The sequence below is a fragment of the Shinella sp. genome, assembly GCF_035998705.1.
Lineage (GTDB): Bacteria > Pseudomonadota > Alphaproteobacteria > Rhizobiales > Rhizobiaceae > Shinella.
Genome location: NZ_DASYHH010000022.1, coordinates 274,636 through 329,499, shown reverse-complemented (window position 1 = coordinate 329,499; position 54,864 = coordinate 274,636). Strand labels below are relative to the sequence as shown.

Annotated in this window: 60 protein-coding genes (2 of these 60 cut by a window edge); 35 read left to right on the top strand and 25 right to left on the bottom strand. The window is 64.1% G+C overall.

The window, feature by feature from the left end; all coding sequences use genetic code 11:
* The 16 genes from livM to ureG all read left to right on the top strand — a co-directional run.
* Positions 1-1,093 carry the 3' portion of a high-affinity branched-chain amino acid ABC transporter permease LivM gene (gene livM / locus VGN93_RS18305; RefSeq protein WP_327508576.1) on the top strand. Its footprint begins 299 nt before the window's first position, so only the last 1,093 of its 1,392 coding nucleotides appear in the window; its start codon lies beyond the left edge, outside the window; it ends in the stop codon at positions 1,091-1,093.
* Positions 1,094-1,101: 8 nt separating this feature from the next.
* Positions 1,102-2,016 carry an ABC transporter ATP-binding protein gene (locus VGN93_RS18300; protein WP_319321368.1) on the top strand — a complete coding sequence of 305 codons (915 nt, stop codon included), beginning with the start codon at positions 1,102-1,104 and terminating at the stop codon, positions 2,014-2,016.
* A complete protein-coding gene (locus VGN93_RS18295) occupies positions 2,013-2,741 on the top strand; it encodes an ABC transporter ATP-binding protein (protein ID WP_319321370.1) in 729 nt (242 codons plus the stop codon). Before VGN93_RS18300 ends, VGN93_RS18295 begins: the two co-directional genes overlap by 4 nt.
* A 21-nt stretch (positions 2,742-2,762) precedes the next feature.
* Entirely contained in the window at positions 2,763-3,107 is a 345-nt protein-coding gene (locus tag VGN93_RS18290; RefSeq protein ID WP_319321268.1) for a DUF6867 family protein, read from the top strand.
* Between the two features lie 113 nt (positions 3,108-3,220).
* On the top strand, positions 3,221-4,339 hold the full coding sequence (locus VGN93_RS18285; RefSeq protein WP_319321271.1) for a branched-chain amino acid ABC transporter substrate-binding protein: 1,119 nt from the start codon (positions 3,221-3,223) through the stop codon (positions 4,337-4,339).
* A 138-nt stretch (positions 4,340-4,477) separates the two neighbouring features.
* Positions 4,478-5,329, top strand: a complete 852-nt coding sequence (locus VGN93_RS18280; RefSeq protein ID WP_327508575.1) for an urease accessory protein UreD — start codon at positions 4,478-4,480, stop codon at positions 5,327-5,329.
* A gap of 95 nt (positions 5,330-5,424) precedes the next feature.
* The gene (locus tag VGN93_RS18275) at positions 5,425-5,727 is read left to right on the top strand and encodes an urease subunit gamma (RefSeq protein ID WP_256121068.1); all 303 of its coding nucleotides are present in this window, start codon (positions 5,425-5,427) and stop codon (positions 5,725-5,727) included.
* A gap of 4 nt (positions 5,728-5,731) precedes the next feature.
* Positions 5,732-5,986, top strand: a complete 255-nt coding sequence (locus tag VGN93_RS18270) for a DUF1272 domain-containing protein (protein ID WP_327508574.1) — start codon at positions 5,732-5,734, stop codon at positions 5,984-5,986.
* 10 nt (positions 5,987-5,996) lie between these two features.
* Complete coding sequence (locus VGN93_RS18265) at positions 5,997-6,302, top strand: urease subunit beta (RefSeq protein ID WP_327508573.1); 306 nt, start codon at positions 5,997-5,999, stop codon at positions 6,300-6,302.
* Between the two features lies 1 nt (position 6,303).
* Positions 6,304-6,735: a lysozyme inhibitor LprI family protein gene (locus VGN93_RS18260; RefSeq protein ID WP_327508572.1), complete on the top strand. Its 432-nt coding sequence runs from the start codon at positions 6,304-6,306 to the stop codon at positions 6,733-6,735.
* 57 nt (positions 6,736-6,792) lie between these two features.
* Complete coding sequence (locus VGN93_RS18255; RefSeq protein ID WP_327508907.1) at positions 6,793-7,389, top strand: Urease operon accessory protein; 597 nt, start codon at positions 6,793-6,795, stop codon at positions 7,387-7,389.
* Positions 7,390-7,392: 3 nt separating this feature from the next.
* The gene (ureC, locus tag VGN93_RS18250) at positions 7,393-9,099 is read left to right on the top strand and encodes an urease subunit alpha (RefSeq protein ID WP_327508571.1); all 1,707 of its coding nucleotides are present in this window, start codon (positions 7,393-7,395) and stop codon (positions 9,097-9,099) included.
* 93 nt (positions 9,100-9,192) lie between these two features.
* The gene (locus VGN93_RS18245; RefSeq protein ID WP_327508570.1) at positions 9,193-10,026 is read left to right on the top strand and encodes a GGDEF domain-containing protein; all 834 of its coding nucleotides are present in this window, start codon (positions 9,193-9,195) and stop codon (positions 10,024-10,026) included.
* A 157-nt stretch (positions 10,027-10,183) separates the two neighbouring features.
* Positions 10,184-10,654: an urease accessory protein UreE gene (gene ureE, locus VGN93_RS18240; RefSeq protein WP_327508569.1), complete on the top strand. Its 471-nt coding sequence runs from the start codon at positions 10,184-10,186 to the stop codon at positions 10,652-10,654.
* Positions 10,626-11,315, top strand: coding sequence for an urease accessory protein UreF (locus VGN93_RS18235; protein ID WP_327508568.1), 690 nt, complete (start codon positions 10,626-10,628; stop codon positions 11,313-11,315). Before ureE ends, VGN93_RS18235 begins: the two co-directional genes overlap by 29 nt.
* Before the next feature lie 32 nt (positions 11,316-11,347).
* Positions 11,348-11,959, top strand: a complete 612-nt coding sequence (ureG, locus tag VGN93_RS18230) for an urease accessory protein UreG (RefSeq protein WP_327508567.1) — start codon at positions 11,348-11,350, stop codon at positions 11,957-11,959.
* Here the strand turns inward: ureG and VGN93_RS18225 are convergent.
* The 8 genes from VGN93_RS18225 to VGN93_RS18190 form a co-directional block, all read right to left on the bottom strand.
* On the bottom strand, positions 11,956-12,639 hold the full coding sequence (locus VGN93_RS18225; protein ID WP_327508566.1) for a Crp/Fnr family transcriptional regulator: 684 nt from the start codon (positions 12,637-12,639) through the stop codon (positions 11,956-11,958). The genes ureG and VGN93_RS18225 overlap by 4 nt on opposite strands.
* Before the next feature lie 128 nt (positions 12,640-12,767).
* Positions 12,768-16,079, bottom strand: coding sequence for an efflux RND transporter permease subunit (locus tag VGN93_RS18220; RefSeq protein WP_327508565.1), 3,312 nt, complete (start codon positions 16,077-16,079; stop codon positions 12,768-12,770).
* A gap of 124 nt (positions 16,080-16,203) precedes the next feature.
* On the bottom strand, positions 16,204-17,364 hold the full coding sequence (locus tag VGN93_RS18215; RefSeq protein WP_414714124.1) for an efflux RND transporter periplasmic adaptor subunit: 1,161 nt from the start codon (positions 17,362-17,364) through the stop codon (positions 16,204-16,206).
* 360 nt (positions 17,365-17,724) lie between these two features.
* The gene (locus VGN93_RS18210; RefSeq protein WP_327508563.1) at positions 17,725-18,717 is read right to left on the bottom strand and encodes an ABC transporter substrate-binding protein; all 993 of its coding nucleotides are present in this window, start codon (positions 18,715-18,717) and stop codon (positions 17,725-17,727) included.
* 22 nt (positions 18,718-18,739) lie between these two features.
* Positions 18,740-19,609 carry an ABC transporter permease gene (locus VGN93_RS18205; RefSeq protein WP_327508562.1) on the bottom strand — a complete coding sequence of 290 codons (870 nt, stop codon included), beginning with the start codon at positions 19,607-19,609 and terminating at the stop codon, positions 18,740-18,742.
* Positions 19,606-20,490, bottom strand: a complete 885-nt coding sequence (locus VGN93_RS18200; RefSeq protein WP_327508561.1) for an ABC transporter permease — start codon at positions 20,488-20,490, stop codon at positions 19,606-19,608. The genes VGN93_RS18205 and VGN93_RS18200 overlap by 4 nt, the downstream gene beginning before the upstream one ends.
* Before the next feature lie 2 nt (positions 20,491-20,492).
* Positions 20,493-20,828 (bottom strand): hypothetical protein, encoded by a 336-nt coding sequence (locus tag VGN93_RS18195; RefSeq protein ID WP_256121084.1) that lies wholly within the window; start codon positions 20,826-20,828, stop codon positions 20,493-20,495.
* Positions 20,828-21,631: an ABC transporter ATP-binding protein gene (locus tag VGN93_RS18190; protein WP_414714104.1), complete on the bottom strand. Its 804-nt coding sequence runs from the start codon at positions 21,629-21,631 to the stop codon at positions 20,828-20,830. Before VGN93_RS18190 ends, VGN93_RS18195 begins: the two co-directional genes overlap by 1 nt.
* 125 nt (positions 21,632-21,756) lie before the next feature.
* On the opposite strand from VGN93_RS18190, the gene VGN93_RS18185 reads away from it, so the two are divergent.
* Positions 21,757-22,170 (top strand): cupin domain-containing protein, encoded by a 414-nt coding sequence (locus VGN93_RS18185; RefSeq protein ID WP_327508906.1) that lies wholly within the window; start codon positions 21,757-21,759, stop codon positions 22,168-22,170.
* A gap of 215 nt (positions 22,171-22,385) precedes the next feature.
* Here the strand turns inward: VGN93_RS18185 and VGN93_RS18180 are convergent, their stop codons facing one another.
* Genes VGN93_RS18180 through VGN93_RS18165 form a run of 4 tightly spaced genes read right to left on the bottom strand, consistent with a single transcriptional unit; the run spans position 22,386 to position 25,898 of the window.
* Positions 22,386-22,760, bottom strand: a complete 375-nt coding sequence (locus tag VGN93_RS18180) for a hypothetical protein (protein ID WP_327508559.1) — start codon at positions 22,758-22,760, stop codon at positions 22,386-22,388.
* The gene (gene hydA, locus VGN93_RS18175) at positions 22,760-24,214 is read right to left on the bottom strand and encodes a dihydropyrimidinase (RefSeq protein ID WP_327508558.1); all 1,455 of its coding nucleotides are present in this window, start codon (positions 24,212-24,214) and stop codon (positions 22,760-22,762) included. Before hydA ends, VGN93_RS18180 begins: the two co-directional genes overlap by 1 nt.
* Positions 24,211-24,651: a hypothetical protein gene (locus VGN93_RS18170; RefSeq protein ID WP_327508557.1), complete on the bottom strand. Its 441-nt coding sequence runs from the start codon at positions 24,649-24,651 to the stop codon at positions 24,211-24,213. Before VGN93_RS18170 ends, hydA begins: the two co-directional genes overlap by 4 nt.
* On the bottom strand, positions 24,648-25,898 hold the full coding sequence (locus VGN93_RS18165; RefSeq protein ID WP_327508556.1) for a Zn-dependent hydrolase: 1,251 nt from the start codon (positions 25,896-25,898) through the stop codon (positions 24,648-24,650). Before VGN93_RS18165 ends, VGN93_RS18170 begins: the two co-directional genes overlap by 4 nt.
* Before the next feature lie 271 nt (positions 25,899-26,169).
* On the opposite strand from VGN93_RS18165, the gene VGN93_RS18160 reads away from it, so the two are divergent.
* Positions 26,170-26,820: a TetR family transcriptional regulator C-terminal domain-containing protein gene (locus VGN93_RS18160; RefSeq protein ID WP_327508555.1), complete on the top strand. Its 651-nt coding sequence runs from the start codon at positions 26,170-26,172 to the stop codon at positions 26,818-26,820.
* Positions 26,821-26,919: 99 nt separating this feature from the next.
* Here the strand turns inward: VGN93_RS18160 and VGN93_RS18155 are convergent, their stop codons facing one another.
* Both VGN93_RS18155 and VGN93_RS18150 read right to left on the bottom strand, forming a co-directional pair.
* Positions 26,920-28,125, bottom strand: a complete 1,206-nt coding sequence (locus VGN93_RS18155) for an OpgC family protein (RefSeq protein WP_327508554.1) — start codon at positions 28,123-28,125, stop codon at positions 26,920-26,922.
* 79 nt (positions 28,126-28,204) lie between these two features.
* The gene (locus VGN93_RS18150; protein ID WP_327508552.1) at positions 28,205-29,134 is read right to left on the bottom strand and encodes a DMT family transporter; all 930 of its coding nucleotides are present in this window, start codon (positions 29,132-29,134) and stop codon (positions 28,205-28,207) included.
* Between the two features lie 128 nt (positions 29,135-29,262).
* On the opposite strand from VGN93_RS18150, the gene VGN93_RS18145 reads away from it, so the two are divergent.
* The gene (locus tag VGN93_RS18145; protein ID WP_319321339.1) at positions 29,263-29,895 is read left to right on the top strand and encodes an exopolysaccharide biosynthesis protein; all 633 of its coding nucleotides are present in this window, start codon (positions 29,263-29,265) and stop codon (positions 29,893-29,895) included.
* Positions 29,896-30,046: 151 nt separating this feature from the next.
* Positions 30,047-30,679, top strand: a complete 633-nt coding sequence (locus VGN93_RS18140; protein WP_327508551.1) for a CatB-related O-acetyltransferase — start codon at positions 30,047-30,049, stop codon at positions 30,677-30,679.
* Between the two features lie 175 nt (positions 30,680-30,854).
* Here the strand turns inward: VGN93_RS18140 and preA are convergent, their stop codons facing one another.
* Complete coding sequence (gene preA, locus VGN93_RS18135) at positions 30,855-32,168, bottom strand: NAD-dependent dihydropyrimidine dehydrogenase subunit PreA (protein ID WP_327508550.1); 1,314 nt, start codon at positions 32,166-32,168, stop codon at positions 30,855-30,857.
* A gap of 12 nt (positions 32,169-32,180) precedes the next feature.
* On the bottom strand, positions 32,181-33,542 hold the full coding sequence (locus VGN93_RS18130; RefSeq protein WP_327508549.1) for an NAD(P)-dependent oxidoreductase: 1,362 nt from the start codon (positions 33,540-33,542) through the stop codon (positions 32,181-32,183).
* A 256-nt stretch (positions 33,543-33,798) separates the two neighbouring features.
* On the opposite strand from VGN93_RS18130, the gene VGN93_RS18125 reads away from it, so the two are divergent.
* The 8 genes from VGN93_RS18125 (at position 33,799) to VGN93_RS18090 (ending at position 43,065) form a co-directional block, all read left to right on the top strand.
* Positions 33,799-34,752: a sugar-binding transcriptional regulator gene (locus VGN93_RS18125; RefSeq protein ID WP_327508548.1), complete on the top strand. Its 954-nt coding sequence runs from the start codon at positions 33,799-33,801 to the stop codon at positions 34,750-34,752.
* Positions 34,753-34,910: 158 nt separating this feature from the next.
* Positions 34,911-36,224 carry a sugar ABC transporter substrate-binding protein gene (locus VGN93_RS18120; protein WP_327508547.1) on the top strand — a complete coding sequence of 438 codons (1,314 nt, stop codon included), beginning with the start codon at positions 34,911-34,913 and terminating at the stop codon, positions 36,222-36,224.
* Positions 36,225-36,412: 188 nt separating this feature from the next.
* A complete protein-coding gene (locus VGN93_RS18115) occupies positions 36,413-37,285 on the top strand; it encodes a sugar ABC transporter permease (protein WP_327508546.1) in 873 nt (290 codons plus the stop codon).
* A gap of 11 nt (positions 37,286-37,296) precedes the next feature.
* Positions 37,297-38,121, top strand: coding sequence for a carbohydrate ABC transporter permease (locus VGN93_RS18110; protein ID WP_327508545.1), 825 nt, complete (start codon positions 37,297-37,299; stop codon positions 38,119-38,121).
* A 25-nt stretch (positions 38,122-38,146) separates the two neighbouring features.
* Positions 38,147-39,148, top strand: coding sequence for an ABC transporter ATP-binding protein (locus VGN93_RS18105; protein WP_319323979.1), 1,002 nt, complete (start codon positions 38,147-38,149; stop codon positions 39,146-39,148).
* Between the two features lie 84 nt (positions 39,149-39,232).
* Positions 39,233-40,717: a mannitol dehydrogenase family protein gene (locus tag VGN93_RS18100; protein ID WP_327508544.1), complete on the top strand. Its 1,485-nt coding sequence runs from the start codon at positions 39,233-39,235 to the stop codon at positions 40,715-40,717.
* Positions 40,718-40,795: 78 nt separating this feature from the next.
* Entirely contained in the window at positions 40,796-41,488 is a 693-nt protein-coding gene (locus VGN93_RS18095) for an HAD family hydrolase (RefSeq protein WP_319323981.1), read from the top strand.
* Entirely contained in the window at positions 41,488-43,065 is a 1,578-nt protein-coding gene (locus VGN93_RS18090; RefSeq protein WP_327508543.1) for an FGGY-family carbohydrate kinase, read from the top strand. Before VGN93_RS18095 ends, VGN93_RS18090 begins: the two co-directional genes overlap by 1 nt.
* A 286-nt stretch (positions 43,066-43,351) precedes the next feature.
* On the opposite strand, the gene VGN93_RS18085 is transcribed toward VGN93_RS18090, so the two are convergent.
* On the bottom strand, positions 43,352-44,146 hold the full coding sequence (locus VGN93_RS18085; protein ID WP_327508542.1) for a response regulator: 795 nt from the start codon (positions 44,144-44,146) through the stop codon (positions 43,352-43,354).
* A gap of 165 nt (positions 44,147-44,311) precedes the next feature.
* Here VGN93_RS18085 and VGN93_RS18080 point away from each other — a divergent pair, with 165 nt between their 5' ends.
* The 3 genes from VGN93_RS18080 (at position 44,312) to VGN93_RS18070 (ending at position 46,682) form a co-directional block, all read left to right on the top strand.
* Entirely contained in the window at positions 44,312-44,491 is a 180-nt protein-coding gene (locus VGN93_RS18080) for a NepR family anti-sigma factor (RefSeq protein WP_319323984.1), read from the top strand.
* A 7-nt stretch (positions 44,492-44,498) separates the two neighbouring features.
* Entirely contained in the window at positions 44,499-45,053 is a 555-nt protein-coding gene (locus VGN93_RS18075) for an RNA polymerase sigma factor (RefSeq protein ID WP_319323985.1), read from the top strand.
* Positions 45,054-45,176: 123 nt separating this feature from the next.
* Positions 45,177-46,682: a sensor histidine kinase gene (locus tag VGN93_RS18070; protein ID WP_327508541.1), complete on the top strand. Its 1,506-nt coding sequence runs from the start codon at positions 45,177-45,179 to the stop codon at positions 46,680-46,682.
* A gap of 59 nt (positions 46,683-46,741) precedes the next feature.
* Here VGN93_RS18070 and VGN93_RS18065 read toward each other — a convergent pair whose 3' ends face one another.
* The 6 genes from VGN93_RS18065 to VGN93_RS18040 all read right to left on the bottom strand — a co-directional run bounded on the left by VGN93_RS18065 (position 46,742) and on the right by VGN93_RS18040 (position 51,666).
* Positions 46,742-47,170, bottom strand: a complete 429-nt coding sequence (locus VGN93_RS18065; RefSeq protein WP_319323987.1) for a hypothetical protein — start codon at positions 47,168-47,170, stop codon at positions 46,742-46,744.
* 66 nt (positions 47,171-47,236) lie between these two features.
* Positions 47,237-47,635, bottom strand: a complete 399-nt coding sequence (locus tag VGN93_RS18060) for a glycine zipper domain-containing protein (RefSeq protein WP_319323988.1) — start codon at positions 47,633-47,635, stop codon at positions 47,237-47,239.
* Positions 47,636-47,763: 128 nt separating this feature from the next.
* Positions 47,764-48,552, bottom strand: coding sequence for a heme ABC transporter ATP-binding protein (locus tag VGN93_RS18055; protein WP_327508540.1), 789 nt, complete (start codon positions 48,550-48,552; stop codon positions 47,764-47,766).
* Positions 48,553-48,557: 5 nt separating this feature from the next.
* The gene (locus VGN93_RS18050; RefSeq protein ID WP_327508539.1) at positions 48,558-49,664 is read right to left on the bottom strand and encodes an iron ABC transporter permease; all 1,107 of its coding nucleotides are present in this window, start codon (positions 49,662-49,664) and stop codon (positions 48,558-48,560) included.
* Complete coding sequence (locus tag VGN93_RS18045; protein ID WP_327508538.1) at positions 49,651-50,592, bottom strand: heme/hemin ABC transporter substrate-binding protein; 942 nt, start codon at positions 50,590-50,592, stop codon at positions 49,651-49,653. Before VGN93_RS18045 ends, VGN93_RS18050 begins: the two co-directional genes overlap by 14 nt.
* Positions 50,593-50,619: 27 nt before the next feature.
* Positions 50,620-51,666 (bottom strand): hemin-degrading factor, encoded by a 1,047-nt coding sequence (locus tag VGN93_RS18040; RefSeq protein ID WP_327508537.1) that lies wholly within the window; start codon positions 51,664-51,666, stop codon positions 50,620-50,622.
* Positions 51,667-51,901: 235 nt separating this feature from the next.
* Between VGN93_RS18040 and VGN93_RS18035 the strand changes: the two genes are divergently transcribed.
* From VGN93_RS18035 to VGN93_RS18020, 4 genes are all read left to right on the top strand, one after another.
* Entirely contained in the window at positions 51,902-52,333 is a 432-nt protein-coding gene (locus VGN93_RS18035) for a hypothetical protein (protein ID WP_319323993.1), read from the top strand.
* 75 nt (positions 52,334-52,408) lie between these two features.
* Positions 52,409-53,305: a TonB family protein gene (locus VGN93_RS18030; protein ID WP_327508536.1), complete on the top strand. Its 897-nt coding sequence runs from the start codon at positions 52,409-52,411 to the stop codon at positions 53,303-53,305.
* Positions 53,306-53,707: 402 nt separating this feature from the next.
* Positions 53,708-54,106 carry a DUF2325 domain-containing protein gene (locus tag VGN93_RS18025; RefSeq protein WP_414714123.1) on the top strand — a complete coding sequence of 133 codons (399 nt, stop codon included), beginning with the start codon at positions 53,708-53,710 and terminating at the stop codon, positions 54,104-54,106.
* Entirely contained in the window at positions 54,103-54,360 is a 258-nt protein-coding gene (locus VGN93_RS18020; protein ID WP_327508535.1) for a hypothetical protein, read from the top strand. Before VGN93_RS18025 ends, VGN93_RS18020 begins: the two co-directional genes overlap by 4 nt.
* A gap of 70 nt (positions 54,361-54,430) precedes the next feature.
* Here the strand turns inward: VGN93_RS18020 and VGN93_RS18015 are convergent, their stop codons facing one another.
* Positions 54,431-54,796 carry a DUF423 domain-containing protein gene (locus VGN93_RS18015; RefSeq protein ID WP_327508534.1) on the bottom strand — a complete coding sequence of 122 codons (366 nt, stop codon included), beginning with the start codon at positions 54,794-54,796 and terminating at the stop codon, positions 54,431-54,433.
* A gap of 8 nt (positions 54,797-54,804) precedes the next feature.
* Positions 54,805-54,864, bottom strand: the 3' portion of a protein-coding gene (locus VGN93_RS18010) for a group II truncated hemoglobin (protein WP_327508533.1). The gene runs 357 nt beyond the window's last position; 60 of the gene's 417 nt are visible here — the last part of the coding sequence; its start codon lies beyond the right edge, outside the window; it ends in the stop codon at positions 54,805-54,807.

Here is a 54,864-nt window from a genome sequence, read left to right as displayed (position 1 = left end):
CTTCAAGCGCAATTTCAGCAAGATCGCCATCGTTGCACTGATCTTCTACCCGCCGCTCATGGTCATGCTCTTCGGCGTGCAGGGCTCGCTGAAGTGGGTCGACAATTTCGGCATCCAGATCCTCATCTACGTGATGCTCGCCTGGGGCCTGAACATCGTGGTCGGTCTCGCAGGCCTGCTCGACCTCGGCTACGTCGCCTTCTATGCGGTGGGTGCCTATTCCTACGCGCTGCTGTCGCAGCAGTTCGGCTTCTCCTTCTGGGTGCTTCTGCCGCTCGCCGGGATTCTCGCCGCCTTCTGGGGCATGATCCTCGGCTTCCCGGTGCTGCGGCTCAAGGGCGACTATCTCGCCATCGTGACGCTCGCCTTCGGGGAAATCATCCGCCTGGTGCTCATCAACTGGACGGAAGTCACCCGCGGCACCTTCGGCGTCTCCGGCATTCCGAAGGCCTCGGTCTTCGGCATCTGGTCCTTCGACGTCAGCGCGCCGAACAACTTCGCCAAGGTCTTCGACCTGCCGATGTCGTCGGCCTACTATAAGATCTTCCTGTTCTATCTCATCCTGGCGCTGGCACTGCTGACCGCCTATGTGACGATCAAGCTGCGCCGCATGCCGATCGGCCGTGCCTGGGAAGCGCTGCGTGAAGACGAGATCGCCTGCCGCTCGCTCGGCATCAACACGGTGACGACGAAGCTGACGGCCTTTTCCATCGGCGCGATGTTCGGCGGTTTTGCCGGCTCGTTCTTCGCCGTGCGCCAGGGCTTCGTCTCGCCGGAAAGCTTCGTCTTCCTCGAATCGGCGATCATCCTCGCCATCGTGGTTCTCGGCGGCATGGGCTCGCTCATCGGCATCGCGGTCGCAGCGACGGTGATGATCGGTGGCACGGAGCTGCTGCGTGAAATGCAGTTCCTGAAGCAGATCTTCGGACCTGACTTCACGCCGGAACTCTATCGCATGCTGATCTTCGGTCTGGCGATGGTCGTCGTCATGGTCTGGAAACCGCGTGGCTTCGTCGGAAGCCGGGAGCCGACCGCATTCCTCAAGGAACGCAAGGTGGTTTCCGGCACCTTCACCAAGGAAGGGCACGGTTGATGGCCTCCATGACGAATGTGACGGCGACGAATACGGTAGCGACGAACACCATGACGAACGATCCCATCCTCACGGTCGAGCATCTCTCGATGCGCTTCGGCGGCCTGATGGCCATCAACGACCTCTCCTTCCAGGCGGCGCGCGGCGAGATCACGGCCCTCATCGGCCCGAACGGCGCCGGCAAGACCACGGTCTTCAACTGCATCACCGGCTTCTACAAGCCGACGATGGGCATGATCACCATGCACCAGAAGGCCGGCAAGACCTTCCTTCTGGAGCGCATGACCGACTTCGAGATCACCCGCGATGCCAAGGTGGCGCGGACCTTCCAGAACATCCGGCTGTTTTCCGGCCTGACGGTTCTGGAAAACCTGCTCGTCGCACAGCACAACATGCTGATGAAGGCGTCGGGTTATACGATCCTCGGCCTGCTCGGCTTTCCGACCTACAAAAAGGCTTCGGCGCAGTCGATCGAGATCGCCAGGTACTGGCTGGACAAGGCGAACCTCACCGCGCGTGCCGACGATCCCGCCGGCGATCTTCCCTATGGTGCCCAGCGTCGCCTGGAAATCGCCCGTGCCATGTGCACGGGGCCGGAATTCCTGTGCCTCGACGAACCGGCGGCGGGCCTCAACCCGCGCGAATCGTTGGCGCTCAACGAGTTGCTGCGCTCGATCCGCAAGGATAGCGGCGCGTCGATCCTGCTCATCGAGCATGACATGTCGGTGGTCATGGAAATCTCCGACCACGTGGTCGTGCTCGAATACGGCCAGAAGATTTCCGACGGCACGCCGGACCATGTGAAGAACGATCCGAAGGTTATCGCGGCCTATCTCGGTGTTGAAGATGATGAGGTCGAAGAGGTGATCGAAGAGATCGAGGTGATCGCGGAGAGCGAAGGCCCGCAGGGAGGTTCGCACTGATGAGCGAGACACTTCTCAGCGTAAAGGGCGTGGAAACCTACTACGGCAATATCCGCGCGCTCGCCGGTGTCGATGTTGAGGTCAGGAAGGGCGAGATCGTCAGCCTGATCGGCGCGAACGGTGCGGGCAAGTCAACGCTCATGATGACGATCTGCGGCAGCCCGCAGGCGCGCTCCGGCTCGGTCGTCTTCGACGGCGAGGACATTACGCGCGTGCCGACGCATCTGATCGCGCGCCGCCGCATCGCGCAGTCACCGGAAGGCCGCCGCATCTTTCCGCGCATGACGGTCTATGAAAACCTTCAGATGGGCGCCAGCCTCGACAATCTGAAATATTTCGACGAGGACGTGGAGAAGATTTTTACGCTCTTCCCGCGCCTCAAGGAACGCCAGGCCCAGCGCGGCGGCACGCTTTCGGGTGGTGAGCAGCAGATGCTGTCCATCGGCCGCGCGCTGATGGCGCGCCCGAAGCTGCTGCTTCTCGACGAGCCGTCGCTCGGCCTTGCGCCGCTGATCGTCAAGCAGATCTTCGACGCCATCAAGGTCTTGAACAAGGAACAGGGTCTCACCGTGTTCCTCGTCGAGCAGAACGCCTTTGCCGCACTCAAACTCTCCGACCGGGCCTATGTGATGGTCAACGGCCAGGTGACGATGAGCGGTTCGGGCAAGGAACTTCTGGCCAATCCGGAAGTGCGCGCCGCCTATCTCGAAGGCGGTCGCCACTAGGGCGGTCGAGAGGAGAAAAAAATGCAGGGAATTCTCTACGAAGAACCGTCCATCTGGCAGTTCCTGTTCATCACCGTCATTATGGGTGGTTGGACTGCCTGGCGCACTGGCAAGAGCGTTGCGGAGAACTGGCAGAACTACACGACGTTGCTGATCTACGTGGCGCTGCTCGGTGTGGCGATCCGTTTCATCCACCACGCCCTGTTCCACGGCAGCATGCTGACGTTCCAGTACTATATCGTGGACACCGTCGTGCTTTTGTTGTTTGCTACGCTCGGCTACCGCTACTATCGCACGCGGCAGATGACCAACAACTACTACTGGCTCTATGAAAAGGCGTCGCTTTTTTCATGGAAGTCTAAATAACCAGAGGGAACTCCGCGACCGGCTCTTGGCCGCGGGATAAGCATATCGGCGCAATGATGCGGGTGTTGCGACCGGTTGAAAACGAGCCCGCTTTTAATTTTGGGAGTAACACAATGAAGAAGTCTCTCCTGTCGGCCGTTGCTTTGGCTGCAATGGTCGCATTCAGCGGCAACGCATGGGCCGACATTCTGATCGGCGTCGGCGGCCCGCTGACCGGCCCGAACGCCGCTTTCGGCGCACAGCTCCAGAAGGGTGCCGAGCAGGCTGCTGCCGACATCAACGCAGCTGGCGGCATCAACGGCGAGCAGGTCAAGATCGTGCTCGGCGACGACGTTTCAGACCCGAAGCAGGGCGTTTCCGTTGCCAACAAGTTCGTTGCTGACGGCGTGAAGTTCGTTGTCGGCCACTTCAACTCGGGCGTTTCCATCCCGGCTTCGGAAATCTACGCCGAGAACGGCGTCCTGCAGATCTCGCCGGCCTCGACCAACCCGACCTACACCGAGCGTGGCCTGTGGAACACCTTCCGTACCTGCGGTCGTGACGACCAGCAGGGCGCTGTAGCCGGTGCCTTCATCGCCGCAAACTTCAAGGACGGCAAGGTTGCCGTTCTGCACGACAAGACGCCTTACGGCCAGGGTCTCGCAGACGAAACCAAGAAGGCGACGAACGAAGCCGGCATCACGGAAGTCCTCTACGAAGGCGTCAACGTCGGCGACAAGGATTTCTCCGCTCTCATCGCCAAGATGAAGGAAGCCGGCGTCACCGTCGTCTATTGGGGCGGCCTGCACACCGAGTTCGGCCTCATCGAACGCCAGGCTGCCGACCAGGGCCTGAAGGCTCAGTTCATCTCGGGCGACGGTATCGTCTCGAACGAACTGGCTTCCATCGCCGGCGACGCCGTTGACGGCACGCTGATGACCTTCGCTCCGGACCCGCGCAAGAACGCAGCTGCCAAGGACCTCGTCGAGAAGTTCCGCGCAGCCGGCTTCGAGCCGGAAGCCTACACGCTCTACGCTTATGCCGCCGTTCAGGTCATCGCTGAAGGCGCCAAGGCTGCCGGTGGCATCGACCCGCAGGCTGTTGCTGAAGCCATCAAGTCGAAGGGTCCGTTCCAGACCGCCATCGGCGAACTCGGCTTCGACGAAAAGGGCGACATCACCCGTCCGGACTACGTCATGTACACCTGGAAGAAGGGTGAAGACGGCAAGTACACCTACGTCGAGAACGAATAATCGTCTCTCGCGGAACGGGCGGCACATGCATGCCGCCCGACCGTCTCAGCTTCCAGCCCGGCCTTCGCGCCGGGCTTTTTTATGGCGACCCGGAGGAGAGCGCTTGCGCGGGAGGCCAGCATCGGAGAACCTGCCGGCATGAATGCATCCTTGAAACAATCGCCTGTTCACGAAGGAGAAGCCGCTTCCCCCCGCCCGCAACGCGCACGCGGGCAGGGCCGGCTTGCCGCGAAGGCATCGGCGGGCGGCACGCGCCTCGACGTGCTCTATCAGGACGGTTGCGCCAAAATCCGACTGCCAAGGACCTTCGACGGCACGATGGAGGCGGTGCTGATCAACACGGCAGGCGGGCTGACGGGCGGCGACCGCATCGACTGGTCTCTTTCGGCCACGGCGGGCACGCGCCTGACAGCGACGACGCAGGCCTGCGAGCGGATCTACAAGGCGAGCGCCTCCACCGCGACGGTTGAGACGCGCATCGAGGTCGGCCCCGGCGCGCGGGTGGACTGGCTGCCGCAGGAAACCATTCTCTTCGATCGCTCCTCGCTCACGCGCCGGCTGGAGGTCGACCTTGCGGAAGACGCGCGCTTCCTGGCGGTCGAGGCGATCCTGCTTGGCCGCAAGGCGATGGGCGAGCAGGTGGAAACGGGGCTTTTCCGCGATCGCTGGCGCATCCGCCGCGCTGGCAGGCTGATCCATGCGGAAGAGGCCTGCCTTGAGGGCGATGTGGCGTCGCTGACGGGGGAGCGGGCGGTGCTGGCCGGCGCGCGCGCCTTTGCCACGGTGCTCTTTTGCGGGCCTGAGGCGGAAGCCCATCTGGAGCCGCTGCGCCGGCTTTTGGGCGAAACCGATGGCGGCGTCAGCCATTGGCAGGACAAGCTCGTCGCGCGCCTGGTGGCCGACGACGGCTTCGCCTTGAGAAAAAAACTGCTCCTGCTTATTTCGCACTTGCGTAACGGCGCGAGCGTGCCGAAAGTCTGGACTCTGTAACGCACGCCGTGCGCCCCACCTTCCTGTTTTGCGTATGTCGCGCGCGCAAAACCTTTGCATAGTAGGCGCGATCGGAATCAAGCGATGGACCGCCCATGAATCTCACTCCCCGCGAAAAGGATAAACTGCTGATTGCCATGGCGGCGATCGTGGCACGCAGGCGGCTGGAGCGCGGCGTGAAGCTCAACCATCCCGAGGCGATCGCGCTGATCAGCGATTTCGTCGTCGAGGGTGCGCGCGACGGCCGCTCCGTCGCCGACCTCATGGAGGCGGGCGCCCATGTGCTGACGCGCGACCAGGTGATGGAGGGCATCCCGGAGATGATCCACGACATCCAGGTGGAAGCGACTTTTCCCGATGGCACGAAGCTCGTGACCGTGCACGAACCGATACGGTAGGACCATGCTGGAACTCAGGCCCAACTGCGAATGCTGCGACCGTGATCTTTCGCCGGAAAGCCCGGACGCGATGATCTGCACCTTCGAATGCACGTTCTGCGCCGATTGCGTGACGGACGTTCTCGGCGGCGCCTGCCCGAATTGCGGCGGCGACTTTACGCGCCGGCCGGTGCGGCCGGCGGCGCTGCTCAAAAAATATCCCGCATCCACCAAGCGGGTCCTGAAAGCCGAAGGCTGCGGACCGGCAAAGGCCGCGTGAGAGGAAAACCATGATCCCGGGTGAAATCATCGCTGCGAGCGGCGACATCGAACTCAATGCCGGCCTGCCGGTGACCACGCTCGACGTTGCCAATACCGGCGACAGGCCGATCCAGGTCGGCAGCCATTACCATTTCTACGAAACCAATGCGGGGCTCGCCTTCGACCGCGAGACGACCCGCGGGCTGCGCCTCGACATCCCCGCCGGCACGGCGGTGCGCTTCGAGCCGGGGCAGACACGCACCGTCCGTCTCATCCCGTTTACCGGCAAGCGCGAGATCTACGGTTTCCGCCAGAGCGTTATGGGAAAACTCTGACATGGCTTTGCCTTTCCGCATCCTGCTTGCTTCTGCTGCCGTCCTCCTCTCGGCCTCCTTTGCGGCCGCGCAGGATAACGAGCCGGAGGTGGACTGCGACAACGCCATGACGCAGATGGACATGAACATCTGCGCCCATCGCGACTACGAGACCGCCGATAGGGAGCTGAACGCCGCCTACAGGAAGGCGATGGATGCGGCGCGCGAGATGGACGTGCAGGCCAAGGATATGGGCGAGCACTATGTCGGCGCCGTCGATGCGCTGAAGCGCGCGCAGCGCGCCTGGATCGGCTATCGCGACGGCCAGTGCGAGCTGGCCGGCTTCGGCGCGCGCGGCGGCTCGATGGAGCCGATGCTGGTTTCCGGCTGCCTTGCCGATCTCACGCAGAAGCGCACGGCGGAACTGAAAACCGTCTACGAATCGGAAAACTGAGGGCCATCGGTGTCGCGCAGCATCGCCATCGTCGGAAACGGCAGCATCCCGGAAGGGATGGCGGGGGCGATCGATTCCGCCGACCTGGTGATCCGCTTCAACGATTGCCGCTCGGCGGAACGTGGCGGGCGGAAGACCGACGTCGTCGCCGTCTGCAATACCGGCCGCCCGGCGCTCGGCATGCTCGGCGGCGGGCGCTGGAAGGCGAGCGAGCCGGTGCAGCAGGCGCATGAATTCTGGTGCGTGCGGGCCTCGGAGATGTTCGCCGCCATGCGCGCGCCGCTTGCCATAAACCATCCCGACCTCGACGATTTCTGCGACGACTACACGATCGGCTTCGAAACCTTCGCCCGCGCCACCGGCCGGCGGGTGAGCGTCGTTCCGGCCGCGTCCCACCAGGCGCTCGACGCCGCACTTTCGGCCTTCGATCCGTCGCCCTATGTGGTGCCGAGCTCGGGCCTGATCGTCATTGCCCATGTGCTCGACGCGATCGCCGGGGAAGGCGACCGCGTCGTGATTGCCGGCTTCGGCCACGAGGGCTGGTTATGGCATCCCTTTGCCGCGGAGCGGCGCTGGGTGGATGCGCAAATCGCCGCCGGCCGCCTCGAACGTCTCGACCACCAGAACACGACACCTGCCTCCCGGGGAACCTGAACCATGTCCTACAGAATGTCCCGCGCCGCCTATGCCAACATGTTCGGCCCGACCACGGGCGACAAGGTGCGGCTTGCCGATACCGAGCTCTTCGCCGAGGTGGAGAAGGATTTCACCACCTATGGCGACGAGGTGAAGTTCGGCGGTGGCAAGGTCATTCGCGACGGCATGGGCCAGAGCCAGGCGACACGTGCCGAGGGCGCCGTGGATACCGTCATCACCAATGCGCTGATCATCGACCACAGCGGCATCTTCAAGGCCGATGTCGGTCTCAAGAACGGCTGCATCGCGGGTCTTGGCAAGGCCGGCAACCCGGATACACAGCCGGGCGTCACCATCATCGTCGGCCCCTCGACGGAGGTGATCGCCGGCGAGGGAAAAATCCTGACGGCGGGCGGCATGGATGCCCATATCCACTATATCTGCCCGCAGCAGATCGAGGGCGCGCTGGCAAGCGGCATCACCACGATGCTCGGCGGCGGCTCCGGCCCGGCGCATGGCACGCTCGCGACGACCTGCACCGGCGCCTGGCATATCGAGCGCATGATCGAGAGTTTCGACGCCTTCCCGATGAACCTCTCGATCGCCGGCAAGGGCAATGCCTCGCTTCCCGCGCCCATCGAGGAGATGGTCAAGGCCGGCGCCTCGTCGCTGAAGCTGCACGAGGACTGGGGCACGACGCCTGCGGCGATCGATTGCTGCCTTTCCGTCGCCGACGAATATGACGTGCAGGTGATGATCCACACGGACACGCTCAACGAAAGCGGCTTCGTCGAGGATACGATCGACGCCATCAAGGGCCGCACCATCCACGCCTTCCACACGGAAGGGGCGGGCGGCGGCCATGCACCGGACATCATAAAAATCTGCGGCCAGGCCAACGTCATCCCGTCCTCGACCAACCCGACGCGGCCCTACACGGTCAACACGATCGCCGAGCATCTCGACATGCTGATGGTCTGCCATCACCTGTCGTCGTCGATCCCGGAGGACATCGCTTTCGCCGAAAGCCGCATCCGCAAGGAGACCATCGCGGCCGAGGACATCCTGCACGATATCGGCGCCTTCTCGATCATCTCCTCCGACAGCCAGGCGATGGGCCGCGTCGGGGAGGTGGCGATCCGCACCTGGCAGACCGCCGACAAGATGAAGCGCCAGCGCGGCAGGCTCCCCGGCGAGACGGGCGACAACGACAACCTGCGCATCCGCCGCTACATCGCCAAATACACGATCAACCCGGCGATCGCCCAGGGCCTCAGCCATGAGATCGGCTCCATCGAGGTCGGCAAGCGGGCGGACCTCGTGCTTTGGAACCCGGCCTTCTTCGGCGTGAAGCCCGACATGGTGCTCTTGGGCGGCTCGATCACCATGGCGCCGATGGGCGATCCGAATGCCTCGATCCCGACGCCGCAGCCGGTGCATTACCGGCCGATGTTCGGCGCCTTCGGCAAGATGCGCACCAATTCCTCCGTCACCTTCGTCTCGCAGGCGGCGATCGATCTCGGCCTGCGCGAGCGCCTCGGCGTCGCCAAACAGCTCCTGCCGGTGCGCAACACGCGAAAAATCTCCAAGGCCTCGATGATCCTCAACGACCTGACACCGCATATCGAGGTGGATCCGGAGACCTACGAGGTGCGCGCGGATGGTGAACTCTTGACTTGCGAGCCTGCGACCGTGCTGCCGATGGCGCAGCGCTACTTTCTTTTCTAGCCTCAAAACGGGACAGTTAAACTTGTACCGACCGCTTTAGACGAATCTGAAAGAAAGTCGCGTAATATCCTTCCGTTCAAGATGGAGAGATTTATGCGTGGCAGGCTGGCCCTTTGGCTGAGGGCCCAGTGGGAGGTCGGTGTCTTCCGGACACGGGCCGACATTTCGACTTTCGTGCTGAACACCGTACTGGTGGCGATCACGCTTGCCACCGCCACCTATCTCATGGCCGCGGCAATCCTCACGACTTTCAACATTTTTCCCTATCCTTTCAGCGAAACGCTCGGCTTCGGCACCTCCACGACGGTGATGATCGCGTCGAGCGTGTCGGCGCTGCTCGCCTGGCTTCTGGGCACCGCGATCCACGAAATGGCGCTGTCGCGCGCGGAATTCGAGCGGTTGAGCCGGCTCGATCCGCTGTCGGGCCTGTTCAACCGGCGCGCTTTCGCCGAGGAGATGGTGGCGGCGAACGTTAACGGTTTCTTCGTTTTGTTCGACGTCGACCGCTTCAAAGCCATCAACGACGGTCATGGCCATGCGGCGGGCGACGAGGTCATCGTCGCCATTGCCGAGGAGCTGCAACGGGTCTTTGCGCCCACCCATCTCGTCGGTCGTTTCGGCGGCGAAGAGTTCGCCGTCTTCATCCATGGCGAGGACCGCGGCGATTGCGGCCTGCTGGTCGAGGAGGCGCGTCGCTCCGTCGCCGCGCGCCGGGTCGAGACCGCCCATGGCACGGTTGCCGTCACCATGTCGGCCGGTATCGCCGACCGGCCGGCGGACCGCCCGTTCGACGCGGTCTTCGAGGCGGCAGACCACGCGCTCTACCTCGCCAAGTCGCTTGGCCGCGACCGGGCGATTCACGAGGACGAGGGCGAAGGCCTGCTGGAGCCGAGCCGCCGTGTCGCGGTGGGCGGGCGTCGGCGTTAAGCATTTCCAGCAAAAGTGTGAAACGGTTTTGCGTTCGGAAATGCGAAGGCAAGTCGGCACCTACGGCAAATGACGTAGGTCGCCGTTTCGACGGTTTCCTTGGCCGGGCAAACATGCTTTTCTCGCCGCCACATCCATCGACACCCGAGGTCGCCTCTTGCCCTATCGCTCAACGGAAATCCTGCCGCACGGAACCGGCGGAAACCGCACGCCCATCGATGTCGTCGTGCTGTCGCACGACCAGCGCCATGTGCGCCGCAAGCTCCTGCACATGCAGCATGACGACGTCGTCATGCTCGACCTGAAGGAGCCGGTGCAGCTTTCCCATGGCGACCTGCTGCTCGCCGAGTCAGGCGAGGTGATCGAGGTGATCGCGGCGGAGGAAGCGCTCTACGAGGTGACGCCGAAGGACCGCACGCACCTCGTCGAACTCGCCTGGCATCTCGGCAACCGCCACCTGCCGGCCGAATTCGCGGAGGGGCGCATCCTCATCCTGCGCGACCACGTCATCCGCGACATGCTGACCGGGCTCGGCGCGTCGGTGCGCGAGGTGTCGGAACCCTTCCATCCGCTGCGCGGCGCCTATCACGGCACGGGACATGGCCATCACCACCACGACCATGGCTGAGACGGCATCGCCCGTCGCGCTGGTGCGGCTGATGACATGGCTGTCGCCGGCCTTCCCGGTCGGAGCCTTCTCCTATTCCGGCGGGCTGGAACAGGCGGTGAGCGACGGCGACATCTGCGATGCCGCGACGTTGCGCGACTGGCTCGCGAGCCTTCTGGCGCATGGCAACCTCTGGAACGACGCCGTGTTGTTCGCCGAGGCGCATCGTATCGCCGACGACCGCGGGCGACTGGCGGATGTTGCAGCCCTGGCGGAGGCGCTTGCGGGCTCGGCGGAGCGGCATCGCGAGACGATGTTGCAGGGCGAGGCCTTTCTTGCCGCGGCGTCGAGCTGGCCGCATCCGGTGCTGGAGGCGCTGGACAGGGCAGCCTACCCGGTGGCCGTCGGCGCCGTTTCCGGCGCGCATGGTATAACAGCCGAGGCAGCACTTGCAGCCTATCTGCATGCGGTCGTTTCGAACCTCGTCTCGGTCGCCATTCGCTGCGGCGTCATCGGCCAGCGGGACGGAGTGGCGACGCTGGCGGGGCTGGAAGCGCGCATCGTCGAGCTTGCGGCAACGGCGTCGGCGTCGACGCTCGACGACCTCGGCTCGTCGACCATCCGCGCCGATATAACGAGCCTTCGGCACGAGACGCTTTCGACCCGGCTGTTTCGCTCATGAGCCCGGCAGATTTTTTAGGACGGAGTTTCACTATGACATCGAAGAACGGTCCCCTGCGCGTCGGCATCGGCGGTCCTGTCGGCTCGGGCAAGACGGCGCTCACCGACAAGCTCTGCAAGGCGCTGCGCGAACACTATTCCGTCGCCGTCGTCACCAACGACATCTACACGAAGGAGGATGCGGAGGCGCTGGTGCGCATGCAGGCGCTGCCCTCGGAGCGCATCGTCGGCGTCGAGACGGGCGGCTGCCCGCACACGGCGATCCGCGAGGATGCCTCGATCAACCTCCAGGCCATCGCCGATCTCAACCGGCGTTTTCCCGATCTCGACGTGGTCTTCATCGAATCCGGCGGCGACAACCTGGCCGCCACCTTCTCGCCGGACCTGGCGGACCTGACGATCTATGTCATCTCCGTCTGCCAGGGCGAGGAAATCCCGCGCAAGGGCGGGCCGGGGATCACCCGCTCGGACCTGCTCGTCATCAACAAGAAGGATCTTGCCCCGCATGTCGGCGCCGATCTCGACGTGATGGAGCGGGATGCGGAGCGCATGCGCGTCGCACGCCCCTTCGTCTTTTCCGACATGAAGCGGGGCGAGGGCGTCGAGCGCATCGTCGACTTTTTACGGGTTCAGGGCGGGCTCTAGATTCGCCTTAACGCTTCCGGGTCGTCGATGTGGACGAGGCGGCCGCGCACGTTGACGCCGTGGCTGCGCAGCAGGGAGAAGGCACGCGACAGCGCTTCCGGCGCGAGGCCGAGTTTTCCGGCGAGCAGGCTCTTCTGGTAAGGCAGGCGGAAACTCGTCGGCTTGCCCTCCACAGGGCAATGGGCGAGCAGGTGGCGCGCCACGCGCTGCGGCGCGGTGTGCAGCCGATCGTCGGCGAGGTTGGCGAAGGCTCGGGAAAGCTGCGCGGACAGAGCGCTGGCGAGCGCAATCGCCAGGTCCGGCCGGCGGCCCGCGATATCGCGCACGCGTTTCAGGTCGAAGCGGGCGATCAGCGCGGGTTCGGCGGCCTGGGCGGTCGCGGCATAACGCCCGCCATCGAGCACGACGCTTGCGCCGATGAGGTCGCCCGGGCCGTAGAGTTCGACATCGGCTTCGCGGCCGTCCGGGTCGAGCTTGTAGACACGCATGTAGCCCGAAAGCACGCAATGCAGCATGTCGGCGGGTTCACCCTCGCGAAACAGCATCTGGCGGGCCGGCAGGTTGCCGATGGCCGCGATCTCCATCATCGCCGCAACGCTTTCCACGCCGAGCACGGACAGGAGGCCGGCATTCAGCAGGGTTTCCCGTTCCCGTGCGCCGGGTTTCATCAGCCTGTTCATCGATCTCACTCCATGCTCCCGCAGGCGGTCTCGCTTTTTGATGCGAGGACGATAGGCGAGGGCAGGCAAGTCCGACTTGATTTCGATCAATGAAAACAAAAACGGCCGGTTCGAACCGGCCGTTTGTTTCATTCCGCGGCGAGCGTCGAGTGATGCACCACGCTGAACGGTTTTCGCTCGCCGTTCTTCTTCTCCAGCGTCTCGATGCGCTTTTCGAGGTCGGAGACGTCGCGGGCGGTCTGGTCGGCAAGGCGGGTCAGCGCCTCCGGCTCCATGGCCAGCAATTCGTCGTCCTTCTTGCCGACGAAGCGGCCGACGAGCCAGCCGAGGAAGCGCGAGACGTCGTCCATGATCAGGAAGAAGGATGGCACGACGACGAGCGACAGCACCGTCGAGACGATGATGCCGCCGATCACCGCGATCGCCATCGGCGAGCGGAACGAGCCGCCTTCGCCCACGCCGAGTGCGGAGGGCAGCATGCCGGCCGACATGGCGATGGAGGTCATGATGATCGGGCGGGCGCGCTTGCGGCCGGCCTCGATCATCGCCTCCACGCGGTCCATGCCGTGGTGCATCATCTCGATGGCGAAGTCGACGAGCAGGATGGCGTTCTTCGTCACGATGCCCATCAGCATCAGGATGCCGATGAGGACGGGCATGGAGAGCGCGTTCTGCGTCAGGATCAGGCCCGCTGCCACGCCGCCGATCGCGAGCGGCAGCGAGAACAGGATGGTGAAGGGCTGGATGACGTCCTTGAACAGCAGGATCAGCACCATCAGCACGAGCAGCACGCCGAGCAGCATGGCATTGCCGAAGGACTGCTGCATTTCCGCCTGAACTTCCGCATCGCCGCTTTCGGCGAACTGCACGGTGGGCGGCATATCGATGCTGGAGGCAATCTCCTTGAAGCGGGCGCTGGCCGTATCGAGCGCTACACCCTGCTGAAGGTCGGAACCGATCTGGACGACGCGGTTGCGGTTATGCCGCTTCACGGAGCTCGGGCCTTCCGAATAGTCGATGTCGGCCACGGTGGAGAGCGGCACGACCTGGCCGTTCGCCGCCTGGACCTTCAGGTTGCGGATGGCGGCGAGGTCGGTGCGGAAGCTGCGGTCGACCTGCACGCGGATCGGGATCAGCCGGTCGTCAAGCGAGACCTTGCTCAACTGTGCGTCGATATCGCCGATGGTGGCGACGCGCACCACTTCGGAGATCTGCGCCGTCGTGATGCCGAGGCGGGCCATCTGGTCGTCGCGCGGGCGGATCTGCAGTTCCGGCCGCTGCAGTGAGCCTTCCGAGCTGACATTCGATAGCACCGGATCGGCGCGCAGCTTGGATTCCAGCACGGCGACGGTGTTGTTGAGGTCCGCCTCGTTGTTGGAAAGAAGGTTGAACGCCAGGTCGCGCTCGCCGCGGTCGTTGAGCTTGATGATGCGCACGTCGGGAATCTCGCGCAGCGTCGCGAAGAGTTCCTTCTCGATATCCCACTGCGGCCGCAAGCGGCCCGTCGTCTCGACCTTCGGCAGATAGGGGCCGATCACCGGAATACGACCGGCGACATCGTTCACCAGCTTGTGGACGAGCGAATGTTCGAGCTTGTCGAGGATGACCGTCACCGAGGCGCGGCGCAGTTCCAGGTCGCCCTTCGGCGAGGAGCCGCCGAGCACGAAGACGCTTTCCACGCCGTTGATGTCCTTGACCCGCTCGAAGATCTGCGTGGTCGTTCGGTCGGTATCCTCCAGCATCGCATCCGGCGGCAGTTCGACGGAAAGCACGACGCGCGACGCGTCTTCCGGCGGCAGGAAGCTGCCGGGCACGGTGGCGAGCAGCATGACCGAACCGATCAGGAAGGCGATGGCCGCGAGCAGGGTCGCATAGCGGGCGTACCACTTGCCCGTCGTCTTGCTGACCAGCCAGGTGTAGCCGCGCATGAACGCGCCTTCCTTCTCCTCGCCATGGCCGTCAGCATCGCCGGAGCGCATGAGATAGGCCGCCATGACCGGCGTGATCAGGCGTGCCACCGCAAGCGAGAAGAACACCGCGACCGCCACCGTCAGACCGAACTGGATGAAATACTGGCCCGGAATGCCCGGCATGAAGGAGACCGGCACGAAGACGGCGATGATGGTGAAGGTCGTCGCGATGACGGCGAGGCCGATTTCGTCGGCAGCTTCGATCGCGGCGCGGTAGGGCGTCTTGCCCATGCGGATATGCCGCGCGATGTTCTCGATCTCCACGATCGCGTCGTCGACGAGGATGCCCGTTGCCAGCGTCAGCGCGAGGAACGAGACGAGGTTCAGCGAGAAGCCGAGCAGGTCCATGACGAAGAATGTCGGGATCGCAGAGAGCGGCAGCGCCACGGCGGAAATCAGCGTCGCCCGCCAGTTGCGCAGGAAGATCAGCACGACGATGACGGCGAGCAGCGCGCCTTCGATCAGCGTGTGGAGGGCCGCTTCGTAATTGCCGTAGGTGAAGTAGACGGCGTCGTCGACCAGCTGGATCGAGACATCCGGGAACTGCGTGCGCACCTTGTCCAGCGATTTGGCGACGGATTCCGCGACCGTCACTTCGCTGGCGCCCTTGGAGCGGAAGACCGCGAAGGTGACGACCGGATTGCCGTTGAAGCGCGAGAAGGAGCGCGGGTCTTCATAGGTATCGGTGACGGTGCCGAGTTCCGAAAGCCGCACGAAGCGACCGTTCGCCAGCGCCACCATCGTGTTGTTGAGCTTTTCGACGGAGCGGGCATCGCCGAGCACGCGGATCGCCTGTTCGGCGCCGGCGATCTGGCCGCGGCCCGAACCGACATCGGCATTCATGTTGCGGATCTGGCGGCTGACATCGGCAGCGGTGATGCCGAAGGATTCCAGCTTGTCCGGGTTGAGGTCGACGCGCACCTCGCGGTCTGCGCCGCCGTAGCGGTCGATCTTGCCGATGCCGGCCTGGCCCTGCAAGGCGCGCTTCACCTTGTCGTCGACGAACCAGGAGAGCTCTTCCAGCGTCATGTTGGGCGAGGAGACGGCAAAGGTCTGGATCGCCTGGCCTTCCACGTCGATCTTGGTGACGACCGGCTCTTCGATCGAGGCCGGCAGGTCGCTCCGGATGCGGTCGATCGCGTCCTTGACGTCCTGAAGCGCCTGGTTCGTCGGCTTTTCGATCTCGAACAGTACGGATGTGACGGAGCTGCCGTCGGTGACGGTCGAGGTAATGTCATCGACGCCTTCGATGCCGGCGACCGCGTCCTCGATCTCCTTGGTGACCTGCAATTCGAGTTCCGCAGGGGCCGCACCGCTCTGTGTCACGCTGATCGCGACGACCGGCACGTCGATATTGGGGAAGCGCGTGATGGGCAGCGCATAAAAGGATTGGATGCCGACGAACATCAGCAGGAAAAACGCGAGCAGCGGCGCAATCGGATTGCGAATGGACCAAGCTGAAAAGTTCATGTCCCCAAAGTCCTCGATAAGAGACCAGACGGTGTTCAGGTTGCCGGCCCCATCCCGGGTCACCCGTCATTTCCACCGGGCGCCCCCGCCCGGCATTGCCTCCCGCTAACCGGGAGCCTTCACGTCATTTCGTGGCCGAAGCCTGTTCGGCATGCACCGGATTGACCCGGTCGCCATCGCGAACATAGGCACCGGCCTTGGCCACCACCTCGTCGCCGGCGGCAAGGCCGCTGACGATCTCGATCACCTGGCCGTCCTGGATGCCGGTCTCCACCGGCACCAGCTTGACGACGCCGTTCTCGACCTTGCGGGCCACCGTCCTGCCATCCGCCGTCGTGATGGCCGACAGCGGCAGGACGATGCCGTCGTGCTCCTCAACGATGATCTCGGCGCTGGCAAACATGCCGGCGCGTGCCTTGCCGGGCTCGTCGAAGCGGATATAGACGCGGCCCAAACGGCTGTCGGGATTGAGCGTCGGCTCGATAAGGCGGATCGTGCCGGTCAGCTTGGCGGCACCGCCGGCGAGCGTCACCGTCGCCTTCTGGCCGAGCGCCAGCTTGAGGATGCCGTCTTCCGAAACGTCGGCCTTCAGCTCGATCTCGCCGTCACGAATGACGGTGAAGAGCGGCGAGGCGGCACCGCTGGCAATCGCGCCGATCTTCGCCGTGCGCGCGGCAACGAAGCCGGCGACCGGCGACTTCACCGCCGTGCGGGCGAGCCTCAGGTCGATGTCGTCGATCTGGGACTGGGCCACCGTGATGTCGGCCTCGGAAACGGTGATCGCCTGTTCGGCGGACTTGACGCGGGCAAGTGCGGCGTCGGCTGCGGCCAGCGCCTGGTCGGCTGCGGCCTGCGACTGCGAGCCGGACTTGACGAGCTTCTGGGCGCGTTCACGGACGCGGATGGCCTCGTCGGCATTGGCCTTCGCCTCGACGAGCTGCGCCTTGATCTGGGCGAGGGCTGCTCTCGCCTTGGCGAGCGAGGCTTCGGTCTGGCTCTTTTCCAGCACCAGCGCATCGTCGTTCAGCGTGGCGAGCGTGCCGTCGGCGGCGATCGTATCGCCGACATCGGCGGCAAGCGTGCGGATGGAAAGGCCGTCGACGAGCGGCGTCACATAGACTTCCTCGACCGCCTGCACCGAACCGGTCGCGATGACGCGATCGACGATTGCGCGCGTTTCAGCGCCGGTGACGACGATGGCGGGCAAGTTCTGCACCTGCTGCGTGGCGGCGGCGTCGGTCGTTGCCGCATCGGCGGCGAATAGCACGATCGGATGGACCGTCATGAAAGCGGCGACGGATAAAAAGAGGACGTTCCTGTGTCCAGAAGCCATAGGCCGAACTTTCCCAAAAGCATGACTTTACGATCGAGGTCCGGGCGTTCTTTTTACGTTCTTGCCGGACTTATGCTGTTCCCGAGCAGATTGGCAGACATGGAAACGGCTTCGCGACCTCTCCAGGTTCCAACTGATGGGTGTATGTAATCGGCGTCCGTCACCCTTGCAAGAGGTAACGGTATGGTGCCTCATTATTTTATACGTTTGGCATTTCCATGGCAATCGCGGCGCACTGTCGCAGGTTTTCCGGGCCTTAAACGAAACGTGCGGGGCCGAGACCCCGCACGTCGTTTGGCCTGAGAGGTCCGACTATTTCAGCGCTTCGTCCGTGATCGCATGCGTCCAGGCGCCTTCCGGCTCCTTGGAGATGACCGGGTCGGAACCGCCGGCGAGCAGCGAGGCGACGGTGCGCTTGTAGTCCGCCTCGTCGAGCGCGCCGTTGGAGCCGGCCGTCAGCTTGGCGACTTCGCCCATCATGCGCTTCTGGTGCGCCTCGGTCTGGGCGCCGGTCGTATCGTTTTCGAGCACGATGTCGGCGGCTTCGTCCGGGTTCGCCTCGGCGTATTTCCAGCCTTTCATGGAGGCGCGCACGAACTTGACCATCTTCTCCTTGAAGGCCGGGTCGGTGAGCTTGTCTTCCAGCACGTAGAGGCCGTCTTCGAGCGTGGCGACACCCTGGTCCTCATATTTGAAGGTGATCAGGTCCTCCGGCTTGATGCCGGCGTCGAGTACCTGGCCGTATTCGTTGTAGGTCATGGTGGAGATGCAGGCGGCCTGCTTCTGGATCAGCGGATCGACGTTGAAGCCCTGCTTGAGCACGGTCACGCCGTCCGGGCCGCCGTCAGTCGGGATCTTCAGGTGCGCCATCCAGGAGAGGAACGGATATTCGTTGCCGAAGAACCAGACGCCGAGCGTCTTGCCCTTGAAGTTTTCCGGGCCGGTGACGCCGGATTCCTTGAGACATGTCAGCATCATGCCGGAAGACTTGAACGGCTGGGCGATGTTGACGAGCGGCACGCCCTTTTCGCGGGTAGCGAGCGCGGACGGCATCCAGTCGACCACGACGTCGGCACCGCCACCGGCGATCACCTGCGCGGGCGCGATATCCGGGCCGCCCGGCTTGATCTCGACGTCGAGGCCTTCTTCTTCGTAGAAGCCCTTGTCCTTGGCGACGTAGTAGCCGGCGAACTGGGCCTGGGTGACCCATTTCAGCTGGAGCGTCACCTTGTCGGCAGCGTGCGCCTGGAACGCGGCAAGCGAGAAGGCGCTTGCCAAAAGCAGCGATGCGATCTTCGTTTTCATGTCAGTTCCCTCTTTCTTTTTGTTACGCCTGCCCACCACGGACAGACGGGTGCCAGAACGTGACGATCCGCTCGATGAGCGCGACCACCCCGTAGAAGGCGGAGCCAGCCACCGCGGCGACCGCGATTTCGGCCCAAACCATGTCGACATTCATGCGGCCCACTTCCGTGGAGATGCGAAACCCCATGCCGACGATGGGCGTTCCGAAGAATTCGGCGACGATCGCGCCGATCAGCGCGAGCGTCGAGTTGATCTTGAGCGCATTGAAGATGAAGGGCCAGGCGGCGGGAAGGCGGAGCTTCACCAGCGTCTGGAACCAGTCGGCCGCATAGGTGCGCATCAGGTCGCGCTCCATGTGGCTCGTCGCGGCAAGGCCGGAGACGGTGTTCACCAGCATGGGGAAGAAGGTCATGATGACGACGACCGCGACCTTCGACTGCCAGTCGAAGCCGAACCACATGACCATGATGGGGGCCACGCCGATGACCGGCAGCGCCGAGACGAAATTGCCGAGCGGCAGCAGGCCCTTTTGCAGGAAAGGCGAGCGGTCGATGAGGATCGCAACGAGGAAGCCGAGGCCGCAGCCGAGCGCATAACCGACCAGCACGGACTTCAGGAACGTCTGGCGGAAATCCGCCCAGAGCGTCGGCACGGAATTGATCAGCCGCAGCCAGATCATGCTCGGCGGCGGCAGCAGCACGGAGGGCACGTTGAAGCCCCGCACGATGCCTTCCCACAGCACGAGGATGGTGGCGCCGAAGACCAGCGGCACGGCGATGCGCGCGGCGCGATCGGCGGCTGGGGTCACGAATTTCCGGCGCACCAGCCACTCGTTGAAGGCCCAGGCGGCAAGCCAGAAGACGATGGCAGCGAAGAGGACGGAGAGGTTCATGCCCGTACCCCCATGCGTTTGAGGACGAGGCCATGGGCGAAGCCGACGACGATGACGAGCAGTGCCGCGACCGCTGCCGCCATGAAAAGCGCCGCCCAGATCTGCACTGTCTGGCCGTAATAGGAGCCCGCCAGCAGGCGCGCGCCGAGGCCGGCGACGGCACCCGTCGGCAGTTCGCCGACGATGGCGCCGACGAGCGAGATGGCGACGGCCACCTTCAGCGAGGTGAAGAGATACGGCATGGACGCCGGCCAGCGCAGTTTCCAGAAGGTCTGTGCGGGCGAGGCATTGTAGGTGTGCATCAGGTCGAGCTGGATCTGCTCGGGGCTGCGCAGCCCCTTCACCATGCCGACGACGACGGGGAAGAAGGACAGATAGGTCGAGATCAGTGCCTTCGGCATCAGGCCGGAAATGCCCACCGCGTTCAGCACCACGATGATCATGGGCGCGATGGCGAGGATCGGGATTGTCTGGCTGGCGACGACCCAGGGCATCAGCGAGCGGTCCATGGCGCGGTTGTGCACGATGCCGATGGCGAGCAGGATGCCGAGCACGGCGCCCATCGAGAAGCCGAGCAGCGTTGCCGAGAGCGTGATCCACGAATGATAGACGAGGCTGCGCTTGGAGGTGATCGCCTTGTTGACGGTCGTATCCCACAGCTCGGCAAAGACCTGGTGCGGTGCCGGCAGCACCGGCCGCTCCTGCGCCATCGTCTTCGGCAGCAGTTCCATGAAGCCGATCGTTCCGCCGGCGCGCGCCGCCTGGTCGCGCTCGAAGGGCGCGTTCAGCACGACGGCGAAGACATACCAGAGTGCCAGGAGGGCAAGCAGCACGGTGCCGATGGGGAGCAGGCGGTCGCGAAGGAAGCTGGCCCGTTCCATGCTCAGCTCCTGGCCGGGGAGGGCATCAGCATGAGGCCCATGGCGACGATGCCGAGAGCGACGCCGGCAAGCTGCGTGCCGCTCAGCCGTTCGCCGAAGAACAGGAAGGCGATGATGTTGATGAGGAAAAGCTGGGTGATGGCGGACAGCGACACCGCAAGGCCCAGCCCGCCCTCGCGCATCAGTTTCAGCATCATCAGGTTGCCGACGATGTAGAGCGTCATCGAGAGCAGCAGGTAGAGGAGGTTCGTGGTGCCGATATAGGCGCGCGACGACGTGGCGGCGCCGATGAAGACGGCGGTCGCGGCGAAGAGCCAGAGCACATAGGGCAGCTTCATCAGGCGTGCTCCTCGTAGCTGTGGCCAGCGCGCAGGCCCTCGCGCACCCGGTGGGCGATTTCGAGGAATTCCGGCGTCTCGCGGATGTCGAGCGGGCGCTCCCTCGGCAGCGGCGATTCGATGATATCCGTGACGCGGCCGGGGCGGGGGCTCATCACCACGATCTTCGTCGACAGATAGACGGCCTCGGGGATGGAGTGCGTGACGAAACAGATCGTCTTGTTCGTGCGCTCCCAGAGCTTCAACAACTGCTCGTTCAGATGGTCGCGCACGATCTCGTCGAGGGCGCCGAAGGGTTCGTCCATCAAGAGCAGGTCGGCGTCGAAGGCGAGCGCGCGGGCAATCGACGCCCGCTGCTGCATGCCGCCGGAAAGCTGCCAGGGATATTTCTTCTCGAAGCCGGAAAGATTGACGAGATCGAGCGTGCGCGCGACCCGCGCCTTCTGCTCGTCGCGGGAATGGCCCATGATTTCCAGCGGCAGCGCGATGTTCTTCTCGATCGTGCGCCAGGGATAGAGTGCCGCCGCCTGGAAGACGTAGCCGTAGGCGCGGCGTCGACGCGCCTCTTCAGGAGAGAGGCCGTTGATGGTGATCGTGCCGGAGGTCGGCTTTTCGAGATCCGCGATGACGCGCAGGAACGTCGTCTTGCCGCAGCCGGAGGGGCCGATGAAGGAGACGAAATCGCCCTTTTCGACCGTGAGGTCGACACCCGTCAGCGCATTGACCGGACCATCGGCGGTCTCGAAGGTGAGGCCGAGCCCTTTGGCGGTAACGACGGTATCGGACGGGGAACTGGCGGCCATGCTTGTCATCTTTCGGCGCTCGTCACGGCGCGGTTTTCGGTAGACTGCATGTCCACTCTCGCCATTGCAATCGGCATTGTCTTCATTATCACTTTGGGCACGGAAATCTCACGGGGGGCAGCATGATGACGACGGAAATGAAGGCCGAATGCCGGGTGGTGCGCCCGGGCGGCACCTATGACGGCAAGCAGGGGTTCAGCTATTTCGAGGGCATCGCCCGCGAGAGCGTGGGCGCGTCCGGCATCTGCATGCATCTCCTGACCATCCCACCCGGCGGCCGGGCGAAAGCGCACATGTACGAGAGCCACGAGACGGCGATCTACATGCTCTCCGGCGAGGCGCATACCTGGTACGGCGAGCGGCTGGAGAACCACGTCATCGTCAAGGCGGGCGAGATGTTCTACATCCCCGCCGGCGTGCCGCACCTTCCCGCCAATCTCTCCGACCAGCCGGCCTCGGCGGTCATCGCCCGGACAGATCCGCACGAGCAGGAGAGCGTGGTGCTTCTGCCGCATCTCGAGGCGCTGGTTGTGGTTTAGGCGGCGGGGGAAGACACCCCCCTCTGTCCTGCCGGACATCTCCCCCTCAAGGGGGGAGATCGGAAGACGGCATCGGTTTCCCGAAACGGCAATGCTTCGCTCGCGGCAACCGGCTTGTCTTCCATGAGGTGAGGAGCGTACTCCCAGCCGATCTCCCCCCTTGAGGGGGAGATGTCCGGCAGGACAGAGAGGGGTATGTCTGCGCCCCGCAACGCTCATTTCTTGCACCGCATGATCGGTCCCCAGCGCGTGCCGTCCGGAAAGCTGATCGTGTAGCCGCCATTGTCCGGCGTGAGTGTCAGTTCGTGGGGTGTCGTCTCCTCGTACCCTTCCTCATGGCACTCCGCCGGCACCACCGTGGCACCGCCCACCTGTTTCGCTTCACCCTTGAATTCGCAATAGGAGGCCGCCGTGGTGACGCCGTCCTTGTTCAGCAGGAAGAAGAGATCCGCGCCGGAGGATTCGCCGGTCTCGGCATAGTGGCAGCCTTCCGCGTCGCCGTAGCTGCCATCGACGATGTCGGCCGCCGCCCCTGCCGGGCCGGCGAGCGCGATGCCGAAGAGAAGGGCGGGAAGGTGGCCGGGACGCATCAGACGCCGCTCGCCGGAATGCCGCTGCGTTCCACCTTGCGCGGCGCGGTGATTTCCTTCCATGTCGACAGCGCCCTGTTGACCGCCGTGAAGGGCTCGCGCTTGACGAACTGGCCATGGCCCTCGCGGGTCTTCACGGTGCTTTCCTCGATGGCCACCACACCGCGCGTCAGCGTATAGCGCGGCAGGCCCACCACTTTCTTGCCCTCGAAGACGTTGTAGTCGATCGAGGATTGCTGGCTCTTGGCGGAGATGGTTTTCGAGCGCTTCGGGTCCCACACGACGATATCCGCATCGGCGCCGGGGAGGATCGCACCCTTCCTGGGATAGACGTTGAGGATCTTGGCGATGTTGGTCGAGGTCACCGCCACGAACTCGTTCATGGTCAGGCGGCCGGTGTTGACGCCATGGGTCCAGAGCATCGGCATGCGGTCTTCCAGGCCCCCGGTGCCGTTCGGGATTTTCCGGAAATCGCCGGCGCCGGTGCGCTTCTGGTCCGTGGTGAAGGCGCAATGGTCGGTCGCGACCACCTGCAGGGAGCCGCTCGCAAGGCCGGCCCAGAGTGAATCCTGGTGCTGCTTGTTGCGGAAGGGTGGGCTCATGACGCGGCGTGCGGAATGGTCCCAGTCCTTGTTGAAATATTCGCTCTCGTCGAGCGTCAGGTGCTGGATCAGCGGCTCGCCGTAAACCCGCATGCCGTTCTGCCGGGCGCGGCGGATGGCCTCGTGCGCCTGTTCGCAGGAGGTGTGCACCACATAGAGCGGGCTGCCTGCCATGTCTGCGATGATGATGGCGCGGTTCGTCGCCTCTCCCTCGACGGAGGGTGGGCGCGAATAGGCGTGGCCTTCCGGCCCGTTGTTGCCCTCGTCCATCAGCTTCGTCTGCATGGCGGCGACGACGTCGCCGTTTTCCGCATGCACGAGCGGCAGCGCGCCGAGGGCGGCGCAGCGCTGGAACGAGGCGAACATCTCGTCATCGTTCACCATCAGCGCGCCCTTGTAGGCCATGAAATGCTTGAAGGTGTTGATGCCCTTCTCTTCGACAATGGCCTTCATCTCATCGAAGACCTGCTCGCCCCACCAGGTGACGGACATGTGGAAGGAGTAGTCGCAATTGGCGCGGGTCGACTTGTTGTCCCAGCGCTTCAGCGCATCGAGCAGCGACTGGCCGGGATCGGGCAGGCAGAAATCGACGACCATGGTCGTGCCGCCGGCAAGGCCGGCGCGCGTGCCGCTTTCGAAATCGTCGGCCGAATAGGTGCCCATGAAGGGCATTTCGAGATGCACATGCGGATCGATGCCGCCCGGCATGACATAACAGCCCGCCGCATCCAGCACCTCGTCGCCGGAAAGGTCCGGCCCGATCTCGACGATCTTCCCACCCTCGACCTTGACGTCCGCCTTGTAGCTGAGGTCGGCGGTGACAACGGTTCCGCCCTTGATGACTGTGCTCATTCTTCCGTTCCTTCATCGTCTTCAAAGCTGCTCGGAAACACTGAGACGACTAGCGAAAAGTTCAGATCCGCCAGACGTCGGATGACAACTGCGTCGAACGTCGGGCAAATCGCAGCGATCCGGTTTGCATCGAAATAGATTGCAAGATCGATCTTGCGGGATGTACCGGTCCGGGCTGCCTCCTCGAACAATTTTTCATGACGGGAGAAGACGTCATGAAGGTACTCGCCCGCGTTTCCATCGAAATCTGGTTCGCCTTGCGGGTAAAGGAAGACCTCGTCAGAGCCCGGTTTTATCCTCCAGCCGTCAATCCCGGCGACGAAATGGTCAATTTCCGGTTGAGAAAGACCTTCCACGCGCATGATGAAAGAATACTCGATCGTCGCCTTCCCGCTTTCATCCGCCGCTGCGTCATCGGGGGCAACGGCCGCACTCACTCCGCAATCCCCGCCGTCTCGATCACCGCATGCAGCAGTACGTCTGCACCCGCGGCGGCCCATTCCTTCGAAATGTCTTCCGCCTCGTTGTGCGAGAGGCCGTCGACGCAGGGGCACATGATCATCGTGGAGGGAGCCACCCGGGCGGTCCAGCAGGCGTCGTGGCCGGCGCCGGAGATGAGGTTCATGTGGCTGTAGCCGAGGTCTTCGGCGGCCTTGCGCACGGTCGCGACCAGTGTCGGATCGAAGGTCACAGGGTCGAAATGGCCGACGGCCTCGACGGAACAGCCGACGCCGAGCGCTTCGCAGATTTTTGGCGCTTCCGCCTCGATGCGGGCGCGCATTCCGTCCAGCTTCGCCTGGTCCGGCGAGCGGATATCGACGGTGAAGACGACTTTTCCCGGCAGTACGTTGCGGGAATTCGGCGAGAAGAACACCTGGCCGACACCGCCCACGGCGCCCGGCTGGTTTTCCATGGCGACGGTCTGCACCATTTCGAGGATGCGCGACATGGCGAGCCCGGCATTGACGCGCATCGCCATCGGCGTCGAGCCGGTATGCGCCTCGCGGCCGGTCAGCGTGAATTCCAGCCACCACAGGCCCTGACAGTGGGTGACGACGCCGATGTCCTTCTTCTCGGCTTCGAGGATCGGCCCCTGTTCGATGTGATATTCGAAATAGGCGTGCATCTTGCGCGCGCCGACCTCTTCGTCGCCGATCCAGCCGATGCGCTTCAACTCATCGCCAAACGTTTTTCCGTCCGGGTCCTTGCGGGCATAGGCGTAATCCTGGCTGTGCACGCCGGCGAAGACGCCGGAGGCGAGCATGGCGGGGGCGAAGCGCGCGCCTTCCTCGTTCGTCCAGTTGGTGACGACGATCGGGTGTTTCGTCCTGATGCCGAGATCGTTCATCGAGCGTACGACTTCCAGGCCGGCGAGCACGCCGAGCACGCCGTCATATTTGCCGCCGGTTGGCTGGGTGTCGAGATGCGAGCCGATGTAGACGGGCAGCGCTTCCGGGTCCGTGCCCTCGCGCGTCATGAACATGTTGCCCATCGTATCGACGCCCATGGCGAGGCCGGCGTCGTCACACCATGTCTGGAAGAGGCGACGGCCCTCCGCGTCGGAATCGGTCAGCGTCTGGCGATTGTTGCCGCCGGCAATGCCGGGGCCGATCTTCGCCATGTCCATGAGGGAATCCCACAGGCGGTCCGCGTTGACGCGCATGTTCTCGCCGGGTGCGGCCATGTCTTGTGCTCCCACGTCTTCGGGCTTCACGCCCACTATCGTTCCCACCGGCTGGCGGCGCGGTTGTTTTTATGCGCCTTCCGATCAGCAGTTGCCTTTGCTTGATAACTGTCTGATAATTTGACCGGTTGGTAAACATTACAGCTTCCGTTGCGGCACTCAAGCCGAAAAACCAAAAAGCTTCGGCGTGCGCCCAGAAATTGGCAGCTGGTTAAACTGGTGAATTTGGCGGCACTTTTCCGGATCGACGGTCAAGGCCGAGGGGAGCACGATGGCATTACCGAGGGCGGCCAGGACACAGCGGCGCACGCGCATCCAGGAGGCGAAGGAGGAGCAGATCCTCGAGGCGGCGCTGGAGGTGTTTTCGCTCCATGGTTTCCGCGGCGCCACCGTCGACCAGATCGCCGAAGTGGCCGGCATGTCCAAGCCGAACCTGCTCTATTATTTCCGTACCAAGGAGGCGATGCACCGGGCGCTGATCACCCGGGTGCTGGACACCTGGCTCGATCCGCTGCGCGAATTCGACGCGGAGGGCAATCCGGTCTCGGAAATCCGCAGCTACATTCGCCGCAAGCTCGAAATGGCGCGGGATTTCCCGCGCGAAAGCCGGCTTTTCGCGAATGAAATCCTGCAAGGTGCGCCGAATATCGAGGACGAGCTGAAGGGACCGCTGAAGTCACTCGTCGACGAGAAGGCGGAGGTCATCCGTGTCTGGGCTAAGGCGGGCAAGATCGCCAAATGCGACCCCTACCATCTGATCTTCTCGATCTGGTCGACCACCCAGCACTATGCCGACTTCGACGTGCAGGTGCGCGCCGTGTTGGGGCAGGACCAGGCCGGCGAGGGGCGGTTCGAGGATGCGGCGCGTTTCCTCGAACAGCTTTTCCTGACGGGCCTGCATGTCAGCGAGCAGCCGGCCTAGAGCACTTCCGGTGAACTCCGGTTCACCGGAAGTGCTCTAGGCTTCTGTTTTCGCCGCATTATCCGGCGCCGAAGCGATGCCGCTTCGGCTGGAAATGCTCTAGTTTCCTTTGCTGGGGTCCGCCTTCGCCGTGCCGAACAGGCTGGCGGCGATCTCCTCGCGTTCGCGCCAGAGGGCGGGAAGGGCGAGAAGCGCGATGCCGGTGACGGCGATCATCGTCTTGGTCAGCTGTGACAGTTCCGGCGTGCGGCCGTCTGCATAATAGACGGCATAGACGATGGCCACGTGCCAGACATAGACCTGCAGCGAATGGCGGCCGAGCAGGCGCAGGAAGCGCAGCGTGAAGACGGCGGTGATGCCGCCCGCCAGCTTGCGGACCCACAGATTGTGATGTTTCGGTCCGGCGATCAGCAGCCAGGTGAGGCCCACCGCGACGGCAACGAAGTTGATCAGATAAACCGGGCCGAAATCCGCGCGGATCTCCATCGTGGCGAACTTGTCGAGCACGGATTGCGGCAGCAGATCCCACGCCGTGACGATGCGCAGCGGCAGGAAGAACAGGCAGATGGCGAGTGCCGCCTTCGGCAGCAGCGTCTTTTCCGGCGAGAAGATGCGCTCCCAATCGATCTTGTCCTGCGCCGTCAGCGCGCCGATCACCAGCGCGGAAAAGAAGACGATCTGCCAGCCGAGGAGGTTGAAGCTCGTGCGGATGCCCTGGCCGTCCGAGCCGGTGAAGATGGTGTGAAGCGGATCGGTGACGAAGCGTTGCAGGCCGAGCTGTGCCGCCATCCAGACGATCAGCGAGCCCGCCAGCACATGCGCCCATTTTCCGCGCAGGCACAGCCAGACGAGCGGCGGCGCAAACAGCATGTAGACGATATATTGCGGCAGGATATCCATGAAGGTCGGCTGGAACAGGAAGGTGGCGATCGCCGCCAGCCTGAGCGGCTCGTCGAAATTGGTCGTGCCGAGCCAGTTGTACCAGAGCCTGTAGGCATCGGGCAGGAACATCTGCACGAAGAGCACCACCATGACCGTGCCCATGGCGTAGCGGTAGAGTTCGAAGGCGCGGTTGCGGATGAGCTGGCGGCCGGTATCGTAGCCGTATTTCAGCATCTTGCGCGCATAGACCATGCCGATCAGCAGGCCGGACAGGAAGACGAAGCCCTGCGCGTCTTCGACAAAGGCGAATTGGCGATGGTTTACCTCCATCATCCAGTAGCCCCCGACAAAGATCAGGTGGTTGATGAGCATGAAGACGAGAAAGTAGCCCCGCATGCCATCTATGATGTCAAATCGCTTCAAAATATGCGCTCCGTCGATAGTCATGGTGCGCCCCAACGGGGCCGCAACGCATGAGCCGGCGGATCGTTCCTGAAAAAATTCAGTCGGGCAGGAAGGCCATCAGCGCGAGACCGCAGGCCGTAACCAGCGCACCGGCTGCGACCGGCAGGCTCGCCCAGCCATGGCCGAGCAGGCCTTCGAGCAGGATGATGAAGCTCGGCGTCAGATAGCCGTAGCCGAGCACCTTCGAGGCCGGCAGGCGCATCGAGGCATATTGCAGGAGCAGGAAGGTGACGGCCGTGGTGACCACCGCCAGGTAGGTGACGGCGGCGTAGACGGCAAAGGGCAGGGCGGAAAAATCCGTCTCCAGAAGGCCGCGGATGCCGGGCGGCACCAGCCACAGGGCGGCGCCGACCGTGACCCAGAAGCCGAAGGCGACCGCCGGTTCGCCGCGGTCGAAGCGGCGGATCAGCGGCACGTAGAGCGCATGGCAGATGACGCCGGCAAAGAAGATCATCTCGCCGGTGCCGATATCGAAGGCGAGGATGGCGTCGATATTGCCGCGGAAGATCACCCAGATCGCGCCGGCGGCGGCGATGAGGAGGCCGGCGAGCACGCCCGGCCGTGTCTTCTGACCCAGGACGGGGAGCGCGAAGCCGGCGCTCAGCAGCGGCATCAGCGTGAAGACGGCGCCGGTGGCGATGGGGCTGGTGAATTCCAGCGCCGTGAACATGGTGAGCATGTAGATGGCGATGAGGCCGCCGAGCAGGACGAAGCGCCACACTTCCTTCGGCCACACGGCCGGCATCTTGAAGACGCCGAAGGCGAGTGCGGCCATCACGACGATGGTCAGCATGTAGCGCCAGAGCGTCAGCGGCTCGGCTTCCATGTAGCGCGCCGCCAGCCCGCCGAAAGAGAAGGAGCCGGCGATCAACACGGCGAAAAGCAGCATGGCGAGGTGGCCCTTGAGCTTTTCACGGCCCTTGGCATGATCGGAAAGGCCCACCCGGGCGGGCATACGCTTCGTCAAGAAAATCACCCTATTGTCTGCGGCGCGGTCGGGTCATAGACCGGTACGCGAAGGCGCGCCACCCCACACAGGAAAGCCGCAATTCTTCGCCCATATCCCGGCGCAACAGCAAAGGAAAAACAAAGACGATGGCTATCGGCTTCAGGGATACGGACCGCAAGACGAGCGAATTGCTCGAAGACATCATCCACGCGATCAAGGGCGAGCACATCACGCTGCGCGACCTGTTGTCGATGATGGGGGAAAGCGGGCTGCTGCTGCTCTGTGCCTTCCTGTCGCTGCCGTTCCTGTTTCCGGTCTCGATTCCCGGTGTGTCGACGGTGTTCGGTGCCGGCATCGTGCTGATCAGCGCGGCGATCACGCTGAACCGGCTGCCCTGGCTGCCGCAAAAGGTCGCCGACCGCCGCCTGGAAAGCGGCAAGCTCAGGCCTGTGCTGGAGCGCGGCGTCAAGTTCCTGCGCAAGATCGACCGCTTCTTCAAGCCGCGGTTGATCGGGCTTACCTCCGGTGCCGTAATGAACCGCGTCAACGGGCTGGTGCTGATGGGTGCGGGTCTGCTGCTCATGGCGCCGCTCGGCCTCATCCCCTTCTCCAACACGCTCCCCGGCGTCGCCATCCTGCTGCTCGCCGCCGGCATTTCGCAGCGTGACGGGCTGGTGGTGCTGGGCGGCTACGTGATGGTCGTGTTGACGATCGTCTATTTCGCCGGGTTGGCGCTGCTGGCCTACAGCGCGGGGCAGAGTTTCAGCCTCTTCGGGTGAGTTTGCATGGCCGGGGGTCCCTAGAAGGGTTAAGCCCATCGCTATTCAAATTACTCATGAAAGTATTTGGATTGCGCGATGGATTCCCTCTCTCTTGGGAACTAGCATCGGTCATCCAGCTGTGCTGGCTTTGTTCTGAACGGTATTCCTGATGCCTCTTCTCGACGCGAATGCAACTCATCCAATCACCCTGCCGGACGGAACGCTTTATCGCGACACCGTCTACCTGAAGAACGTTATAAGCCATCCGCGCATGGAGATCGGCGAATACAGCTATTTCACTCACTCTGGGAAGCCAGAAGACACTGCCAAAATACTCGCACCCTATCTGGGGCATAGCGTCCACGAGCGGCTAATAATCGGCAAATTTGTCCAGATCGCTCGGGGAAGTTATTTTATCACAAGTTCAGCCAATCATCCGATGAAAGGCTTCACAACCTATCCATTTCGCATCTTCAAACCCGAGACCTTCGGCTACAAAGACCTGCCGGTGAAAGATACCGTGGTCGGGCACGACGTATGGATTGGCCATGACGCAGCGATTATGCCGGGGGTGCAAATCGGTGCAGGCGCGATTGTCGCTGCTGCGTCGGTCGTTGCTCGCAACGTTCCACCTTACGCAGTTGTTGGAGGAAACCCAGCCAAGGTCATTCGGATGCGCTATCCCACCGAGACGATCCGCGAACTTCTCGATATTGCTTGGTGGGATTGGCCCGTTGAGAAAATCGAAGCGAATTTGGCCTTTCTTGAAAACGGCGACCTTGCTGCTCTCAGGATAGTTTGAGAGCCAGGCAACGCGGTTTCTTGCCGCAGCATCGTAATGGCACGCTCCGTGCCAACGGGGGCATTTGTGGTACTTGCCACATGCTGCCGCAAAATTCGGCAACCGCTGAGATCGCGGCAGCCGGGCGAGGTGAAACTGGAAAAAACGGCCGGGGCTCGACACCCCGGCCGTTGTTTTACTCCGCGGCCTCTCTGGCCATCGGGTTGTTCGGGTGCGTCGTCCAGTTGGCGTAATTCGGGTCGACGGGCTTGCCGGTGCGCTGGTCGAGCACGCCGGGTTCGAGGCCGACCATGGTGATGCAGTTTTCCACCGGACAGACGTTGACGCAGAGATTGCAGCCGACGCACTCGTCCTCCATCACCTCGAAGTGCCTGACACCGTTGACGAACTGCGTGATCGCCTGGTGCGAGGTATCCTCGCAGGCGATGTGGCAGCGGCCGCATTTGATGCACGCGTCCTGGTCGATCTTGGCCTTGGCGATGTAGTTGAGGTTGAGATACTGCCAGTCGGTGACATTGGGCACGGCGCGGCCGCAGATGTCGTCGAGATCGCGGTGCCCCTTGGCGTCCATCCAGTCGGACAGGCCGGTGATCATCTCCTGCACGATCTTGAAGCCGTAGGTCATCGCCGCCGTGCAGACCTGCACGTTGCCGGCGCCGAGAACGAGGAATTCCGCCGCGTCGCGCCAGGTCGTGATGCCGCCGATGCCGGAGATCGGCATGCCGTAGGTTTCCGGATCGCGGGCGATCTCGGCCACCATGTTGAGCGCGATCGGTTTTACAGCCGGGCCGCAATAGCCACCATGGGTGCCCTTGCCGCCGACCGTCGGGTTCGGGGCAAAATTGTCGAGGTCGACGGAGACGATCGAGTTGATCGTGTTGATCAGCGACACGGCGTCGGTACCGCCGGCCTTGGCGGCGCGGGCGGGCTTGCGGATGTCGGTGATATTCGGCGTCAGCTTGGTGATGACCGGCATGCGCGTGTACTGCTTGCACCAGCGCACGACCATCTCGATATATTCCGGCACCTGGCCGACGGCGGCACCCATGCCGCGCTCGGACATGCCGTGCGGACAGCCGAAGTTGAGCTCGATGCCGTCCGCGCCGGTCTCTTCCACCAGCGGCAGGATCGCCTTCCAGCTCTCCTCCTCGCAGGGTACCATGATCGAGGCGATCAGCGCCCGGTCCGGCCAGTTCATCTTGACCTGCTTCATCTCGCGCAGGTTGGTGTAGAGGTCGCGGTCGGTGATGAGCTCGATATTGTTCAGGCCGAGCAGCCGGCGGTCGGCGCCCCAGATCGCGCCGTAGCGCGGGCCGTTGACGTTGACGACCGGCGGGCCTTCCTCGCCGAGCGTCTTCCAGACCACGCCGCCCCAGCCCGCCTTGAAGGCGCGCTCGACATTGTAGGCCTTGTCGGTCGGCGGCGCCGAGGCAAGCCAGAACGGGTTGGGCGACTTGATGCCGACGAAGTTGTTGCGAAGATCAGCCATGTCTCATCTCCCTCAAGCGACGGCAAAGGCGGGCTGCGCACCGGCGGCCAGCATGCGGTTGATCGAATCGGCGGCATCGCGCCCCTGCGCGACCGAGGTGACCGTCAGGTCCTCGCCGGCCTTCACGCAGTCGCCGCCCGCCCAGACATTGGCGGTGGAGGTGCGGCCTTCGGAGTCGATGACGATCCGTCCGCCGCTCATCGCCAGCGAGCCGAGGCCGGAGGCTTCGAAGGTCTGGCCGATCGCCTTGAAGATCTGGTCGGCGGCGAGCACGCCGGTCTCGCCGGTGCCGGTAAGCGCGCCGTCGCGCATCTCGGTATATTCCACCTCGATGCCGGCGACATGGCCGTCCTTGGCGATGACCCGCTTCGGCTGGAGCCAGTGGCGGATCATCACGCCCTTGGAGGCGGCGAGGTCCTGCTCGAACTCGGAGGCGTTCATATGCTCCTTGCCGCGGCGGTAGCAGATGGTCACTTCCTCCGCGCCGAGCAGTTTCGCCTGCACGGCGGCGTCCACCGCCGTCATGCCGCCGCCGATGACGACGACGCGGCGGCCGACGGGAATGGCGGCCTTGTCTTCGGCCTGGCGCAGTTCCGCGATGAAATCGACGGCGTCGACGACGCCCGGGAGCGTCTCGCCCTCGGCGCGCAAGGCGTTGACGCCGGCAAGGCCCATACCGAGGAAGACGGCGTCGAAATTGGCGGTGAGGTCGGCGAGCGAAAAATCGCGGCCGAGCTTCAGGCCGTTCTTCACCTCGATGCCGCCGATCGCCAGCACGTAATCGACTTCCTTCTGCGCGAAGTCGTCGACCGCCTTGTAGGTGGCGATGCCGTATTCGTTGAGGCCGCCGGCCTTTTCGCGCGCATCGAAGATGACGACGTCATGGCCGTTCATGGCCAGGCGATGGGCGGCTGCGAGACCTGCCGGGCCGGCGCCGACGACGGCGATCGCCTTGCCTGTTCGTGCTGCGCGCTCGTAAAAATGCTTGTTCTGCGTCATTGCCACATCGGTGGCGTAGCGTTGCAGGCGGCCGATCTCGACGGGGCGGTGTTCGGCGGTGTTGCGCACGCAGGCCTGCTCGCACAGCGTCTCGGTCGGACAGACGCGGGCACACATGCCGCCCAGAATGTTCTGGTCGAAGATGGTGTTGGCCGAGCCGATCGGGTTGCCGGTCGAGATCTGGCGGATGAACAGCGGAATGTCGATGGAGGTGGGACAGGCCGTCATGCACGGCGCGTCGTGACAGAAGTAGCAGCGGTCGGCCGCGACCAGCGCCTCGTGATCGTCGAGGCGCGGATGGAGGTCGGAAAAGTTCGCGTCATACTCGGCAGGCGCGAGCCGGCCCCGATGAATCCCAGATTGCGTCGTTCCCATGTTATTCTCCCATTCGAGTGGGCTTTTGAATGCGCGAACGGTAACTCAGGTTTATTTTTTTATCAAACGGTAAATTTTGCGGGAAAAGCCCGGTTTCCCAGGCGGTTCAGCTCGGGAAAACATGAGATTTCGAGTTATGTTTTCGACCTGCCGGCGCTCAGGCCTGCCGAAGGCTGTTCTTGCTGCGGCATGATGTGACGTTTGACAGGGGACGTGAAAAGATGCAGCAAATCGTTTGAAACAATCGGGGAAAACCATGGCGAAGCGGACGGAGACAGCCGGGCGGCTGGACGATGCGGCGAGGGCCGGGTGGCTCTATTACGTCGCGGGCCGCACGCAGGACGAGATCGCGTCCGCGATGGGTATTTCCCGCCAGTCGGCACAGCGCCTGGTGTCGCTCGCTGTCGCCGAGCGGCTGATCAAGGTGCGGCTCGACCATCCGATCGCCGAATGCCTGGAACTGGGCGAAGCGCTGCGCAGGAAATTCGGCCTGGTGCATGTCGATATCGTGCCGAGCGATCCGGGCTCCTCCTCCACGACGATCGGCATTGCCGAAGCGGGTGCGGCGGAAATCGAGCGCTGGCTGAAGAAGACCGAGCCGATCGTGCTGGCGGTCGGTACCGGGCGCACGCTGAAGGCGGCGATCGACCAGCTGCCGACGATGGAATGTCCGCAACACCGCATCATGTCGCTGACCGGCAATATCGGCCCGGACGGGTCGGCCGCCTATTACAACGTCATCTTCTCCATGGCCGATGCGGTGAAGGCGCGGCATTATCCGATGCCGCTTCCGGTGCTCGTCTCCTCCACCGAGGAGCGCGACCTGCTGCACAAGCAGAGCCTCGTGCAGTCCACGCTGCGGCTCGGCCGCGAGGCGGACGTCGCCTTCGTCGGTATCGGCGAACTCGGCGCGGATGCACCGCTCTGCCTCGACGGTTTCCTCGATCCGGAGGAAATGGCGCGGCTGATGGAGGAGGGCGCCGCGGGCGAGATCTGCGGCTGGATGTTCGACCGCGATGGCAAGCTGCTCGACAACAGCATCAACGAGCGCGTCGCCTCCGTGCCGCTGCCGCCGCGTGAAACGACGACGGTGATCGGGCTTGCCAAGGGCAAGCGCAAGCACCTCGCCCTGCTTTCGGCGCTGCGCGGCGGCATGATCAACGGCGTCATCACCGACGAATCGACGGCACGCCACCTGCTTTCGGCCTGAGCTTAACGCGTCTCCACACAGAAATTGCCCATGAAATTCAATGGACGTTGCTCCGCTTTGTGCGGTGCAGCAACGATTCGCGTTGACTTATCATGGCAATTTATGGGTAATTGCTCATGAGCGAAGCAAATGCTCAAAACCCTTCTGGGAGGAAGATGATGAATTTGAGAACCCTTCTGCTGGGCGTTAGCTCGGCTGCTCTGCTGTGCGGTATCGCCAACGCCGAAACGCTGACCATCGCCACCGTCAACAACGGCGACATGGTGCGCATGCAGGGGTTGACGGAAGTCTTCACGACAAAGAACCCGGACATTCAGCTCGAGTGGGTCACGCTCGAGGAAAACGTGCTGCGTGAGCGCGTTACGACCGATGTCGCGACCAAGGGCGGTCAGTACGACATCATGACGATCGGCACCTACGAGGTTCCGATCTGGGCCAAGCAGGGCTGGCTGGTGCCGCTCGACAATCTCGGGGCCGACTACGACGTCGATGACCTGCTGCCGGCCATTCGCGCCGGTCTGACCGGCGACGACGGCAAGCTCTATGCAGCACCTTTCTACGGCGAAAGCTCGATGGTCATGTACCGCAAGGACCTGATCGAAAAGGCCGGGCTCACCATGCCCGACGCGCCGACCTGGGAGTTCATCGGTGAAGCGGCCCGCAAGATGACCGACCGCGCGGCCGGCATCAACGGCATCTGCCTTCGCGGCAAGGCCGGCTGGGGCGAGAACATGGCGTTCCTGACCGCCACGTCCAACGCCTTCGGCGCGCGCTGGTTCGACGAGAAGTGGGTGCCGCAGTTCGACCAGCCGGAATGGAAGAACACGCTCGACATGTACGTCAAGCTGATGAACGACGCCGGCCCGCAGGGCGCGTCCTCCAACGGCTTCAACGAGAACCTGGCGCTCTTCCAGCAGGGCAAGTGCGGCATGTGGATCGACGCCACGGTGGCCGCATCCTTCGTGACGAACCCGAAGGAATCGACGGTCGCCGACAAGGTCGGTTTCGCTCTGGCTCCCGACACGGGCCTCGGCAAGCGCGGCAACTGGCTCTGGGCCTGGAACCTCGCCATCCCGGCAGGCTCGCAGAAGACCGAAGCGGCAGAAAAGTTCATCGCCTGGGCAACCAGCAAGGACTATGCCGCTCTTGTCGCCGAGAAGGAAGGCTGGGCAAACGTGCCTCCGGGCACGCGCAAGTCGCTCTATGAAAACGCCGAGTACCAGAAGGCGGCTCCGTTCGCCAAGATGACGCTCGACTCGATCGATGCCGCCGATCCGAAGAACCCGGCCGTCAAGCCGGTGCCCTATGTCGGCGTGCAGTTCGTGGCCATCCCTGAATTCCAGGGTCTCGGCACGACGGTCGGCCAGCTCTTCTCGGCAGCCCTTGCCGGCCAGATGACGGTCGACGACGCGCTCGCCCAGGCACAGCAGGTCACGACCCGCGAAATGACCCGCGCCGGCTACATCAAGTAAACCTCCTCCCCAAGGACAGGCTGCCCGGATGCGTTCCGGGCAGCCGAAAACGGGGTCTTTGCATCCGGCGCGGCCATTCCGCGCCGGAACTGTAAAAAACGTGTGACAACGGCACTCGGGCTCTATCCAATATGGATGCGATGCCTGTCCGGCGCGGGGAGCGGCCGGCGAAATGGGAGGTCACGACAATGGCGACGGAGAACACGCGCGGTTTGGCGCGGATGATGTTGGCGCCCTCGGTGGGGTTGCTGTTGATCTGGATGATCGTGCCATTGGCGATGACGCTGTGGTTTTCGTTCCAAAACTACAATCTCCTGAACCCGGCGAATGTCAGCTGGGCGGGGCTGTTCAACTATCAGTATTTCTATACCGATCCGGCCTTCTTCCAGTCGATCTGGAACACGCTGCTGATCGTCGGTGGGGTGCTGTTGATCACGGTGATCGGCGGTATCGGGATTGCGCTGCTGCTCGACCAGCCGATGTGGGGGCAGGGGATCGTGCGCATCATGATCATCTCGCCGTTCTTCGTCATGCCGCCGGTGGCGGCCCTCGTCTGGAAGAACATGATCATGCATCCGGGCTACGGGGTGCTCGCCGACATCAACCGGTTTTTCGGTTTCCAGCCCGTCGACTGGTTTGCGCAATACCCGCTGTTCTCGATCATCATCATCGTCGCCTGGCAATGGCTGCCCTTCGCCACCCTCATCCTGCTGACCGCGCTGCAATCGCTTGACGGCGAGCAGAAGGAAGCGGCCGAGATGGATGGCGCCGGCTTCGTTTCCCGTTTCATCTACCTGACGGTGCCGCATCTCGCGCGCTCGATCACGGTCGTCATCCTCATCCAGACGATCTTCCTGCTCGGCGTCTATGCGGAAATCCTCGTCACGACGAATGGCGGACCGGGTTATGCGTCCACCAACCTGCCGTTCCTGATCTACCGCACGGCCCTTCTCGGCTACGACGTCGGCGGAGCCTCCGCCGGTGGCATCATCGCCGTCATCCTCGCCAATATCGTCGCCTTCTTCCTGATGCGCGCCGTCGGCAAGAACCTGGACAAGTAGGGAGATAGATCATGGCTAGAGCCGTTTCGACCAGAAGAACCGTCGTCTTCACCATCGCCGCCTGGATCGTCGCGTTGATCATCTTCTTCCCGATCCTCTATACGATCATCACGAGCTTCAAATCCGAGACCGAGGCCATCCAGGGCTTCAACATCATCCCGTCGGGCACGGTCGAGAGCTACCAGGCCGTGCAGGCGCAGAGCAACTACTTCAAGTTCTTCCTGAACTCCGTGATCCTGGCGCTCGGCTCGACGCTGCTGGCGCTGTTGATCGCCGTACCGGCGGCCTGGTCGATGGCGTTTTCGCCGACCGCCAAGACCAAGGACATCCTGATGTGGATGCTCTCGACCAAGATGATGCCGGCCGTCGCCGTGCTGGTGCCGATCTACCTGCTGTTCCGCGACTTCGGCCTGCTCGACAGCCGCATCGGCCTCACCGTCATGCTGACCATGATCAACCTGCCGATCGTCATCTGGATGCTCTACACCTACTTCCGCGAAATTCCGGGTGAAATCCTGGAGGCAGCCCGCATGGATGGCGCATCGCTCTGGGGCGAGATCGTCTACGTGCTGACGCCGATGGCGGTGCCGGGCATTGCGTCCACCATGCTGCTCAACATCATCCTTGCCTGGAACGAGGCCTTCTGGACGATCCGCCTGACGACGACGAACGCCGCGCCGCTGACCGCCTTCATTGCCTCGTTCTCGAGCCCGCAGGGCCTGTTCTGGGCGAAACTCTCGGCAGCCTCGACACTCGCCATCGCCCCCATCCTGATCATGGGATGGTTTTCGCAAAAGCAGCTTGTCCGCGGCCTGACCTTCGGCGCCGTGAAGTAAAGACCAGGATCGGGGAGGAGCCATCATGGGCAAGATCATTCTGAAGAAAGTCAACAAGTCGTTCGGCGCGACGCAGGTCATTCCGGGCATCGACCTCACCATCGAGGACGGCGAGTTCGTGGTCTTCGTCGGCCCGTCGGGCTGCGGCAAGTCCACGCTGCTGCGCCTCATCGCCGGCCTGGAAGACACCACCAGCGGCGTCATCGAGATCGACGGCCGCGACGTCACCGGGGAGGCGCCGGCAAAACGCGGGCTTGCCATGGTGTTCCAGTCCTACGCGCTCTATCCGCATATGAGCGTGCGCAACAACATCGCCTTCCCGCTGAAGATGGCGAAGATGAGCCCCGAGGCGATCGACAAGAAGGTGACGGAGGCCGCCCGCGTGCTGAACCTCACCAACTATCTCGAACGCCGTCCGGGCCAGCTTTCCGGCGGTCAGCGCCAGCGCGTGGCCATCGGCCGGGCGATCGTGCGTGAACCGTCGGCTTTTCTTTTCGACGAACCGCTGTCGAACCTCGACGCGGCCCTGCGCGGCACGATGCGGCTCGAGATCAGCGAGCTGCACCACCAGCTGAAGACCACGATGATCTACGTCACCCACGACCAGGTGGAAGCCATGACCATGGCCGACAAGATCGTTGTGCTGAATGCCGGCAATATCGAGCAGGTCGGTTCGCCGCTCGATCTCTACAACAAGCCGGACAACCTCTTCGTCGCCGGCTTCATCGGCTCGCCGCGCATGAACTTTGTAAAGGGCGAGGCCGCCACGCCGTGGAATGCGCCGACCGTCGGCATCCGCCCGGAGCACGTCAAGCTCTCCAAGGAGAGCGGCAGCTGGAAGGGCGTCGTCGGTGTCGCCGAACATCTCGGCTCCGACACCTTCCTGCACGTGCATGTCGAGAATATCGGCACGATGACGATCCGCGCCGGCGGCGATTTCCCCGTCACCCATGGCGACACCGTCTATCTGACGCCGGAAGAGGGCCGCATCCATCGTTTCGACGACAAGGGCCTGGCGATCCGCTGAGGCATACCAGAACGCGCCGGGGCCGCACGCGCATCGCGAGGCCCCGGCACGAAGCAGAGACCGGACAACCGGAAGGAATGGACCATGACCACGAAACTGTCGCTCGCCACCCTGACGGATGTCGCAAAGACCGCGGGCGTGCCGGCCTACGGGCGCGAAGACCTCACGGCGGGCATCGTGCACTTCGGCGTCGGCAACTTCCACCGGGCGCACCAGGCGGTCTATCTCGACGACCTGTTCAATCTCGGCCTCGACCATGACTGGGCGATCATCGGCGCCGGCGTCCTGCCGTCCGACGCGGCGATGCGGGCAAAGCTCGAAGGCCAGGATTTCCTGACCACCGTCGTCGAGCAGGACAACAACCGCTCCGGCGCCCGCGTCACCGGCGCGATGACCGGCTATCTCGCCCCCGGCAATGCGGCGGCGACCATCGCGCAACTCACCGATCCGGCGATCCGCATCGTGTCGCTCACCATCACCGAAGGCGGCTATTTCATCAACCCGGCCTCCGGCCATTTCGACCCGGGCCATCCGGCCATCGCCGCCGATGCTGCCAATCCGGCCGATCCAAAGACCGTCTTCGGCCTCATCCTGGCCGGCCTCAAGGCGCGCCGGGACAAGGGCATCGCGCCCTATACCGTCATGTCCTGCGACAACATTCCCGGCAATGGCGAGGTGACGCATGCCGCCATCTCCGGCCTTGCACGGCTTTCCGACCCTGATCTCGCCGACTGGATCGACGCCAACGTCGCCTTCCCGAACGGCATGGTCGACCGCATCACGCCGGCGACGGGCGCACGCGAGATCGGCATCGTCGCCGACGCCTACGCCATCGACGACCAATGGCCGGTGTTCTGTGAAGAGTTCAAACAATGGGTGCTGGAGGATCACTTCCCGCAGGGCCGCCCGGCGCTGGAAAAGGTCGGCGTGCAGTTCGTGCCCGACGTCGCGCCCTACGAGCACATGAAGATCCGCATCCTCAACGGCGGCCATGCGGCGATCGCCTATCCTGCCGCCCTGCTCGACATCCATTTCGTGCACGAGGCGATGGAGGATGCGGATATCCGTGCCTTCCTCGCCAAGCTGGAGCGCGAGGAAATCATCCCCGTCATCCCGCCGGTGCCGGACACCGACCTCAACGATTATTTCGCGTTGATCGAACGCCGCTTCACCAACCCCAAGATCGCCGACACGATCCCGCGCCTTGCCCAGGACGGCTCCAACCGCCAGCCGAAGTTCATCCTGCCGTCGACCGCCGACCGCCTTGGCCGCGGCGAGGACGTTACCGGCCTCGCGCTGGTCTCCGCGCTCTGGTGCCACTATCTCGCCGGCACCACCGATGGCGGCAAGGCAATTTCCTTCAACGATCCCAACGTCGACCGCATCCACGCCGCTGCGACGGCGGCGAAGCAAAACCCGGAAGCCTTCCTCGACCTGAAGGATATTTTCGGCATGGTCGCGGATTCCGATCTCTTCCGCAAACGCTTCGCGACAGCGCTGAAATCCCTCCAGCAGAGCGGCACGCGCGAAACGCTGAAACGCTATCTGCAAAACGCGCTCGCAACCTGAGGGAACCCGACAAAATCCGGGGCTTCCCATCGGCAGGGGCAGGCGTTACCACGGGGGCCTGAAACGGATACGAAAACCATGGCCGCCACCAAGACAGAACTCGTCATCTTCGACTGCGACGGCGTGCTCGTCGATAGCGAGCCGATATCGCTCGCGGTGCTGGTCGAGGCCTTGGCGGCGGCCGGCGTCGCGATGAGCGAGGAGGAGGCGCACGACCGCTTTCTCGGCCGCAGCCTGAAGAGCATGTCGGAAATCCTGCATGATGAGTACGGGCTGGCGATCGACGCAGCCTTTCTCGAAGCCATGCGCAAGGTGCTCTACGAGCGGTTTCGCGCCGAACTCCAGCCGATCGAGGGCATTGCCGAGACGGTGGACGGGCTCGGCATCGCCCATTGCGTCGCCTCGTCGAGCCAGCCGGAGCGCATCCGCCTGTCGCTTTCCGTTACCGGCCTGATCGACCGTTTCGAGCCGAACATCTTTAGCGCCAGCATGGTGGCGCGCGGCAAGCCGGCGCCCGACCTTTTTCTCCATGCCAGCGCCGCGATGGGGGTCGCGCCCAGCCATTGCGTCGTCGTGGAGGACAGCCCGGCGGGAATTTCGGCGGCGAAATCCGCCGGCATGCGGGTCGTCGCTTTCACCGGCGGCTCCCATGCGCGCACGCCGCGCCATCGCGACACGCTCCTCAGCCTAAACCCCGACGCCCTGTTTGACGACATGCGGGAATTGTTACAGTTTGTCCGCAGGCAAGAGGTCGACGGGAAAGAGCATTGATGCGCGATCTGATCGTTGCGGTGGACATCGGCACCGGCAGTGCCCGCGCCGGCGTGTTCGACCGAAGCGGCACGCTCCTGGGACGGTCCGAACACCCGATCGCCATGCGCCGGCCGAGCCCCGACCATGCCGAGCACGATTCGGAAAACATCTGGCAGGCGGTCTGCATTTCGCTCAAGGCAGCGCTTGCTGTCGCTGGTGTCGCGGCGGGCCGCGTTGCAGCCCTCGGCATCGATGCGACCTGCTCGCTGGTGGTGCGCGACAGGCAAGGCCAGCCGCTTGCCGTCTCGGGAGGCGAGGAGGCGCGCTGGGACACGATCGTCTGGCTCGACCACCGCGCGCTGAAGGAAGCCGATATCTGCACCGCTACCAAACATCCGGTGCTCGCCCATTCCGGCAGCGTCATGTCACCGGAAATGGAGATGCCGAAGCTGATGTGGCTGAAGCGCCACCGGCCGGAGCAATGGGCGAAAACCGGCTTCTTCTTCGATCTCGCCGATTTCATCACCTGGCGGGCGACCGGCTCGAATGCGCGTTCGCGCTGCACGATGACGGGCAAGTGGAACTATCTCTCCCATGAGGAGAAGCCGTGGAGCGAAAGTTTTCTGCAGGCGATCGGGCTTGAGGATCTGCGCGAGCGCGGATCCCTGCCCGAAGAGACGCTGGCGGTCGGCGAGGCGGTCGGGCGGCTGACGGCGGCGGCGGCACAGGACCTCGGCCTCGATACGGAGTGCGTCGTCGCGACCGGGCTGATCGACGCCTATGCCGGCACGTTCGGCGTGCTCGGCCCCTTCGCCGGCGAGCCGGAGAAGCTGGAGCGCCAGCTGGCGCTGATCGGCGGCACGTCGAGCTGCATCGTCGCCTTCTCGCAGGAGAAGAAATTCGGCTTCGGCATGTGGGGGCCTTATTATGAGGCGGTGCTGCCGGGCTGGTGGCTGGTCGAGGGCGGGCAGTCGGCGACGGGTGCGCTGCTCGATCATATCGTGCGCCTGCACAGCGCCGGCGGCGAACCGTCGGCGGCGAACCACGCGCGCATCGTCGCCCGCATCCGCGAGATGCAGCAGGACGAGGGCGAGGCCTTCGCCGACCGGCTGCATGTGCTGCCGGATTTCCACGGCAACCGCTCGCCGCTCGCCGATCCGCATGCGCTGGGCGTCATCAGCGGGCTGGCGCTCGATGCCTCCTTCGACGGTCTCTGCCGGCTCTACTGGCGCACCTGCGTGGCTATCGCGCTCGGCATCCGGCATATCCTCGACAAGCTCGGTGACTGTGGCTACGTGCTCGATACGCTGCATGTCACCGGCGGTCATGTGCGCAATCCGCTGCTGATGGAGCTTTACCGCGACGTCACCGGCTGTCGCGTCGTCGTGCCGGATACCAACGACGCCGTGCTGCTCGGAACGGCCATGGTTGCGGCGGTGGCGGGCGGGCTCTATGCCGATCTTCCGGCGGCGGGAGCCGGGATGTATCCGGGTGGCAGCGAATATCGGGCGGATGTCAAGGGCCGATACGACCGGGATTACCGGCGGTTCCTCGCCCTCTACAGGCATCGTGCGGAGCTCGAAATGATCGACTGAAAAATGTCGAAAAAAAATTTGCAACCCGCGGAACCAAATCCTTTGTCGTGTGTTTTCGTGTCATCACCGGTCTGCGCATATCCCCCAAAATGCGAGGCCCTCGACCGGTGATCGACCACGATACCGTGTCCCCCTCCGGTGCGTGGATACTCAAGCAGCCAGTGCCCCCCAGGCGCTGGCTGTTTTCTTTTGTGCGGGTACTGACGTTCAAAAAAACGAAGGCGGCGGTGGGCGTGCCTCCCACCGCCGCCGGCCGCGCCGCCGCTGCGGCCATCCGGGAGCGAGATCAAGCCGCGGCGCGCGCTTGCGGGGTAAAGAGAAGGGCCTGGTTGATCAGGACCTTCACCTGCTCCGGATTGAACGGTTTCGAGACGAGGAAGGCCGGCTCCGGCCGTTCGCCGGTCAGGAGCCGTTCGGGATAGGCGGTGATGAAGATGACGGGGATGTCCGTGCGCGCCAGGATGGCGTTGACCGCGTCGATACCGGAACTGCCATCGGCAAGCCGTACGTCGGCGAGCACGAGGCCGGGCCGGCTGTCGCTCCATAGCGTCTCGGCCTCCGCCTGCGTGCGGGCGATGCCGGTGACGCGGTGGCCCATGCCGTTGACCATGTGCGCAAGGTCGAGCGCGATCAGCGGCTCGTCCTCGATGATCATGATGCCGGTCTGCGCCTGGGCGGCGATTTCCGCAAAAGCGGTGTCGAGCATGGCGCGAATGGCGGCCACCTCCGCCTCGAGGATCTCCGCGGTTCCTTCCACCGAAAAGCCCTCGACGGTTGCGAGCAGCAGCGCCTGACGGCCGAGCGGGGGAACGCCCGAGAGGTCGAAGGGCGCTTCCCGGCCGGGTGCGATGGCGCCGGCGCGGCGGCTCATCGAAACGGGCAGGGAAGAGATGATGCGGCTCAGGAGCGCGAAGAGCTTCGCCTTGTCGTCCCCGCCTTCCGGCATCATGAAAGGATCGATGAGGATCGTTTCGAGCGTCGCCGCCACATAGGCGTCGCCGGAGGATTGGGTGCCCGTCAGCGCGCGTGCGTAGCGGCGTAGCGCCGGCAGGTGCGGTCCGATGCGGTCGGAAATCGGCATGATTGGTCCCCTGTTCTTAAATTAATGCAATTGCAGTTGACGGTTCGAACGCGGGAACCAAATTTAGGTTCCAGAGTGGGGAACTTTTTTTGCTGCGGGGCATTTCCACGCCGAATTCGTCACTAGGGCGCGGATGACAAATGAAAGTGGCCAAGAGTGAATAGCGTGGAACATAAAACGAATACCGCCAAGCCTCGCAAAAGGCCGGATGACCCGAATGCACAAATCGCGACGAAACTTCGTGCATTCTACCATTCGGTACAGGACGAGACCCTTCCCCAACGGTTCCTGGATCTTCTCGAAAAGCTGGATGCTGTCGAAAACAGCGCCCAGCGGGCCGAGTGAGGACGAGATGGAGCAGCGACAGACCACTTTCAAGCGCGATCTCCTCGCGGTTCTTCCGAGCCTGCGTGCCTTTGCCATTTCGCTGACCGGCCGCCACGACCAGGCGGACGACCTCGTGCAGGACACGATCATGAAGGCGTGGGCGAAGCAGGAACAGTTCGAGATGGGCACGAACATGAAGGCCTGGCTCTTCACGATCCTGCGCAACGAACTCTACAGCAAGCTGCGCAAGCGCGGCCGCGAGGTGCAGGACAGCGACGGTATCTTTACCGAGAACATGGCGCAGCACCCGTCGCAATACGGCTCGCTCGACATGCAGGATTTCAAGAAGGCGCTCGAAAAGCTGCCGGACGAGCAGCGCGAGGCGATCATCCTCGTCGGCGCTTCCGGTTTTTCCTATGAGGAAGCGGCCGAAATCTGCGGCTGCGCGCTCGGCACGATCAAGAGCCGCGTGAACCGCGCCCGCCAGCGCCTGCAGGAACTTTTGCAGGTCAGCGGCGAGGGCGATTACGGGCCGGATGCCATTTCGGCACCGATCACGTCGCGCGCCTTCGCATCGTAATTCTATCAAGCGCCGCCTGTCATGATGACGGGCGGCGGAAAGAATGAGGGGATTGGGACGAATCTGCGTTTGCCGGCATGCGTGGCGGGTGAAAACGAACGCGGAATCGCTTACCGAAAATGTATGAAGGATAACGATCAGCCACTGCGGTCCGATGTTGCAACGGTTCTGGGCGCGCCAGACCGTCTGGCGGCGCTTGAGGCCGTGATGCCGGTCTTCCTCGGCGCCGATCCCGATTTCGACGATATTGCCGGGCTTGCCGCGGGGCTGTTCTCCGCGCCCATTGCCGTCGTCACCATTCTCGGCCGCACGGACCAGTGGTTCCTGGCGCGCGAGGGTACGCGCGAGATTCGCGCGCCCTCGGAGGATTCCTTCTGTGTGCGGTTGATCGCCGAAAATGTCGACAGGCCGCTGGTCGTCGCCGATGCGTTGAAGGACCCGCGCTTCGCCGGCCTGCCCAGCGTTACCGGCGCGCCGAATCTGCGTTTTTATGCCGGTGCGCCGATCGTCATCAACGGCCAGCCGATCGGCACCGTCTGCGTCTTCGACGTGAAGCCGCATCAGCACGTTGCCCCCGACCTCCTGCCACGCTTGAAGCAGTTGGCGTCGCTCGCCACCTCGCTGCTCGCGCTGAAGGACGAGGCGCGGCGGCGCGCGCTTGCGACCGAGGTTCTCTCACGCGACGAAAAGCGCCACGCGCTGGCGCTCGATGCGGCCAATGTCGCAAGCTGGCTGTGGGACATCTCGACGGGCATCGTTTCGGGCAACGAGACCTTCTACCGCATGCTCGGCGTCAAGTCGGCCGGACCGATGAGCGCGCGCAAATTCTTCACTGCGGTGCACCCGGCGGACCGCAAGGGCACCATCGGCCGCCTGCGCGATGCGCTTGCCTCCGGCAAGGAATATGACGGCCTGTTCCGGGCCGCGAGATCGGGGCGCTGGCTGCTCGGGCGCGGTCGCGTGCATGAATGGGATGCGGACGGCAAGCCGACCGTGTTCCTCGGCATCAATGTCGATGTCACCGACGGTCAGCTTGCCTCGGAGCGCACGCGCCTCCTGCTACGCGAGCTCAACCACCGGGTCAAGAACACGCTCGCCATGCTGCAATCGCTGGCACGCCAGACGCTGCGGCAGACGAGCGATCCGGTCGAGTTCATGGATGCCTTCGCCGGCCGGCTGCAATCGCTTTCCGAGGCGCACGGCCTGCTCAGCGATCACGAATGGGGCGTCATTCACCTGAAAATGCTGCTGCAGAAGCAGATCATGCCCTATGCGATGGACTATGAAAGCCAGGTCGAGGTCCACAAGGACGAGGTGGAACTCGGGCCGGACCAGGCGGTCGGGCTCGGCCTCGTGCTGCATGAACTCGCGACGAATGCCCGCAAATATGGCGGGCTTTCCGTTCGCACCGGCAAAGTGGTGATCACCGCACGCGTGATGAACGAGGACGGCCAGCGCGTGCTTCACATGACCTGGCATGAGGTCGGCGGACCGCCGGTCAAGCCGGACGGACGCCGCGGCTTCGGCTCGGTGCTGATCGAGCGCAGCCTCGACAAGATCCTCGGCAGCAGCGTGCATGTCGAGTACCTGCCGAAGGGCGTCACGGCCGTCATCCGCATGCCGCTGTAGAGCCTGTCAGGGAAAACAGGTTTCCACTTCTCCCTGACAAACTCCAAAAATCAGGAAAATCAGTCGTCGCGGCGGGATTTTGGCGCGAGCAGGAAGCCGAGCGCGAGCGCCACGGCGGTCGCGGCGAAGGGCTTGCGCACGGCGACGGTGGCAGCGGCCGCCATCAGGTCGCGGCGTGCCGCCAGTTGAGCGCGGCGGATGCGGCGCAGTTCACGCTCGCGCTTGTTGCGCATGGCGACGACCGCGAGCACGATCAACGCAAGCAGCAGGAAGCCGCCGGCAAGGCCGAAGAGAGCGGGCACGGTGCCATAGTGCTGCGCAAGCAGGACGGCGGTCGCGACGACGCCGAGCACATAGGCGGTGATCAGCAGAAGGCCGATGATCAGGCCGGCGATCGCATTGCGCTTGGCAATGTCCATCGTCTCGTCCACCCGGTCCGTGACGCGGGTGACGAGGTTCTGCATGAGAATGGCCCCCAGTGACAGCATGCTATTGCGCTCCAGCAATCGGGAAGGGACGCCGGATGGCGTCCCTGGAAAGGTCAGAGGATGGGATCAGCGACGCAGCAGCGCGGCGAGGAAGAAGCCGGCGGCGGCCGCGATGCCGAGGGTGGCGAGCGGATGCTCCTTCACGGCCTTGCGGGCGCGACGGCCGGAATCCTGGTAGCGCGACTGGAACTCGGCGAGAATGTCCTCGCCGGCCGCGATCATGTCGCGGATGTCGCCCTGCGCGCGATCCTTCAGGTCATAGGCGGCGTCGCTTGCCTGCGCCTTTACCGCGCGGGCCTTCTTGCGGATGCCGCTTGCGCCGCTAGAGGCGTCGCTGGCGAGGAGCTTCGCAAGGGAAGCGATCTCTTCGCGCAGTTCCGCGATCTGCTCCTCGACGGCCTGGGCCTCGTCGTGAATGCCGCTGCGCAGGCTCTTGCTGCGCGATGAAAACAGTCCATTGGCCATGCCGTTTCTCCTTTTGCGGTCGCCCGCGATAAACGCGGGGCAAACAGCGCTCCACCCCCTTGGCGGAACGGTCTTTCCAGGGCGAGAAACGTGAAGCGGGGCAAAAGGTTCCGTAAGGCGCTGGAAAATCAGGCCGAAGCAGTGTGCGGCAACACGAAGGGCACGCCGGTGGCGGGCACGCCGTTGATGCGCATGCGGCAGCCGAAGACGGCCTCCATCGCATCGTCGGTCATCACGTCGGCCGGCGGGCCGCTGCGCTCGATGCGGCCGGCGCGCATCATCACCATATGGTCGGCGAACATGGCCGTCAGGTTGAGGTCGTGCATGACCGCGATCACCCCGCCGCCGTTTTCGCAGTAACGCCGCGCGAGCTGCATGATCGTCAGCTGGTGGCGGATGTCGAGTGCGGAGACCGGCTCGTCGAGCATCAGGAAACAGGGTTCGCCATCGAGCACCGGCTCCCAGATCTGCGAGAGCACGCGGGCGAGTTGCACGCGCTGCTGCTCGCCGCCGGAAAGCTCCTGGTAGAAGCGGCCGGCGAAGCCACCAAGATCGACAGCGGCGAGCGCCTCCGAGGTGATGGCGTCGATGCGCTCGGCATGGCGGTTCGGGCCGACGGTGAGGCCGAGACGAACGATTTCGCGCACGGTAAAGGGGAAAGCGATGGTGGCGGCCTGCGGCAGCACGGCGCGCTTGACGGCGAGCTGCCAGGGTTCGAGCGCGTGAAGCGCATGGCCGTTGATGGTGATCTCGCCCTTGCTCGGCAGTTCGCCGGCGAGCGCCTTCATCGTCGTCGTCTTGCCGGAGCCGTTCGGGCCGACGATGGCGGTGAGCTGGCCGGCCTTGGCCTCCAGCGACACGCCGTGCACGATGGTCTTGCCGGACAGGCTGACCGTGAGGTTCTTTGCGGCGATCATGGTCTCTACCAGCCGTTTTGCGCACGGCCGCGCAGCAGTACCCAGAGGAAGAAGGGCGCGCCGGCCAGCGCCGTGATGATACCGATCGGCAATTCGGCGGGGGCGACGATGGTGCGCGCCAGCATGTCGGCGCCGAGCATCAGCACGCCGCCGAACAGGGCCGAGGCCGGCAGCAGGTAGCGGTGGTCCGGCCCGATGACGATGCGCAGCAGATGCGGCACGACGATCCCGACGAAGCCGATGCCGCCGCTGACGGCAACCGAGGCGCCGACCGCACCGGCAACGGCGACGACCGCGATATATTTCAGCCGCTGCACCTTCACGCCCATGTGGAAGGCGGCGGCTTCGCCGAGCGTGATGGCGTTGAGGCCGCGCGACAGGAAGGGCACGACCAGCAGGGCCACCAGCATGATGGGGCCTGCGGCGAACAGCTTTGCCCAGGTCATGCCGGAGAGCGACCCGAGGCTCCAGAAGGTGATGTCGCGCAGCTGCTTGTCGTCGGCCATGTAGATGAGGACGCCGGTGATGGCGGCGGCGAGCGCGGAGATCGCGATGCCGGCCAAAAGCATGGTGGCGACGGAGGTCTGTCCGCCGCGCGTCGCGATACGGTAGAGCAGCAGCGTCGTGAGCAGGCCGCCGGCGAAGGCGGCGAGCGGCAGGGCGAAGGCGCCGAGCGCAATCATCACCCCGGCCGGCAGGCTGGCGCCGAGCACGATCATCAGCACCGCGCCGAGTGCGGAGCCCGACGAGATGCCGACGAGGGCGGGGTCGGCGAGCGGATTGCGGAACAGGCCCTGCATGACCGCGCCGGACATGGCGAGTGCGGCGCCGATCAGGAAGCCGAGCAGCGCGCGGGGCATGCGGATGTCGAAGACGATGATGCGGTCGCGCAGGCTCAGCGCCGTGTCTTCCGCGCCGCTGAACAGCGCGCCGATGACGTTGATCGCCGAGGCATCCGAGGCGCCTGTCGTGATCGACAGGGCGAGTGCGACGAGCGAGACGAGGACGAGGGCGACGAGCGTCAGGCGGGCGACGGCCGTCCGGTCGCCGGCGTGCCGGGACTGGACGGAGCGCATCAGCACCGAACCGCGCGCCGCGTCATTGAGAGACATTGCCGTAGAGTTCTTTGTTGAGGTCGCGGATGGCCGAGGCGGTGCGCGGGCCGAAGCCGAGCAGGTGCAGGCTGTTCATGCGCAGGATGGCCTTGTTGGCGGCGGCCGGCGTGACCGAGATCGCCGGATGCGCGAGGATTTCCTCGTCGCTGCTGCCGGCGCCGGGGCGCGTCATGATCATGACGACATCGGGCTTCGCCTTGATGATCGCCTCGTCGGTGAGGGGCTTGTAGCCTTCGAAGGCGCCTTCGGTCGCGTTGATCGCGCCGGCAAGCCCGATGATGCCGTCGGCTGCCGTGTGGCCGCCCGCGGCCATGACCTTGCCGTTCAGGAAGGAGAGGATGAAGAGCACGCGCTTGCGCTCGTTTTCCGGCCGCTTGGCGGCGTCGGCAATCGCCGCGTCGAGATCGGCCGCGACCGTGGCTTCCAGGTCCTTGGCCTTGTCGGCCACGCCGAGGAATTTGCCGACGACGTCGATCTTCTTCAGGATCGCCGCGCGGTCATAGCCTTCCGGCACGGTCTCGAAGGGAATGCCGGCGCTCTTCAGCACGGCCAGCGCATCCGGCGGGCCGCTGCCCTCGACGGCGAGGATGGCGGTCGGATTGACGGCGATGACACCCTCCGGCGAGAGCTGGCGCATATAGCCGACATCCGGCAGTTTCAACGCTTCTTCCGGGAAGGTGCTGGTGGAATCGCGGGCGACGAGACGGCCGCCTTCGCCGAGCGCATAGACGATTTCCGTCACCGCGCCGCCGATCGCCACCAGTTTCGAGCTGTCGACCTGCTGCATTTCCTGCGCGACGGCCTTGCGGATGAAGCCGGTCGAGCCGGCATCCGTGAACGGCAGCAGCAGGGGCGCGGAGAGGGCAAACACGGTGAGGGCCACTTCCCATGGGCGGGCGCGGCGGAAATCGAAGCTCTTGCTCATGGTCGGTTCCTTAACGGATCGAAGTCTTCACGCGGCGACGCTGTCGGGGCGCGGCAGGCCGTCGAGGATCTCGCGCCAGTCGGTGCGTTCCACCATGCCTTCCTTGCGCTTGCCGAAGAACTGGATGATCATCTCGCCGGCCGCGTCATAGGCCTCCAGCGAGGTCACGTGACCGTCGACGGTCGGCTTGCGAACGACCCAGCACTCGGCGATGTGGTCCATGCGCAGGTGCATGTGGAAGGTCGGGTCCATGACGTTGAGCCACGGCCCCATCGGCTGGATGTTCTTCACCGGGCCGGTGTGGATCTGGATCGTGCCATTGTTGCCGACGAAGCACATGATGTCGGCATCCCGCTCGGCGGCAGCGCGCATCAGGTCGCCGACGGCATCGGCGCGCACCTCATGGGCGAAATCCTCGCCGACGCTGCGCACGGCATCCTGTCGACCGATCTTCAATTTCTTCAGCAGGCCGAAGAACTGGTGCGTATCGGTCATCGCCGCCCAGCTTTCCCGCAGGGCTGCGACGTCGACAGGGCCGGTCTCGGCGGTCTTCTGGGACACCACCTCGACGAAATCCTGCGACTGGTCTTCCAGGCGGAAGTCGGCGACGATGGCTTCATAGGCTTCGAGGTTGGAGGCGGGGCGCAGGTGCACCTTGTGCACGGCCACGCCGGCCTTGTCGAAATATTGCAGGCTGCGGCGCACCTGGTCGCCATCGGTCTTGGTGACGGCAAAACCATGGGCCCAGGTGCCGGGGAAGATGCGCAGGTCGATGTTTTCGCCGAGCACGATCGAGGCATGTTTGCCCGTGGTGATCTTCTCGAAGACGCCGATCTTCTCGTGCACCACGCTCTCGTTGCGCGTCAGCGCCATGACTTCGCCAAGCGCTTCCGAGCGTTCGAGGAAACGGTTGGCGTCGCCGTCGATGCGGACCGCCGTCAGCCCGACTTCGGCCGCAACGAGGGCGGCTTCCGAGATACCGAGCTGGGCTGCGATGTCGCGCTCGCGCATTTTCGGGTTCTCGGCGCGGAAGGCGCGGATTTCGGCGGGGGTCGGTCGGGTCGTGTTGTCCATTGCTCGGCCTTGATCGATGTCTGCCACGCCGGCCCCATCACGGTAAATTCAGTTGCCGGAACAGGGGTTTGACGGGGATTTTGCGTTTGCTATCTTGACTTCATTACTCATATTTATCTATGCACGCAATACCGGCGCCGCAATGGAATGTTAATTCTTGCCTTAGGCGACCGGCAGGAAGACCGCGGCCGGCGCTCTCGGCCGACCTTAAAACCGGTATGAAACAGGCGGGCCAATGACCGTACGCACCATTCTTCTTTCGGCGATGCTTTCTGCTGCCGCCATCACGCAGGCCGCAGCGCAGGATGCCGCAGCGCCCAAGGGGCTGGACGTCGAGCTCAACGCGCTTGCGAGCTCGCAGAAGGGTTGTCTCTTCACCTTCGTCGCCGCCAACGGCTTTGCGCAGAACGTCTCGAAGGTCTCCTTCGAATTCGTCATCTTCAACGACAAGGGCACGGTCGAGCGCCTGGCGCTGCTGGATTTCCGCGACCTGCCGGCCGGCAAGTCCAAGGTGCGCCAGTTCGACGTGCCGGGCATCACGTGCGAGACCGTGAAGAACCTGCTGATCAACGATGCGCCGGTCTGCGAAGGCGAGGGCCTCGAGAAGGGCCGCTGCATGGACGGCATCGTGACGCGCAGCAAGGCGACGGCCGGTCTCGAAGGATAGGCCTCGAAGGTTGAGTATAGCGTTCGCGGCCGCATGAGGCGCCGCGATGCATGAAACGGAATGACGGGTGATATCATGTCTGGAAGCAAGTGGCTCTGGGTTGGCGGAGGCGTCCTTTCCCTGCTGGCGCACGCCACGGCCGCCGCAATCCTCACCATGGCGCCGGCGCCTGAAGAAGAGCAGGCGCTGATCGCCGGCGGTGTCGTCGCGGAAGTGGCGATGCTCGGCAACGGCGCCTTCGAGGCGGTGGAATCCGGCAATCCCGAAGATACGATCACGCCCGAGACGATCCAGCCCGACATCACCGAGCCGGTGCCGCAGGAAGTGGCGGAAATCCAGCCGACCGAAATCGAGCCCGAAGTGATGGAGATGGTGCAGCCCGTCGATCCGATCGTTTCCGAGCCGGTCGAGGAACTGGTCGTGCCGTCCGCCGAGGTGGAGATCGCCGCCATCCCGGTTCCGGAAATCAAGCCGGAAATCGTGCCGGAAGAAGCGATCGAGCCCGTTCCCGAAGTGAAGAAGGAAGAGCCGGTCAAAAAGGTCGAGCGCAAGAAGCCGAAGCAGAAGCCGGTCAAGAAGGCCGGCGAGAAGGGCAAGGCCAAGCAGAACGCCACCAAGGGCGAGGTCGATGGCTCTGCGGATGTGAACACCGCGGCGGTCGGCGGCCAGAAGAAGGGCAATTCGTCCGCGGCCGGCAATGCCGCCGTCAGCAATTATCCCGGCAAGGTGCGCAACAAGATCAACCGTGCCAAGCGGCGCGTCTCCGGCGGCGATCGCGGCAGCGTGGTCGTGAGCTTCACCGTCGGCTCAAGCGGCCAGGCGAGTGGTGTGCGCGTCGCGCGCAGCTCCGGCAGCGCCGCGCTCGACAAGGCGGCGGTCGATTCGGTGCAGCGCGCAGCACCCTTTGCCAAGATTCCGGAGGCTGCCGGGCGTTCGTCCTGGGCCTTCAACGTGCCGATCGTCTTCAACTGAGACGCGCATTCCCGCCATGATCCCAATGGCGGGAATTTTTTTGCACGAAAATATGACTTTCGTAGTCATGTTTATACTTTACTCCAACACTCATGTTTTGTAGGTTGCCCCTGACTGAGGCTTCGCGCTGCGGAGTGCCAAAGGGGACCTTGCATGAATTACGTGACTGCAGGCCGCGCGGAAGCGGTCTTGAAATCGATGATCGCCGAGCGCGACCGGCGCATCTCGGACCTGGAACGCCAGGTTGCCACACTCAGGAAGCAGGTCGCGGCCGCGCCGGAAACCACGGTGGCGGACGTGCCGGCCGTTGCCCCGCGCGTCGAAGTGCGGGTGCCGCAGGCGCCGCGCAGCGTGGAAGTCACCAAGATCAAGCGCCGGACCGGCGAAGCGGAGAGGAAGGCGATGCGCGAGAAGCACAGGCAGCAGCAGCAGGCCCGCGGCCACCAGGACGACGCGGTGGCGAAGGCGGACAGCAAGGCGACGCTCGAAGGGCGCAGCTTCCTCTATGTGGGCGGTCGTGACTGCCAGGTGGCGCATCTGCGCCAGATCGCCAGTTCCTACGGCGCCAATCTCATCCATCACGATGGCGGCCTGCGTGAAGCGGTGTCGCGCATCGACAACGTGCTGCCCTCGGTCGACTGCGTCTTCTGCCCCATCGACTGTATCAGCCATGATGCCTGCATCCGCGTGAAGACGGGCTGCAAGAAGTGGGAAAAGGCTTTCGTGCCGCTACGCAACGGCAGCAAATCCTCCTTCGAGCGTGCCCTGCAGAGCATGAGCCAGGGAGAGACTGCGCAGTGAATGAGGAAAGACCCGAAGCCTTCATGATGATCGGCTTGCACAAGCTGGCCGCCCAGAACGGCGACGGCCTCGTGCCGGAACTTTACGCCCTGCTGACGCGTCGTGCGGAGGTGCTCGAATCCGGGAATGTCACGGAATTCCCGGTCCAGAACGCCCGCCCGCCGTCGCGCACGGCGAGCTTCGAGGGCGCATCCGCCCTTGAAGCACGCAATGACAATGTCGTAGCCTTCCCCGTGCGGCGGGATTCGCTCTGACATGGCAAGTCCAGGTGTACCAGAACGCGGCGGCACCGCGCTGCGTTTCGGGGGCATCCCGAAGAGCTGATCAGGCTTCCTTGCGCGGTAGAATAGCTCCGAGCGCCACCGCAAGCCAACCCGCCATCATGACCACGCCGCCGGTCGGCGCCGACATCGGGAAGAGCCCGTGGCCGGCCGTATGGCGGAAGACGAGGTCGCCGGCAAAGAGCGCGGTTCCGGCGGCAAGCAGCAGGGCGGCAAGCGGGGCGATCCGCATGGTCGGCCAGGCAGCATAAAGCGCAATCAAGGCCGGGGCGTGCGCGAGGCACATGGCGGAGGCGCCGGCCATCAGGCGCGGGTCGCTGCCGTGCGACGCGGCGGCCGCGGTGACGACGCCTGCAAGACCCATCAGGCCGGCGACGAGCAGTGTCGTCGAACGAAGCGAAAACGACATCGGGGTTCCTATTCCTGGTTCTGCATGTGGTGGGCGAGGCGGGTCACCGGCTCGAGGATGATGGCGCG

Excerpts from the sequence above, each read along its gene's own strand:
- VGN93_RS18300 (WP_319321368.1), top strand. The coding sequence starts at position 1,102 with ATGACGAATGTGACGGCGACGAATACGGTAGCGACGAACACCATGACG.
- VGN93_RS18290 (WP_319321268.1), top strand. The coding sequence starts at position 2,763 with ATGCAGGGAATTCTCTACGAAGAACCGTCCATCTGGCAGTTCCTGTTC.
- VGN93_RS18285 (WP_319321271.1), top strand. The coding sequence starts at position 3,221 with ATGAAGAAGTCTCTCCTGTCGGCCGTTGCTTTGGCTGCAATGGTCGCA.
- VGN93_RS18280 (WP_327508575.1), top strand. The coding sequence starts at position 4,478 with ATGAATGCATCCTTGAAACAATCGCCTGTTCACGAAGGAGAAGCCGCT.
- VGN93_RS18275 (WP_256121068.1), top strand. The coding sequence starts at position 5,425 with ATGAATCTCACTCCCCGCGAAAAGGATAAACTGCTGATTGCCATGGCG.
- VGN93_RS18270 (WP_327508574.1), top strand. The coding sequence starts at position 5,732 with ATGCTGGAACTCAGGCCCAACTGCGAATGCTGCGACCGTGATCTTTCG.
- VGN93_RS18265 (WP_327508573.1), top strand. The coding sequence starts at position 5,997 with ATGATCCCGGGTGAAATCATCGCTGCGAGCGGCGACATCGAACTCAAT.
- VGN93_RS18260 (WP_327508572.1), top strand. The coding sequence starts at position 6,304 with ATGGCTTTGCCTTTCCGCATCCTGCTTGCTTCTGCTGCCGTCCTCCTC.
- VGN93_RS18255 (WP_327508907.1), top strand. The coding sequence starts at position 6,793 with ATGGCGGGGGCGATCGATTCCGCCGACCTGGTGATCCGCTTCAACGAT.
- ureC (WP_327508571.1), top strand. The coding sequence starts at position 7,393 with ATGTCCTACAGAATGTCCCGCGCCGCCTATGCCAACATGTTCGGCCCG.
- VGN93_RS18245 (WP_327508570.1), top strand. The coding sequence starts at position 9,193 with ATGCGTGGCAGGCTGGCCCTTTGGCTGAGGGCCCAGTGGGAGGTCGGT.
- VGN93_RS18235 (WP_327508568.1), top strand. The coding sequence starts at position 10,626 with ATGGCCATCACCACCACGACCATGGCTGAGACGGCATCGCCCGTCGCG.
- ureG (WP_327508567.1), top strand. The coding sequence starts at position 11,348 with ATGACATCGAAGAACGGTCCCCTGCGCGTCGGCATCGGCGGTCCTGTC.
- VGN93_RS18225 (WP_327508566.1), bottom strand. The coding sequence starts at position 12,639 with ATGAACAGGCTGATGAAACCCGGCGCACGGGAACGGGAAACCCTGCTG.
- VGN93_RS18220 (WP_327508565.1), bottom strand. The coding sequence starts at position 16,079 with ATGAACTTTTCAGCTTGGTCCATTCGCAATCCGATTGCGCCGCTGCTC.
- VGN93_RS18215 (WP_414714124.1), bottom strand. The coding sequence starts at position 17,364 with ATGACGGTCCATCCGATCGTGCTATTCGCCGCCGATGCGGCAACGACC.
- VGN93_RS18210 (WP_327508563.1), bottom strand. The coding sequence starts at position 18,717 with ATGAAAACGAAGATCGCATCGCTGCTTTTGGCAAGCGCCTTCTCGCTT.
- VGN93_RS18205 (WP_327508562.1), bottom strand. The coding sequence starts at position 19,609 with ATGAACCTCTCCGTCCTCTTCGCTGCCATCGTCTTCTGGCTTGCCGCC.
- VGN93_RS18200 (WP_327508561.1), bottom strand. The coding sequence starts at position 20,490 with ATGGAACGGGCCAGCTTCCTTCGCGACCGCCTGCTCCCCATCGGCACC.
- VGN93_RS18195 (WP_256121084.1), bottom strand. The coding sequence starts at position 20,828 with ATGAAGCTGCCCTATGTGCTCTGGCTCTTCGCCGCGACCGCCGTCTTC.
- VGN93_RS18190 (WP_414714104.1), bottom strand. The coding sequence starts at position 21,631 with ATGGCCGCCAGTTCCCCGTCCGATACCGTCGTTACCGCCAAAGGGCTC.
- VGN93_RS18185 (WP_327508906.1), top strand. The coding sequence starts at position 21,757 with ATGACGACGGAAATGAAGGCCGAATGCCGGGTGGTGCGCCCGGGCGGC.
- VGN93_RS18180 (WP_327508559.1), bottom strand. The coding sequence starts at position 22,760 with ATGCGTCCCGGCCACCTTCCCGCCCTTCTCTTCGGCATCGCGCTCGCC.
- hydA (WP_327508558.1), bottom strand. The coding sequence starts at position 24,214 with ATGAGCACAGTCATCAAGGGCGGAACCGTTGTCACCGCCGACCTCAGC.
- VGN93_RS18165 (WP_327508556.1), bottom strand. The coding sequence starts at position 25,898 with ATGGCCGCACCCGGCGAGAACATGCGCGTCAACGCGGACCGCCTGTGG.
- VGN93_RS18160 (WP_327508555.1), top strand. The coding sequence starts at position 26,170 with ATGGCATTACCGAGGGCGGCCAGGACACAGCGGCGCACGCGCATCCAG.
- VGN93_RS18145 (WP_319321339.1), top strand. The coding sequence starts at position 29,263 with ATGGCTATCGGCTTCAGGGATACGGACCGCAAGACGAGCGAATTGCTC.
- VGN93_RS18140 (WP_327508551.1), top strand. The coding sequence starts at position 30,047 with ATGCCTCTTCTCGACGCGAATGCAACTCATCCAATCACCCTGCCGGAC.
- preA (WP_327508550.1), bottom strand. The coding sequence starts at position 32,168 with ATGGCTGATCTTCGCAACAACTTCGTCGGCATCAAGTCGCCCAACCCG.
- VGN93_RS18130 (WP_327508549.1), bottom strand. The coding sequence starts at position 33,542 with ATGGGAACGACGCAATCTGGGATTCATCGGGGCCGGCTCGCGCCTGCC.
- VGN93_RS18125 (WP_327508548.1), top strand. The coding sequence starts at position 33,799 with ATGGCGAAGCGGACGGAGACAGCCGGGCGGCTGGACGATGCGGCGAGG.
- VGN93_RS18120 (WP_327508547.1), top strand. The coding sequence starts at position 34,911 with ATGAATTTGAGAACCCTTCTGCTGGGCGTTAGCTCGGCTGCTCTGCTG.
- VGN93_RS18115 (WP_327508546.1), top strand. The coding sequence starts at position 36,413 with ATGGCGACGGAGAACACGCGCGGTTTGGCGCGGATGATGTTGGCGCCC.
- VGN93_RS18110 (WP_327508545.1), top strand. The coding sequence starts at position 37,297 with ATGGCTAGAGCCGTTTCGACCAGAAGAACCGTCGTCTTCACCATCGCC.
- VGN93_RS18105 (WP_319323979.1), top strand. The coding sequence starts at position 38,147 with ATGGGCAAGATCATTCTGAAGAAAGTCAACAAGTCGTTCGGCGCGACG.
- VGN93_RS18100 (WP_327508544.1), top strand. The coding sequence starts at position 39,233 with ATGACCACGAAACTGTCGCTCGCCACCCTGACGGATGTCGCAAAGACC.
- VGN93_RS18095 (WP_319323981.1), top strand. The coding sequence starts at position 40,796 with ATGGCCGCCACCAAGACAGAACTCGTCATCTTCGACTGCGACGGCGTG.
- VGN93_RS18090 (WP_327508543.1), top strand. The coding sequence starts at position 41,488 with ATGCGCGATCTGATCGTTGCGGTGGACATCGGCACCGGCAGTGCCCGC.
- VGN93_RS18085 (WP_327508542.1), bottom strand. The coding sequence starts at position 44,146 with ATGCCGATTTCCGACCGCATCGGACCGCACCTGCCGGCGCTACGCCGC.
- VGN93_RS18075 (WP_319323985.1), top strand. The coding sequence starts at position 44,499 with ATGGAGCAGCGACAGACCACTTTCAAGCGCGATCTCCTCGCGGTTCTT.
- VGN93_RS18070 (WP_327508541.1), top strand. The coding sequence starts at position 45,177 with ATGAAGGATAACGATCAGCCACTGCGGTCCGATGTTGCAACGGTTCTG.
- VGN93_RS18065 (WP_319323987.1), bottom strand. The coding sequence starts at position 47,170 with ATGCTGTCACTGGGGGCCATTCTCATGCAGAACCTCGTCACCCGCGTC.
- VGN93_RS18060 (WP_319323988.1), bottom strand. The coding sequence starts at position 47,635 with ATGGCCAATGGACTGTTTTCATCGCGCAGCAAGAGCCTGCGCAGCGGC.
- VGN93_RS18055 (WP_327508540.1), bottom strand. The coding sequence starts at position 48,552 with ATGATCGCCGCAAAGAACCTCACGGTCAGCCTGTCCGGCAAGACCATC.
- VGN93_RS18050 (WP_327508539.1), bottom strand. The coding sequence starts at position 49,664 with ATGTCTCTCAATGACGCGGCGCGCGGTTCGGTGCTGATGCGCTCCGTC.
- VGN93_RS18045 (WP_327508538.1), bottom strand. The coding sequence starts at position 50,592 with ATGAGCAAGAGCTTCGATTTCCGCCGCGCCCGCCCATGGGAAGTGGCC.
- VGN93_RS18040 (WP_327508537.1), bottom strand. The coding sequence starts at position 51,666 with ATGGACAACACGACCCGACCGACCCCCGCCGAAATCCGCGCCTTCCGC.
- VGN93_RS18035 (WP_319323993.1), top strand. The coding sequence starts at position 51,902 with ATGACCGTACGCACCATTCTTCTTTCGGCGATGCTTTCTGCTGCCGCC.
- VGN93_RS18030 (WP_327508536.1), top strand. The coding sequence starts at position 52,409 with ATGTCTGGAAGCAAGTGGCTCTGGGTTGGCGGAGGCGTCCTTTCCCTG.
- VGN93_RS18025 (WP_414714123.1), top strand. The coding sequence starts at position 53,708 with ATGCGCGAGAAGCACAGGCAGCAGCAGCAGGCCCGCGGCCACCAGGAC.
- VGN93_RS18015 (WP_327508534.1), bottom strand. The coding sequence starts at position 54,796 with ATGTCGTTTTCGCTTCGTTCGACGACACTGCTCGTCGCCGGCCTGATG.